Source organism: Rhodococcus sp. IEGM 1318, assembly GCF_033142465.1.
GTDB lineage: Bacteria > Actinomycetota > Actinomycetes > Mycobacteriales > Mycobacteriaceae > Rhodococcus_F > Rhodococcus_F qingshengii_B.
This window is the reverse complement of sequence record NZ_JAWLSC010000013.1, coordinates 172,227-229,897: the sequence shown is the minus strand read 5'-3', so window position 1 is coordinate 229,897 and position 57,671 is coordinate 172,227. Positions and strand designations below refer to the sequence as shown.

The window sequence follows — 57,671 nt, the reverse complement described above, 5'->3', positions numbered from 1 at the left end:
GAGGATCTGTACTCCCCGGCGCTCGAACGCTGGCTCGCGCTGGGCGGCGCCGATCTGTTCGAGCGCGCCGAGAAAGTAGTCGAAGAACTCGGACTTGGCGTATCCCTCGACGCTCACATGACGGCACTGTCCGGCGGTCAGGCCGCACGCGCCGGCCTCGCGTCGCTGCTGCTCTCGCGCTACGACATTCTCCTGTTGGACGAGCCCACCAACGATCTCGACCTGCGGGGTCTCGAGCAGTTGGAACGATTTGTCGCCGAGACCCGAGCGGCGTTGGTCGTCGTGAGCCACGATCGCGAGTTCCTCTCGCGCACCGTCACGGGGATCGTGGAACTCGATCTGGCACAACAGGACATCGCCGTGTACGACGGCGGCTACGAGTCGTACCTCGCCGAACGTGAGATAGCCCGCCAGCACGCACGCGAGGCCTTCGAGGAATATGCCGGCACCCGCTCCGATCTCGAAGATCGCGCGCAGATGCAGCGCAACTGGATGGAACACGGCGTCCGCAATGCGCGTCGTAAGGCCAAGGACAACGACAAGATCGGACGCGGATTGCGGACCGAGTCTACGGAGAAGCAAGCCGCGAAGGCACGCCAGACCCAACGTCGCATCGAGCGACTCGAAGTGGTCGAGGAACCGCGCAAGGAGTGGGAACTTCGCATGGAGATCGCGGCGGCTCCGCGGTCCGGATCCGTTGTCGCAACCACGAATGGTGCCAAGGTAACGCGTGGTCAGTTCACGTTCGGTCCGGTCACGACACAGATCGACTGGGGCGATCGAATCCTCGTCACGGGCGCGAACGGGGCAGGCAAGACCACCCTCCTGAACGTTTTGCTCGGCAAACTCGTCCCGGACGAGGGCATCGCGTCCTTGGGTTCCGGTGTCGCGATCGGTGAGATCGATCAGGCGCGTGGATTGTTCGAAGGTGATCAACCAGTCGTGGAGGCCTTCGGCGCTCAGGTTCCGGACTGGGCCGATGCCGATGTCCGTACTCTGCTCGCCAAGTTCGGCCTGCGCGGACACCACGTACTCAGATCTGCCGCTTCCCTGTCCCCCGGCGAAAGAACAAGGGCTGCACTTGCTTTGCTCCAAGCTCGCGGCGTGAACCTACTGGTACTGGACGAGCCGACGAACCACCTCGACCTTCCGGCGATCGAACAACTCGAGCAGGCGATGGAGTCGTTCGAGGGAACCCTCCTCCTCGTCACTCACGATCGACGCATGCTCCAATCCACCCGCAGCACGCGCCGGTGGCGGATGGAGAACGGACAACTCTTCGAGGAGTAGCCAACGGCGCTGCTTGCGCAGAAAACCCGCGTGTGCAACTATTTATCAGGCGTGCGCAATAGTTGCATGCGCGGCATAGGTGGTTCACGGGCGGCACGATCGCCCGTCGGACCGCCACAGCCAGTCCTGAAAGGCGCTCTTCAATGTTGTCGATCCCCGACCGCACACTGACTCACGGAACCACCGGCGAGCCGATCACCATCCCACAACTCGGGTACGGCGTTTTCCAGGTACCGGACGCACAGACCGAAGAGGTCACTGCCACCGCTCTCGAGATCGGTTACCGCCACATCGACACGGCCGCAATTTACGGAAACGAAGCCGGTGTCGGCCGCGCCATAGCTAGTTCGGGTGTTCCGAGGTCAGAGCTTTTTGTCACCACCAAGTTGTGGAATGACGATCAGGGCCACGACCGAGCGCTCGCCGCGTTCGACACGAGCCTCGACACGCTCGGCCTCGACTTCGTCGACCTGTATCTGATCCACTGGCCGGCACCGGCAAAGGGCCTGTTCGTGGAGACGTGGGCCGCTTTCGAGGAGATCCTCGGCTCCGGCCGTGCCCGTGCGATCGGCGTGTCCAACTTCCTGCCGGAGCACCTCGAACTGCTGGCCGAGCACAGCTCGATCACCCCGGCCGTCAACCAGATCGAATTGCACCCCAGACTGCACCAGCGCACTTCACGGGAGTACGCACAGAGTCGCGGCATCGAAATCGAGGCATGGAGCCCACTGGGACAGGGAACTATCCTCGACGACCCGACCATCGGGAAAATCGCTGCCGCACACGGAAAGAGCCCAGCGCAGATCATTCTGCGCTGGCATCTCGAACAGGGACACACCGTTCTGTCGAAGTCGGTTACACCTGCCCGCATGCGCGACAACGCCGCAATCTTCGACTTCGCACTCGATACCGACGAGTCAGCTGCCATCGCGGCGCTGAACACCGACAGCCGTGTCGGACCCGATCCAGTCGAATTGAACTGAATCGAAACGGCTTCAGGAATTTTCGTGGGGAGTCAAAGTCAGCAGCACAGAATCGACGGACTGCTCGGCCAGGAGCGCGTCCAGCGGTAAGTGACGGAACAATGCTCGGTAATAGATCGGCGACGCCAGGGCATCCAGGACGAAGTCCAGGTCGAAATCGCTCCGAATGTCGCCGCGTAGCCGCGCCGATTCCAGCACTGCCGCAGTGGAATCGCGTCGTGGCTGAAAGAATGCCGACTGGAAATCCCGCGCCAATTCCGGGTCCGCCGCCAGATCCGCAACCAACGCGGGCAGGATCCGCCCAACTGTCGTTTCACTCAGCCCCACAACCAATGTCGTGATGCCGGCGACCAGGTCTGCCCTGAGATCGCCGGTGTCCGGCGTTGGATCAGTGCCGATATGCGCCACGACGACGTCGACCACCAGATGCCGCTTCGACGGCCATCTCCGGTAGATGGCGGGTCGGTGCACGCCAGCTCTCGTCGCCACCGAACCGATCGACAGCTCCGCATAACCGTTCTCCCCCAACAACTCCAGGGTTGCCGCCAGTACGGCGTCGTCGATCCGCTCGTCGCGGGCGCGCACCATCTACAGCACCGGTCGCGGCATGAGCACCAGACGCCAGCCGTCGGGATCTTCGAAAGTCATCCCCGCATTCTCCTCCCAATACGGATTCTCGGCGCCAACGGGTTCGTGCCCTGCTTCACCCAACCGCTGAACTACCTCGTACATCGCCGACTCGCCGGCGAAGTAGAGCACCAACAGGTTGTCCTGCGTCGGCGCCGGGCACGGGCTTCCGTCTTCGTGGGTCGTGAATTCGAGGTGATAGTTCGAATCCGGCAGCCCCAGCATGATTCCGTCGTACCCGGCATGACCGGAGAACCGGTAGAGCTCTGGCAATCCCAGACAGTCGCGATAGAACGCAATCACGTCGTCGAGCCTGTCGGTGGGTCGCGCTATGCGCACTTGCACTACTGCGAGGTCGTTCGGCCAAGTTGTCATATCCAAACGATACAGTACGTACCGTAATGTTTCGAGCACAGGCCCGGCCGCCCCTCCACAGCCGACCTCGCGATGCCTACAAACGATCATTCTCCGGAAACGCCGCTTTGGGCATGAACTTCGGCCTGGCGAACAACACCGACAGCTTGGTGGGCTGCGACTCCACCGGGCGATCGGACCGGTACAACAACGCCTGCTGTGGGGTGCTCACCCATTCACTGGCGAAGATCTCACCGAGGCGCGAAACCGGCACGTGCGACCCGTCCTCGAGTCGAACGGTGACGTCACCCGTGGTGTCCGATTGGCCGTAGACGACCCACCATGACTCACCTTCGACATCCCCCGGAGTGTGCTGACCGATACCGAGGACGGCACCTTTCTCCATCGGATCGCGCCAGAGCGGTTCGCGCCCTTGCGGTCCCACGCTGTAGCTACCGTCCTCGCGCACCTGCACGACCAGGCGGGACTTCTCGAGCACCAACTGTTCGACCACCATGCGAAGCCCCTTCCACTGCCCGAACCTTATCCGCCGGCATCACCCAGAAGCGGGACAATCGCGGTTCGTGTTGACAAACTGTTGGGTTTTTACAACACTTTGATGCATGAGCCCAGTCCGGCGGGGAGACGCGCTCCCTATCTTCAATCGCATCGGAGTGCTTCGCGCCGAGCGGAAGATGAGTCGGGCCCAGCTTGCACAACTCGTCGACGTCAATCCGCAGACGGTGGGGGCACTCGAACGCGGCGACCACTACCCCAGCCTGGATCTTGCATTTCGGATCTGCTGGGTATTCGACCTACCGGTCGAGGCGGTGTTCTCGCGGACGGAGTTCGGGCCGCTGTCGACGGAGGTCTACCGATCTGACCGCACTACCGAGGGGAGTGAAAAGCCAAGTGCCTGAATCAAATCTGATCGACCGCTACCAGGCCCACCGCACTCGGCGGTTCCTGCAGAACGAGGAGACGTTCCGACATTGGCTCCCGAATTGGCGAACCCGTCGACGTCGGCGCGTACTCGTCGTCGCCCTCGGAGTCCTGTTCACCACGATGGTTGCCGTCGGCATAGCGTGCCTGTTCAATCCGCTCTTCGCGGTGGCATGGCCGGTCCTCACCCTATTGTTCCTGCCGACGTGGTCCTCACTTCAAATCGTGTCGGGCCGGCAAGGGGATGCTCCGCGGCAGGCTTTGGACGAATGGGAGATCCAGCAACGCAACGACGCTCGCTCCGTCGGGCTGAGCGTGACCCAAACGTTGGTGTTCATTGTCGCCATTTTCCTCATTTTCACCTCGTCAGTGCAGTGGAATGTAGAGAGGCTGCCTTACACGGGAGGTTTATTGGCACTGACTGCAATGCTGATCGGCGCGTGCACGCCCGCGATGATTCTCTCGTGGACCAATCCAGACCCGGATCCGATCGATTCGGAAGAGTTCGACCTCTGAACCGTATTACCGAAGCGCACCACTCGACCGATGGGAAGGACCCATGTCAGCCACCCTCACGATCGACGGCATCTCGAAACGCTACGGCGACGTCGTTGCACTCGACAACCTGAGTTTCGAAGTCCGCCCAGGCGAGATCTTCGGATTTGTCGGCAGTAACGGCGCCGGCAAGACGACCACGATGCGCATTGCGTTGGGTGTGCTCGGAGCAGATTCGGGCGAAGTTCGTCTCGGCGGCAAACCCGTCGACCTCGACGTGCGTCGCACTATCGGATACATGCCGGAGGAACGCGGCCTCTACCCCAAGATGAAGGTGGGCGCGCAACTCTCCTATCTGGCCGAGCTACATGGCCTCTCGAAAGCCGACGCGCATGCGGCCACTGAGCGGTGGACCGAACGTCTGGGCATCGCCGAACGCGTCAAGGACACCGTTGACTCCCTCTCCCTCGGTAATCAGCAACGAGTGCAGCTTGCAGCGGCGCTGATTCACGATCCCTCGGTACTCGTTCTGGACGAACCGTTTTCGGGCTTGGACCCGGTAGCGGTCGACGTCATGAGTGACGTGTTGGTCGAGAAGGCTCGCACCGGTGTTCCCGTTATTTTCTCGAGCCATCAGCTGGATCTGGTGGAGCGCCTGTGCGATCGCGTGGGCATCATCAGCCGCGGCAGCATGCGAGAGATCGGAACTGTCGACGAACTACGAGGCAAGGGGGACGGCCGAATCGAAGTCTTCGCCCCTGACGCTCCGGTCGGCTGGGCACACCATCTGATCGGTGTCACCACGCTGAGCCACCTCGACGGTCGAACACTCCTGAGCGTCGACGGCACCGCCGACGATCAGCAAATCCTGCATGCAGCGTTGAAAACCGGTCCGGTGCACGAGTTCACGCTACGACGTCCGTCACTGACTGATCTGTTCCGAGAGGTAGTGGCCGCATGAGCAACCAGTTGAGTGGAGGTCGAGCCATCGGGTTGGTCGCTCGACGCGAATTCATGACGCAGATCTCGAAGAAGAGTTTCGTGATCAGCAACGTCATCATTCTGGTCGCGATCATCGGCGGCATCATTGCCTTCTCACTCTTTTCCGGTGGCGACGAGGACAAGTCGAAGATCGGCTTGGTCGGCAACCAGTCGCTCAGTGCCACGATGGTGTCCATCGGCGACACCCTCGGAAATCCGGTGACGGTGACGGAGGTTTCCGACGACGGGACCGCGCGTGATCAGGTCAAGGACGGCGACCTCGACGTGGCCGTAATCGCTGGATCAGGCGGCGGCGTCACTGTTGTGACCAAGAAGGAAGTGCCCACGAATCTGCGGGCCGTCATCGAGAGTTCCGTTGCACAACAGGCACAATCGAATGCGCTTTCCGCTGCAGGGATCGATCCGGCCCAACTCGCCGAAGCCACGTCCACTGCTGTGGTCACCATCGATGCCATCGATCCCCCGGATCCCGAACAGGGCCAACGCATAGCGATGTCGATCGCTGCCGTGGTGCTGCTGTACATGCAGATCTTGCTGTTCGGAACGTACGTGGCGATGGGCGTCGTCGAGGAGAAGTCCAGTCGCGTCGTCGAGTTGCTGCTCTCCACTCTGCGTCCGCTGCAGTTGTTGTGGGGCAAGGTTCTCGGAATCGGCGCTGTCGGCCTGATTCAGATGGCTGCTTATGCTGTCGCGGGCGTCGCCACCGGATTGGCGACGGGCGTCCTGACCGTGACGGGCACCGCGATCGGTGTTCTGTTCGGCACTCTCGGGTGGTTCATTCTCGGCTTCCTCTTCTTCGCCGTGCTGTACGCAGCGGCCGGGTCCATGGTCTCGCGACAGGAGGACGTCAATGCCACCGCGATGCCACTCGCGCTGCTTGTCATGGCAATGGTCAGCGTGGCTTTCGTCTCGGTGAGCAATCCAGAAGGAACCCTGAGCAACGTCCTGAGTTGGATTCCGCCGTTCTCGGCGATCCTCATGCCCCTGCGCATTTCCGCCGGTGTTGCTTCACCTTTCCAGATCGTGGGAACCATTCTGCTGATGCTGGTCGTGACTGCTGCACTGTCGATGATCGCGGCAAAGATCTACCAGCGCTCCATCCTTCGCATCGGCAAGGTCGTTTCATGGAAAGAGGCGTTCGGACGCTGATTCTCCGGCGCACAACTGGCGCCACGCGACCCCGGCAGCACCCCGTCCAGGTAGGTTCATCCTGGACGGGGTGCTGCTTACTTGGAGGACGTTGTGCGAATCTCGGCCGAAGAACTACTCACTGCGGTACTCGATCCCGAGAGCTTCGCCTCCTGGGACTCCCCGCCCGTCGACGTCGGGCCCGGCCCGAAATACGCGGAAGACCTGGCGAAGGCCCGCGAGAAAAGTGGAGTGGACGAGTCCGTCGTCACCGGTGTCGGTACAGTTCGGGGCCGTCGGGTCGCGGTAATTGCCTGTGAATTCAGCTTTCTCGCCGGTTCCATCGGAGTCGCCGCGGCCGAGCGGATCGTGACTGCCGTCGAACGTGCTACGGCAGAACAACTCCCGCTGCTCGCCTCGCCCACCTCTGGCGGAACGCGGATGCAGGAGGGCACCGTCGCCTTCGTTCAGATGGTGAAGATCGCTGCGGCAGTGGCCGTTCACAAAGCGGCACACCTGCCTTACCTGGTTTACCTGCGCAATCCCACCACCGGCGGGGTCTTTGCCTCGTGGGGATCCCTCGGTCACATCACCGTCGCGGAACCCGGTGCTCTGGTGGGATTCCTCGGACCCCGTGTCTACGAATCGCTCTACGGCGAAAAGTTTCCCGACGGCATCCAGACGTCCGAAAACTTGTATCGCAACGGCGTTATCGACGGCGTCGTACCCGTCGACCGCCTCCGTCTGCTGGTCAATCGAGCGTTGTGCGTGCTCACCGATCCCCCGGCTCCGGCGACCGCGGACCCGATTCCCTCACCCGAGATTCCCGATGTTCCCGCCTGGCAGTCGGTGATGCTCTCGCGCCGGGCCGATCGACCAGGCATTCGGCAGTTGCTCCGCCATGCCGCGACCGAACAGGTACCGCTCAGCGGCACCGGGCAGGGTGAAACCGACACGACGATCTTGCTCTCGCTCGCCCGCTTCCGAGGCTTTCCGTGCATCCTGCTCGGCCAGGACCGCAGTGGCCAATCCGCGCTCACCACGATGGGACCGGCCGCGCTTCGTGAAGCCAGACGGGGCATGAAACTTGCCGAAGAACTACAACTCCCGCTTGTCCTCGTGATCGACACTTTGGGCGCGTCGCTGTCCAAGGAAGCCGAGGAACGTGGACTGGCCCCTGAGATCGCCCGCTGCATCGCCGACCTCGTGACGCTGAAGACCCCGACAGTGTCGGTGTTGCTCGGCCAGGGGACAGGCGGCGGGGCTCTCGCGCTGCTGCCCGCCGATCGGGTGCTCGCGGCACAGAACGGGTGGCTCGCTCCCCTGCCGCCGGAAGGCGCCAGCGCGATCGTCCATCGCGACATCAGTCACGCACCGGAGATGGCCGCCGCGCAGGGCATTCGTTCGTTGGATCTGCTTCGAGACGGCGTGATCGACGCGATCATTCCCGAAACGCCTGACGCGGCCGACGAACCCGTGGAATTCTCCAAGAGGGTAGGGGCTGCGATAGCGCACGAGCTCTTCATGCTTGCCGAAGAGTCGGACACCGATCGCCAGTCCTCCCGTATCGCGCGCTATCGAAACCTGGGAGTTCCGCAATGACGACGAAGGACCGGAATGCGCTGACGCTGCCGCACAGTTACGACCGCGCGGCACTGGCTCGTTTCGAATTGTTCCTGTTCGCCGGCGTCGCGACCGTGCTGATCACCCGCGTCTATCTGGCAGCAACGGGCTATCCCCAGATCGGGGGCGGCGCCCTCCACATCGCACACGTTTTGTGGGGCGGATTGCTGTTGGCCGTCGCCATCGTCGCTACCGCCATCACCGAAGGCTCTCGCACGCGTGACCTGGCGACCTTCGTCGGCGGAATCGGATTCGGCCTCTTCATCGACGAGGTCGGAAAATTTGTCACCGCCGACGTCGACTACTTCTACCAGCCTGCCATCGCGATCATGTACGTCGTCTTCGTACTCTTCTATCTGGCCGCGCGCGAGGTGGTGATTCGGCGCGGTATGAATGATCGTCATCGGCTCGCCATCGGCGCGCGAGCGCTCTCGGACCTCGCACTCGGCCAGCTCGACGAGATCCAGTACAACCACGCCCTCCGAGTGCTCGACGGCGTCGAAGACCGCAGCCTCACGGACCTCGTCGACTCGATCAAGGCCGGCCTGCACACACAGACTCCGCCGGTAGGCGGTATGGAATCGAAGATCACTCGTGGCCGCAATGCCTTCTTCCACCGCGCCGAGGAACTGCTCCGACACCGTGTCGTCCGCCGACTGGTACTGACCCTGTTCGTACTGCAGGCTCTTCTGGCGATAGTCCAGGTGATCTACGCGTTGGTGTCCGAGAACGTCGTCGAGGCCGACGACGTCTCCGATCTGGTGGTCCAGATCTCCACCGTCGCAACCGGAATTCTTGTGGTTCTGGGAGTGTGGTTCCTCTTCCGAGGTCCGTACCTGCGAGCCCTGAGGCTCCTGCGTGCATCCCTCATCGTCAGCCTCCTTGTGACGCAGGTGTATCTGTTCACACAGGACCAGCTCGGCGCGCTGTTCGGATTCGCAGTGTCACTGTTCATGCTCGCGACTCTTCGCATCGCGATTCGAAGCGAAGAGGCCGCCGCAGCTCTACCGCAGTAATCCTCTACCGCAGTGAGACCGCAGGCCGACTCGGTAGATCGCGGATCCCGCGGAGCGGGCTGAAGAGCAGGACCAATCCGCACGGCGCGATCAGGCAGGCCATGATCCACATTGCCCCGCGCAGTCCCACCGCGTCGCCGAGGTATCCTGCCGCCAGAGCACCGAGCGGAATGCTGCTGTGCAGCAGGAACATACTCGTTGCCACTACTCGACCGAGACGGTCCGGCGGACAGTAACTTTGACGGAAACTGCCGAGCACCACGTTGCACGACACGACGCCCGCAACCATCACCATGCCACCGGCACAGAACCAGAACAGGCCGGCACCGTACGTCGTCAGAGGTGCCAACAGGATGAACGGTCCCGTCACCAACTGACAGATCAGAACACTTCGGGCAGTGCCGAATCTGCGGCCGAGCGGTCGCGCGATCATCGATCCGACAATTCCGCCCACCCCGGCAATCGCCAGGAGAAGCCCGAGTCCGAACTCCCCCACACCAACCGTCTTTTCCAGGAACACGATCTGAATCGTGGAGTACCCGGTGAGACCGAAATTGAGCAGAGTGCCGTAGACGACGATCGACCGCAGATACGGATCAGCGGCGACGAATCGCAGTCCGAGCGCTATCTGGCGCCGCAACGGCTCTCGGCCGCCGAGCCCGCGATCAACCGTTTCCTGCGCACGAATCAGCCAGATACACACGAAGCAGAAGACGAAGGTGAACGCGTCGACCAGCAGACCGGCAGCGAGCCCGACCGTCGCTACCAACAGCCCGCCGAAACTGGGGCCGATCACCCGGGTTGCTGCCTCGGCGCCCTGAATCTTCGAGTTCCCTTCGACAAGATCCGCTTCGGCAAGCACCGTGGGGAGATACGCGTGGTAGGCCGCCTGGAAGAAAACGGTGGCGGTGCCGGTGAGCAGCGCAACCAGAAGCAGGTGGCCGTACGTCACCGCCCCCATGAGGCCCGCAATCGCGACGCTCGCGAAGAGCACCGCGCACGCAGCGTTTGCGATCATCATGATCGGACGGCGGCGCAGCCGGTCGATCCAGGCACCGGCAGGTAATCCGACGATCAACCACGGCAACCAGACCGCCGAGGCCAGCACACCGATCTGGAAGTTACTCGCGTCGAGTTCACGAAGCGCGATCAGAGGCAGTACGACGGTCGTGACACCGTTTCCGATGCCGCTGACTGCGTCGCCGGTCCACAGAAGTCGGAAGTCACGCTGAGCGAGGACTCCCCAGAAGCCTGCGCGTTGCGCTGCACCTGTCACATCGATCCCCCTTCCAATCCCTGGCCTATCCCGCCCCACCCGCACACACCACTGACCGACGGGACAGGCCCGCCCGGCGCAAAGGGACGGTACCCGCACCGCTACTGAGGCGCACCACACTGACGGTGACCTAAGGTGTTTCAGGTCACCAGTAAGCGAAGTTCACGAGAGGACACACGTCGATGAGCTCTTCTGAGCAGGCGTCCCACACCACGTATGCCGACGCATATCGCGAGAGCATGGATCAGCCGGAGAAGTTCTGGCTCGACGCTGCGCGTGCCGTCGACTGGGATGTCGCCCCAACGAGGGCTCTCGACGATTCCGCCGCACCGATCTATCGCTGGTTCCCGGATGCTTCGCTCAACACCAGCTTCAATGCACTCGATCGGCACGTCCGCGACGGCCGCGGCGATCAGACCGCGTTGATCTTCGACTCCGCGATGGTCCCCACCAAGGCCACGTACACCTACGCCGAACTCCTCGAGCAGGTCTCGCTCTTCGCCGGTGTCTTGAAAGATCAGGGCGTCGTGGCAGGTGACCGAGTCATCATCTACATGCCGATGATCCCCGAAGCCGCGATTGCGATGCTCGCGTGTGCGCGTATCGGCGCTGTGCATTCGGTGGTGTTCGGCGGCTTTGCGGCCAAGGAACTCGCAACCCGTATCGACGACGCCGGTCCAGTGGTGCTCGTGACGGCGTCCGGTGGCCTCGAGCCGGGACGAACCATCGAGTATCTGCCGATGGTCGAGAAGGCTCTGCAACTGTCGGCTACGCCCGCGCACACCGTGATCGTGAAGAATCGTGAGCAGATTCCCGGCGCCGCTGCCGACTACAAGTCAAGTGCCGCAGCCTGGTTCGATTGGGACGAGCTGATCGCCGACGCCACCGCGGCCGACCCGGTGTCGGTCGCCGCGACGGATCCGCTCTACATCCTCTACACCTCCGGAACGACCGGCAAGCCCAAGGGCGTCGTCCGGGACAACGGTGGCCATGCCGTTGCGCTGACGTGGACCATGAAGAATCTGTACGACATCAGCCCAGGACAGGTGTGGTGGACCGCCTCCGACGTCGGCTGGGTGGTCGGCCACTCCTACATCGTCTACGGACCTCTGCTCGCCGGAGCCACGACGGTCATGTACGAAGGCAAGCCCGTCGGGACCCCCGACGCCGGTGCCTTCTGGCGCATCATTTCCGAATACAACGTGTCGGCACTCTTCACCGCTCCGACAGCGATCCGCGCGGTCCGCAAGGCCGACCCGGACGCAAAAGAGCTTGCCAAGTACGACATCTCGTCGCTCGACACACTGTTCGCTGCCGGCGAGCGCTTGGACCCCGACACCTACGAGTGGGCTACTCGGATTCTCGATCGCCCGGTGGTCGATCACTGGTGGCAGACCGAAACCGGTTGGGCCATCTGCGCCAACCTGCGCGGCCTCGAACCCATGGCGATCAAAGCAGGCTCCCCCACCGTCGCCTGCCCTGGATACCGCGTCGAAATCGTCGACGGCAAGGGCGAACTCGTGGGTCCGGGCACCGAGGGCAACATCGTGATCGGCCTGCCGCTTCCTCCCGGAACGCTCGCCGGACTGTGGCGTGACGAGGACCGTTACGTGAAGTCCTACCTGTCGACATTCGAAGGCTACTACCTCACCGGCGACTCCGGATACATCGACGAGAACAACTACGTCTTCGTCCTCGGACGTAGCGACGACGTGATCAACGTTGCCGGACACCGCCTTTCGACCGGAAGCATGGAGGCTGTCGTCGCCGGCCACCCGGCCGTCGCCGAGTGCGCCGTCATCGGCATTCACGACGAACTCAAGGGGCAACGGCCGAGCGGCTACGTCGTGCTCAAGTCCGGCGTCGACATCGATCCCGAAACACTCCGACAGGAACTGGTCGCGCGGGTGCGAGACCAGATCGGTGCCGTCGCCACGTTCCGGGACGTCACAGTCGTCGCGGCCCTGCCGAAGACGCGCTCCGGCAAGATCCTCCGCAAGACCATGCGGCAGATCGCCGACAACGAGGAGTACACGGTCCCGTCGACCATCGAAGACGCGAGCGTACTGGACGAGTTGTCCAAACTCCTTCGCGGATAAGGATTCAGCGAATTCCCCTGCCTGTCTGACTCCGGACGTAGCAGTATGAACACGTTCCAGTTCTGGCGATTCACACGGGCAGGGGAAGTTCGATGGGCAATTTGGACGGTCAGGTCGCATTCATCACCGGAGCGGCGCGTGGTCAAGGGCGCGCGCATGCCGTCAAGCTCGCATCCGAGGGCGCGGACATCATCGCGGTGGATCTCTGCGCGCCGGTCGCCACGGCGGGCTACGACATGGCCACCGAGGCCGACCTCGCCCAGACCGTCGCCCTGGTCGAAGCTCAGGGCCGGCGCATCGTCGCGTCCGTAGCGGACACTCGCGACCTCGATGCCCTGAAATCAGCTGTCGACGCCGGAGTCGAGGAACTCGGCCGACTGGACATCGTGATCGCCAACGCAGGCATCGCGGCGTCGGCAAAATTATCCTGGGACTTGAGCGCCGAAGAGTTCCGCGAGCTGATGGACATCAACGTCACGGGCGTATGGTTGACGACCAAAGTATCGATTCCGCACATCATGAACGGCAATCGAGGTGGATCGATCGTGTTGATCAGCTCGATGGCCGGGCTTCGAGGCGTGCCGGGTATCGCACACTATTCCGCGTCGAAGCACGCCGTTCGGGGGCTGGCGAAGTCTCTGGCCAACGAACTCGGCTGGGCGGACATTCGGGTCAACTCCGTACACCCGGGCAATGTGCGAACGACGATGATCGACAACGAACCGATGGTTCGTGCGTTCCGTCCAGACTTGGAGAATCCTGTCCTCGCCGATACCGCTCCGATCATGTCGAAGCTGAATCTGCTGCCCCACCCGTGGGTCGACCCCGAAGTGATTGCGGATGCGGTGTTCTATCTGGTGGGGCCGGCCGGGCGCGGGATCACCGGGATCGCCCTACCGATCGATCTCGGCACCTCGGAAAAATTCGCCGGCGGCTGAAGGCCCGAACTGATGCAGAATTGCCTCTGCCGGATGGGTCTCGAGCACCATCCGGCAGAGGCAATTCCGGCTTGATCAAGCCTTCGTAGCAACAGAACAAGTAGTCGACAACCTCATAGGCGCTCCTCGTCTGGCGTGGGAAAAACCGTTGTGGGATGCGCAACAAACCCAAGACCCAGCGTAGAAGCATTTGGCCGCAAACGCGCGTCATTCGGCACTATTTTTTTGGATTCGGGCATACTGGACAACGCTCCCACCACGTATTATGGACCCGAGTTCACACTTACAGGGGGTAGGCACAGTGACGGTCAAATACGCCGTAATGGACCCGATTCACGGAAAAGTCGAGATCTCGTTCGATGTCGACACGGGGGTCGTCGACGTCCGAAACGGCAACTCACACGCTCTGTTGACGCGTCGAGTCGATTCCCCACGCCGTGAAGGTACACCCATCGGAACGCGCGCCGCCGCCGACTTGTTCTTCACTGTCGGTGGCGACGAAGTCGAACTCACTGTCGGCAAAGGGTTTCTGTCCCGTCGCTCGTACTCTGTCTCGGCACTCGTCGACGGCGTGAGTTTGAACTTCGCCCCAGTCGACGACGCGAACAGTGCCTTCACCCGCGACGGATTGCGGATCGGGCTCTTCTCCAAGAACGAGGAATCCGATCCTAGGCAGACCGACGCAGTCTGGTCGAGCATGCCGAGCACCGACGAACTTGTCATCGGATACGCCCTGGCCGAAGCCTTCGATTGTGGAGCACTCAACGGGGCTTTTGCGTTGATCGAATCACTGGTGCTCGGCGGCGGATAGAGACCACTCAGAGCAGGTGGATTACCAGCAGAACAACGGCAATAGCTGGGAAAAGCATCTGCACGACGGCTGCGCGGGCTTTGTCGGGAGACGAGAGAATCAGCACCAACCCCGCGGCAACCATCGATCCTGTGCCTGCCAGGACGAGGGCAATTCCGACCGACGCGGAGCCGGTCGCCGCAATCACGATGCCGACCGCCGACACGATCGCCAGGAAAAGATTGTAAAAGCCCTGGTTGAAGGCGAGCGGCTGCGTGGTGATCGCCTCTTCCTCGGACTTCACGCCGAACGCGGCGCGGGTCTTCGGGGCCGTCCAGAGAATCGATTCGAGGACAAAAATGTATACGTGCACTGCTGCGGCCAGTCCCGCGAAGATGTAGCCGGCGACGTTCATCGGTGAGCTCCTGTTGCTTCGAGTGAATTCTGTATCGTTCAGTCCAATATATACTGGACCGAACGATACAGAAAGAGCGAGGCTTTGATGGGCAGATCACAAGAATTCGACACAACAGCCGTGGTCGCTGCCGCGTTGGACGTCTTCTGGGCACGCGGATACGAAGGCGCCTCACTCGGCGACCTCGAATCCGCGACGGGGCTGAGTCGGTCAAGTCTCTACAACTCGTTCACCAACAAGCGCGGATTGTTCGACGCCGCCGTGCAGATGTACCTCGAACATGTCATCCGGCCACGTCTGCGCAGCCTCACTACGAATCCGGGACCGGACGTCATCGACGACTACCTTTCCTCGCTGGAACAAGCGATCGGCACCATGACCGCCGACTCACCGCGGCGAGGTTGCCTACTTCTCAATACTGCTGCCGGACTCGGCGCGCACGATGACGCGGCGGCAGCCGTGATCCGCGCTTATCGGCAAGAACTTGCTGTTGCCATTCGCAGCGGGCTACAAGCCACATTTCCGACCGAGACAGACGCTGCCCTGACGGATCGCACTCGAATCCTTCTCTCCTGCAACGTAAGTGCACTAGTCCTCGCGCGAGTTGATACCGAAGAGGCGATCGCAACTCTGAAATCCGCGCGCCGACTGAACGCAGAGTGGCAGAGCCGGAACATGTAGCTCGCATCGTTACCCACAATCGAACGGGTAAGCAATGATGCTTCACATGCCCAAGTTGACTACGCCCGCGATCGCCAGTGGCTATCTCGGGGGGATAGACCAACCCTCGATCCACGTCGGGACTTCAGCGATTCTCCGGCCGTGGACCTACGACGACGCCCCGGCTGTCGTGGAAGCCTTTCGAGATCCGTCGATTCAGCGTTGGCACGTACGCCGCGCCGACTCGATCGACGAAGCACGGAATTGGCTCACCCAGTGGCGAGACGGGTGGGCAAGCGAATCCGAATGCCATTGGGCGATTGCCGCCCCCGAGACGAATGAACTCCTCGGCCGAATCACGGCAAAGGGGGTGAATTTGTGGGACGGCACTGCTGAGCTCGCGTATTGGATGACGCCAGCGGCGCGCGGCCGCGGACTCTGCACCCAGGCTGTAACCACACTGTCCGAGTGGGCATTCCGCGATGCCGGGTTTCACCGCCTGGAACTCGAACACTCGATCCACAACCCACGATCGTGCCGAGTCGCCACCAAAGCAGGGTTCAGCGAAGAAGGTGTTCGACGAGGCTCCGCCAGGCATGCTGACGGCTGGCACGACATGCACGTCCACGCCCGCCTACGCAGCGATCAACCTTCGACAACGACCCGCGCCGCGAGGGCAAGTGTCTGATCCACCAATTCCGCAACGCGCTGCGGCGCGACCGGTTCGAGGTCGAACAGAATTCGGTAGATGATCGGCGCCACCACGTGGTCCACTACCGAATCACCATCCACGGCGGCAGCTTCCGGCCAACGTGCGAGGATCACGTCGATCTGCGTTCGACAGAAGAAGGCGCACTTGAACTTCTTCGTACCGTCGGGCGCGTGCGTCTGATCGTCGCTCATCAGCACATCTCGCAGCGACGCGCGACCGACGGGCGCGGACATCTCCTCGAGATATTCCTGCGCCCAGACCGTCAGATCTCCTCGGAGTGAACCCGTTTCGCGAGGGTCGGCGTCCGGACGCAATCGCTCAATCGAGACATCGGCAAAAACTTCGTTGATGTCGCCCCAACGCCGATAGATGGTCGACGGGGTCACTCCCGCATCGGTCGCGATCATCGGCACCGTGATCTCGGCTCGATCACGCTGTTCCAGTAACTTGCGCGCCGACGCGTGGACGGCCTGTTGGATACGCGCACTGCGGCCACCGGGGCGCGGACCTGCGGACGGACTCATGATTCCAATACTAACGCAAAGATGTTGCATTAGGATACGGCCAGGCGTAGCGTCCCAAAAGCAAAGCATTTGCGTTTGAAGTCTTCATCACCCGCACGGGAAGCGCCACGACAATGACAACGACCACTTCACCACCGGCCGAGAGCACTTCGCGCCCACGCTTGGGGCGAGGCGTCGCTTTCACACTCATCGCCGTCATCATCGCCACGTTCCTGGGCGCCTCCGCGACCCCGACGCCGCTGTACGAGCACTACCAACAGTTATGGGGATTCTCCTCGCTGGCGTCGACGCTCGTGTTCGGCATCTACGCTCTCGCATTGCTCGCCACGCTCTTGACCGCCGGATCCCTGTCCGATCACATCGGCAGGCGCCCGGTCCTGCTCGGAGCACTCGCGCTCGAGGCAGTCTCGCTTGCACTGTTCGCCTCGGCCGACGGTTTGACCATCCTGCTCATCGCCCGGGTCGTACAGGGTGTTGCCACCGGCGCCGCAATCAGCGCTCTGGGTTCGGCGTTGATCGACCTCGAACGCACTCCTGGCCGCGGATCGATCATCAACAGCGTCGCTCCGACCGTGGGACTTGCCCTCGGAGCCGTGGGTTCGAGTCTCATCAGCGAGCACCTGCCACGACCCACCAGCACTGTCTACCTGGTCCTTCTCGTACTGGTCGTTCTCGAAATCCTCGGGGTTTGGGCCGCTCCCGAGACTTCGGGCGGTCGCCCCGGAGCTTGGCAGTCGCTACGCCCCACCCTTGCTGTTCCTCGCGAGGCCCGAACCATGATTGCGCTCACCGCACCGTGCCTGATCGCGGTCTGGGCACTGGGCGGTTTCTACCTCTCACTCGGACCGGCGCTGGCGCGCAACGCACTTGACGTTCACAGCTCGCTCATCGGTGCCATCATGGTCGCAACACTGACGGGATTCGGAGCCGCAGCGGTGCTCACCTTCCGCAAACTCGGCGGCCGAACCGTGATGCTGATCGGAACCACCGCATTAGTGCTCGGGGTGGCCGTCACACTCATCGGTGCTGAAACATCCTCTGCAGTATTGATTCTGGTCGGTACGGCTGTTGCCGGGATCGGCTTCGGAGCAGGATTCCAGGGAACCATCCGCACTGTCATGCCGCTGGCCGAGAACCACGAACGCGCGGGGTTGTTGTCCACCGTCTACGTCATCGCATATCTGGCCAACAGCCTTCCGGCATTGCTGGCCGGCTACCTGGTCGGCAAGGTGGGGTTGGTGGATACGACGCGTGGCTACGGAGCACTCGTCATGGTTCTCGCGGCCGCCGCACTGATCGGTCTGCTGGTCACCGGCGAGCGAAAGGTCGAAGCTGTCTCCGTGTCGGAGTAGGTGTCCCCCGATCGGTGGACACACCGTTCCTCCTGCACAGGGTCCAGGGAGTGGACATACGACATCGATCCGCTCCGACATAGTTGTCTTCGAGACAGACAACCGAACGCCCACCCGGACAAGGACATCAACGATGACGAACCCACGCTACGTAGTTGCCGCAATCACGGCTCTGGCCGCTGGTGCCCTCACTTTGGGGTTGAGCGGAATCGCCAGTGCCGGAACCCTTCCCGCGACCGGCAACACCATCACGATGACGATCAGCAACGACACCGAACAGACAATTCATCTCCAAGGCGCCGACAACCCCTACGGACAGTGGATGCAGAGCCCACGCCAGTCGCTCGCGCCCCACGAGACCGAGATCGTCACGGCATACAACCAGGACCCGCGCGGCCTGACCGTCGACGTCGTCTATTCCACTCACGGCGGCGGACAAGCCGTCTTCATGGCCAACGACTATCCGCAGTTCGACACCGACGGAACTCGCACCACCGACCGTGATCACTACTTCATCTCGAGCTACATCGACGGCTACTACCCGAACCTGAGCGTCGGGTACCACCTCAGTGCGGTGTGACTGCAGCAGTCGTCATAAGTAATCCATCTGCCTCTCAGACGCACTTGTTCTTGGACATTCGTCCGGCGCGCGGGGATTGTTGAACACAGCCCCGCACGACCAGGCACACGCTCCGCTGCCGGTGACCCGAAATCAACGGGAGAGGGAAAACCACAGTGCGACTACCCAACCAGTTTCTGATCTACGTCAGCGATGCCGCCTCCGCAGCAGCGTTCTACGGCGAATTGTTCGACGCGAAGCCTGAGGTCCTCAGCCCTCGGTACATGACCTTCGACCTCGGCGGCGGTGTGGTCCTTGCACTGTGGAGCGGCAAGTCACGCGACCTCGATCCCGCGACACCGCGCAATTTCGAAGTCGGCATGTTGGTCGACGGCGGGAGCAATGAAATTCGGGCGATCTACGACAAGTGGGTGGCCAAGGGTGTCGAGGTCGTCGAAGAGCCAAACGAAGATGTCTTCGGTCTGACATTCGTCATTTCAGATCTGGACGGAAACCGCCTCCGCGTAGCGCCCGCAGATCACTGAGCACTCAGCCCTTGACCTCGCCGTACCGGCGCAAGGCTTCCTCACGCTCATGCGCGTGATCGACGATCGGGTCCGGGTAGTCGACCGGGCGCATCGCCTTCAACGAGTGGACGGCCTTCCCGGGAACATCGCGGAGTTCGGGAACCCACCGACGGACGTATGTGCCGTCGGGATCGAACTTCTCTCCCTGCGTGATGGGGTTGAAGACGCGGAAGAAGGGCGAAGCATCTGTGCCCGACCCTGCAGTCCACTGCCACCCGTGCTGATTGGAGGCCAAGTCACCGTCCACCAGATGCGACATGAAGAACCGTGCGCCACGCCACCACGGAATGTGCAGGTCCTTCACCAGAAAAGACGCGACGATCATTCGCACCCGATTGTGCATCCAGTTCTCGGCAGCGAGTTGCCGCATGCCGGCATCCACGATCGGGAAGCCGGTCTTGCCCTCACACCAGGCAGTGAAGGCGGCGTCTGCGTCGACTCCCCCGTCGTGACGTAAACGGTCGAACTTGTCGTCGTAGTTTTTCCGCGCGCTGTCGGGGCGTTGAAACAGGATGTCTGCGTAGAAGTCTCGCCACGCCAACTGGCGACGGTAAGCCTGAGCGCCGTCGCCGAGTCGCTTGGAGAGATCTGCCAACATCGTTCGAGGATGGATCGTGCCGTACTTGAGCGGAATCGACATCCGGCTCGTGGTGTCGAGGTCAGGCCGATTTCGTTCGTCGTCGTACCGGTCAAGATCGTTCTCACAGTATTCTTTCCACTGTTCGAGGGCGCCGACCTCACCGACGAAATCGCTGACGGCGGCGGATGGCGCGGGGATACTCACCCGGCGCGGGCCACCGTCCTTGTCGCTCGGATCGAACCAACGGACCGTCTGCGCATCGGTCGACGCGGGGCCCCGCCAACCGTGTTCCATCCACTGACGGAAGTACGGCGTGAACACCTTGTACGGGTCACCGTCCGCCTTGGTGACGCGTCCGGGTGCGACGGCGTACGGAGATCCGGTGGCGATCAACTCCACCTGCTCCGCCACGGCCGCGTCGCGCCGTCGGCCGTAAGGTCCGTAGTCGGCACTGATGTGAACTTCTTCGGCACCAACGGATTCCGCTACACGGGGCACCACGTCCGCCGGATCACCTCGAACAACCATCAGTTTTCCGTCGAGTTGATGATCGAGCGCCGTCAAGTTGGCGAACAGTTGATCCTGACGGGGTGAGCCTGCCGGTCCGAGCAGGTTCTCGTCGAGAACGAACAAACCCAACGTCTGCCCGCCGGCATCCGACGCTGCACTCAGGGTGGGAAGGTCACCTACCCTCAGATCACGTCGAAACCAGACCACAGAGTTACTCACCCAGTCGAGCCTACCGATCAGATCCCAGAACGCATCCCACCGCACGAGCCGCAAGTTGCGCAGCTCTTTCTGCTGTCGGTTCGGAAGCGAGCCCGAGCAGTCGCTGCCGGTGCTCCTCCCCGAGCAGCAACGTGTACAACTGATCCGCACGCAGCGCAGCCTTCCGACCATGCTGATCGAGCAAAGTTTTCTCCAGAAAGGCAATCGACTTGGCCGGGCCGGATTCGTAGAACGCGGTAGCCAGTTCCGGGAACTGCACGGCCTCGCCGATCATCATGCGGTGCAGCGCAATCGAATTGTCGCTGTGCAGGGCGATGACGATGTCCACTGCAGCGGCGAGCAGGTCCGACTGGTCGCCACCGGCGTTCTCGACATACGCGTGCTGACGCGAAACAGCAGCAGCGAAGACCGCGGATTTGTCGCCGAAATAGCTGTACACGGTGCGCTTGGCGACGCCGGCCGCCGTGGCAATGGCGTCGATGGTCGTTCGAGCGAACCCGACTTCTCGAAACGAGTCGACCGCGACGTCGAGAATCTCGTTGCGTCGATCAGCTCGCTCCGCGTCGCTGGTTCTCCCACGTCTACGAGGTTGCTCCATCAAGTCCCCTGCTACCGTGCCACTCAATTAATGCTACGTTGACGTTTCATTATTTCGAACACTACAGGAGCACTGCATGACCGGACAACGACTCGTCCACGTCGCCATCGCCGACGACTGGGAAGCATGCAAGCGTTTCGGTGAGTACGAGGTCTCGACGCGCGGAATCAGTTACGACGAGGCAGGATTCATTCGCGCAACCACCCCGGACGCACTCGCTTCGGTGCTCGATCTGGTGTTCGGCGACCTCGCCTTGCCACTGATCGTCGCCGTCATCGACGAGGACGCCCTGACCTCAGCAGGTATCGACGTCGAGTGGGAGGCGGGAAAGCCCCGAATCCTCCGACCCCTACCGATGGACGAGGACACCGTGGTCGCCGAACTGGTCGTGGAACGCGTTGACGGGGTCTGGCCGATTCCCGACCTGACCCCGTACGCAAACCGCGCCGGCTAGACCAGCGCAGCCTCGGGTTCGACCACGGGGGTCAACGCCTTCTTCCGGCCGGCGGCGACGCACAGCGCGATCCCGACGGCAATCCAGCACACCAGCACCAGAAGTGGCGTGGCGGCGCCATGGCCGTCGAAGAACGCCATCGACCGGACGGATGCTCCTGCGGCTCCAGGTGGGAGCAGTTGCCCCAATGCACCCCAGCCCGCGGGCAACCACGCGGCAGTTGTCGCCATCCCCGAGAGTGGGTTTCCGACGAACATCATCGTGACGGCACCCAACGCGAATCCCTTCATCCCGAGCAGGGATTCGAGTCCCAGAATGGGAAGCGAGATAGCCGAAATGCCCACTGTGAGCGCGAGGGCGGTGAGTAGGTAGTTTCCGTCAATGCTGTTCGTGCCGAACTGCAGAATGGCAGTCAGTGCAAAGCCCGCGACAACCGCAACGCCGACGGCGCCCAGTACTCGCTTGACAATGCTGCGCGGAAACAGTTGTACAAGAACAACAGCGGGCATGATTCCACCGAACACCAGAGGCAAGGCCAGGGCTGTGAGCCCCGCACCGGTCGGGTCGTCCGCCGTCAAAGGCACAACGTCTTCGACGGGCACCTTCGCCCCCGATCTCTCCGCGAGCCCACTGGCCACACCGGTCAAGGTTTGGGCGATGGGGATTCCGCCTGCAGTCGCGATCAGTACGTGAGGACCAGTGGCATCAACGGCGATTCCGCCGACCACGTCGTGATTCCGAATCGCGTCGCGCAGGGCGTCGGCGTCAGCGAATTCTCGAGTATCGAAGGCGCCTTGCTTACTCGCCTCGAGCGAGGTGCTGATCTGTTCGGTTGCCGGAGCTGGACCGGTGATGCCCAACTTCAGTTCGTGCGGGCCACTGTTGACCGAGGGCAGTACGAAGGCAAGCAGCATCAGCCCGATCACGGCGGACAAGCCCAACACCACAGCCACCAACTTCTTGCGGTCCCGTGCTTCAACTTCGGCGTTCATAACTACCTTCCCTAAGTGGAGGTTTTTCCTCCACTATTTGTGGAAGATATTCCTCCGGTTATGATGAACTGTCAATACCGGAGGTGACTGTGCGAGCCGATGCACGTGAACGCAGGAACTCAATAGTCGACGCCGCACGAGCGGTGTTCACCGAGCGCGGGCACGACGCGCCCCTCGACGCAGTCGCAGAACTCGCGAAAGTGGGCATCGCCACGCTGTATCGGAACTTTCCGACGCGCGAGGAACTGGTGACCGCCGTCGCCGTCGCAACACTGACCGATGTCCGCGAGGCTGCCGACATCGCACTCACGGGAATGTCCGCCGACCCGACAAACGCGTGGCACTCGTTGGTGGACCGACTCGTGGAACTGCGCCTGGGTGCACTCATTCCTGCACTGGTGGAACGCAGTTTCACCGAGCTGGCCCCTGAAGTTCTGGCCGTGCGTGAGGTGACGAAAGCGAAGATGACCGCGACGATCGGCGCCGCTCAGAGCGCCGGACTGGTCCGCCCCGATCTTCAACCCCTCGAATTTGTCATGGCTCTGGCCAAACTGACGCGCCCCCAAATCGAATTGTCTGACGAGGCCATGCCGAACCTCGTCCCGCGGTTGGTCGCGGTGTTCATGGCCGGTCTACGTCCGGACGGTACCGAATTGCCGGTCTGATCGGCGAAACCCGACGTACCAGGCAAGGCACAATGGGGCTGTGACCGAGATACCGAAAATCCTCGTAGTCGACGACGACGCAGACGTCCTGACCTCACTCGAACGCGGATTGCGGCTCTCGGGATTCACCGTACTGACTGCAGTGGACGGCGCCGACGCGCTCCGCGTGATCTCCGACAAGCGACCGGACGCAGTGGTCCTCGACATCAACATGCCGGTGCTCGACGGCACCGGCGTGGTGACGGCACTTCGTGCCGCAGGCAACGAAATCCCGATCTGCGTACTCAGCGCACGCAACTCGGTCGACGATCGCATCGCCGGGCTCGAATCGGGTGCAGACGACTACATGGTCAAACCTTTTGTCCTTGCCGAACTGGTTGCCCGGATCCGCGCGATGCTCCGGCGCAGCAACACTCCGGCCGGCGATCACGTGGAGGGTACGAACTCCTTGCGCGTCGGAAACCTCGACATCGACCTCTCCGGCCGCAGAGTTCGTGTCGACGGCAAGGAAGTACCGCTCACCAAGCGCGAATTCGAGCTACTCGAAGTGCTCGCACACAATTCCGGCATCGTGCTCACTCGCGAACGTCTCCTCGAACTGGTGTGGGGCTACGACTTCGTCGCCGACACGAACGTCGTGGACGTCTTCATCGGCTATCTGCGTCGAAAGTTCGAATCCGGCGGTTCACCTCGTCTGCTGCATACCGTTCGCGGCGTCGGGTTTGTGCTTCGGGAGAACCCGTGAAGCGTCGCCGCTTCTCACTACGAACCCGCGTTGCCGCAGCCGCGGCACTGGGGGCGACGTTCATCGTCATCGCCCTCGGTGTTGTCGTTGCGTTGGCCATCGCTCGAAACAACCTGTCCCAGCTGGACCGTCGCCTCGAGACCGCATCGACAGTGATCGTGGCCAATGCGGCCACTGCCGGACCATTCCTGGGAGCATTCGGAGATGGCGGCGCATTTTCCGTGACCATCCGCTCCGACACCGACGGAACCGTCAAATCCAGCACCCCGACCCGTCTGCCCGAACTACCGGTCGGCTCGGCCACCGTCGATGTGGACGGCACCAAGTACCGGGCATACACCGCCGAGGCCGACGGCATCAATGCCCTTGTCTCACTGGCAGTTCCCTACGCCGAAGCGCGGGACATCACCGTCGACCAACAACGCCAGGTCGCTTTCTTCGGCGTCGGTGCCGTCGGGGCCGCTGCGGCTCTCGGGTGGTTGTTCGGTGGTCCGGCCGTGCGCCCACTCGTGGAATTGACCCGCCGAATCGCCCGACGCGATCCCGATCTCGCCACCGAAATTTCCGGCATCCGTGAAGCGGACGAGCTTGCCGCAGCAGCAGAATCGATGCTCAGCGATGTCGCCCGGGCACAGGCCGCGACCAACTCGGCCCTTGCCGCCGCTCGGGACTTCGCGTCCGCCTCAGCTCACGAACTCCGAACTCCGTTGACGGCGATGCGAACCGACATCGAGGTGTTGTCCATTCACGACCTCGATCACGAACAAAGACGCGAGATACTCACAGATCTGGCCCGCGCGCAGGGCCGCGTCGAATCAACTCTGCGAGACCTCGAGCGACTGGCGAAGGGTGAACTCTCGACTGCCGAGGATTTCAAGGACACGGATCTGACCGAGGTCTGCGACATCGCTGCCGACGACGCACGCCGACATCATCGCGGCCTCGACGTCAGCGTCGTCACCGTGGATTCTCCACTCCCCTATTGCATCCGGGCTCTTCCCGGCGGAATCCGGTTGATCCTCGACAACGCGATCACCAATGCCGTCCGCCACGGCGGCGCGAGCACCGTGCGCATCACCCTCGCACGCCCGACCGATTCACCGGACACAGTCACGATCACGATCGACGACAACGGTTGTGGAATACCGGCCGAGGAACGCTCGAGCGTCTTCGAAAGGTTCACCCGCGGGTCGACGGCAGGCAAGACGGGCTCCGGTTTGGGCCTGGCGCTGGTGGCGCAGCAGGCGGCCCTGCACGGCGGACGCACGACATTCCACGACAGTCCGCTCGGCGGGGCTCGCCTGCTGGTCGAACTCAGGGATCAACCCGGATCCGTTTAATCCCTTCAGGTCTCGATCAGCTCCCCGATCCCTGACGCTGTCACTTCGATAACCCGAGCGGATCCGATGTCGAAGAACAGTCCGGCGATACGCAGGCGACCATCCACACGGGCCTGACCGACCAGAGGATGCCGTTCGAGAGTCTGCAATTGGACTGCAACGTTGACCATTCCGAGCTGATCGACCTCCGAGAAACCCGCCTCGGCTGCAGCACGCGCGACCGGATGGCCGCTCGTGTACGCCTGCAGACTCGTTTCGGCGTGACGCAGCCATTCCCCGACAACTCCCGATTCCGACGAACTGTTCGTCAGGAGTGCTTGCATCGCTCCGCAGCCCGAATGTCCGCACACGATCACCGAACTGACACCCAACTCGTCGATCCCGAAGGCCAGTGCCGCTTCCACCGACGTATCGCGGCCGCCGGCAGGAACCAAGTTTCCGACGTTGCGCACAGTGAACAGGTCTCCTGGGCCACTGCTCGTGATGATGTTCGGCACCACTCGCGAGTCTGCGCAGGTGAGGAAAAGGGAGTCCGGATTTTGCCCGTCGCGCAACTGATCCATGTGTGGCCGTATCGCTTCGGCGCGATGGCGATGGTAGTTGGACACCCCGTCGAGAATGGGTCGCAAGGCTGGCGGGCTGCTCAGATTCCTTCCCGAAGCCTGTGGTTGCCAACTACCCCACGGAGCCAGCAATCCGCGCAGGTCGGTGACTGCGGCCCCGCGCTTGGGCGGTCCGGTGGTCGCGCTCTCCATGCTCACCGATCCGACTTCGTCGATAGTCACCGACCCACCTGCCAACTCGTACTGCCTCGCCCACTCTTCGATGACGTCGAAGACGGCGTGGTCGAGAAAGTCGACGGACAACTCGACCGTGACGTCGGACCGCGGCGGAATGCCGGCGAGCACCGACGTGAGCTTGGGCAGCACGAGGAAGGTGCACGACCCCTCGACCAGCACCCGCCACTTCCCGGAATCCTTGTCACCCAACTCTTCTGCCGTGACCGACGCACGGATGACACGCCACACCAGGAGGGCGATCGCCAGCGCCAGTCCGATGAGTACGCCCTCGAGCAGGTTCAGGAACACGACTCCGACCACCGTGATGCCGTACACCCACAGGTCACCGGTCCGCCGGGCCAACCGAATGTGCGCCAGCTTGACCAGTTGAATACCGATGACGATCAACAGACCGGCAAGCGCAGACTTCGGAATCTGCTGAACCAACCCGGCCAGCGCGGCCGAGAACAGCAGGATCCACAGGCCGTGCATGATCGACGACGCACGGGACTTCGCACCGGCTTCGACGTTGGTGGCGCTGCGCACGATCACTCCCGTGACGGGCAGCCCGCCGATCGCCCCTGACACCATGTTCGCAGTACCTTGACCGAGCATCTCGCGGTCGAAGTTCGAGCGCGGTCCCGAGTGCATCTTGTCGACGGCCACAGCCGAGAGCAGACTCTCGACGCTCGCAATCAGGGCGATGGTCAGGATGCCGGTTGCGACGCCGAGCCACTGGCCGTCCGGCAGGGCAGGAAGTCCGATCGAATCCAGCAGCGACCCGTCGAGAGCAATTCGCTCGACGTCGATCGGCAGCACGAGCGAAGCGAAAGTTGCCAATACGATGCCGACCAGCGCAGCCGGAACCTTTCGAACACCCGCGGGGAGGTAACGCCAGCCGACAAGGGTGGCGACGACGACGAGCCCGATCATCAAGTCCTCGACGTGCAAGGCACCGATCTGCGCGGGCAACTGCCGTAGATTGTCCAGCGCCGAACTGGCCGAGCTTCCGCCTAGCAACACGTGAACCTGTTGTAGCGCAATGGTGATGCCGATACCGGCGAGCATCGCGTGCACCACCACCGGTGCAATAGCGAGTGCCGCACGGGCAATTCGGCTGAGCCCGAACACGATCTGCAGAAGACCGGCGCCGACGGTGATCAAGCAGGTGACTTTCCACCCGAACTTGCCGATCAGTTCGGCGACCACCACGGTCAGTCCTGCCGCGGGACCACTGACTTGCAGCGGTGAACCTCCCACCGCTCCGGCCACCACTCCGCCGACGATGGCGGCGATCAGACCTGCCATGATCGGCGCCCCGGACGCGATAGCAATTCCCAGGGACAAGGGAAGCGCTACCAGGAAGACGACCAGCGACGCCGGCACGTCGTATCTGATCAGTTGCTCGAGATAACGCCGGCTTCCACCACCCGGCGGAGACGGATCCCCGACGACGCTCTCGTCTGCGGATGATTGTGCGTGCACTACGGACTGCGTCGACATAGATCTCCTCGCCGGACCCCGGATCCGGCTGCTGGGCAACATGTTCGAAGCGAATCGGCGATCGGTATCGCCGATCGACTGTGACCATGGTAACCGCGATTCCTTACCGTTCCCTTAGATGCGCACCCAGACGTGGTCGACGTCACCGCCGCCTGACGCTGTGACTCGAACCTGAACGTCGGTCCAAAAGATCGATCGAATTGCTTTAAACCGCAAGCATTCTGACTGAGACACCTCCCAGCGACCAGCGCACCTGAGTGGCATCGGCGATAATGGGTGGACGCTCAACCGCAACCACAACGATGTGAAGGCAGGCACCATGTCCGATCAGTACGTCGCCGCGCAGGACCGCTACGAAGCCATGCCGTACCGCCGGACCGGCCGGAGCGGTCTCAAACTCCCGGCGATCTCGCTCGGCCTCTGGCACAACTTCGGCGACGACGCACCGATCGACAACCAGCGCGCAGTTCTGCGACGGGCGTTCGATCTCGGAATCACCCACTTCGATCTTGCCAACAACTACGGACCTCCCTACGGAAGCGCCGAGACGAACTTCGGCAGGATCCTGCGTGAGGATTTCTCTTCGTACCGCGCGGAATTGGTCATCTCGTCCAAAGCCGGCTGGGACATGTGGCCCGGCCCCTACGGATTCGGCGGTTCCCGCAAGTACTTGCTCTCGTCTCTCGATCAGTCGCTCGGTCGACTCGGAGTCGACTATGTCGACATCTTCTACAGCCATCGCCCCGACGCCGAGACTCCGATCGACGAGACCGCAGGCGCCCTGATCAGTGCCGTCCAGCAGGGCAAAGCCCTGTACGCGGGTATCAGTTCGTATTCACCGGAGCGCACCCGTGAAATCGCCGCACTGCTCGCCGCTGCCGGGGTTCCGTTGTTGATCCACCAGCCGAGCTATTCGATGCTGAATCGGTGGATCGAACAGGAACTGCTTTCGGCTGTCGACGATCTGGGAGTGGGCGTCATCGCGTTCTCACCGCTCGCGCAAGGCATGCTCACCGACCGGTATCTGAACGGTGTTCCCGAGAATTCTCGTGCCGCCCAAGGCAAGTCACTCGACCCTTCGTGGCTGACCGACGACGCTCTCACCCACATTCGTGCGCTCAACGACATCGCGTCAGCTCGCGGCCAGTCGCTGGCCCAGCTTGCACTGAGCTGGGCACTTCGCGATTCGCGGGTCACCTCGGTATTGATCGGTGCGTCCAGCGTCGCGCAGCTCGAAGCCAACGTCGGCGCGCTCGACAATCTCGAATTCAGCGCAGCCGAACTGGCCTCCATCGATCAGCACGCCAAGGACAGCGGCATCAATCTGTGGGCAGAGGCCAGCTCGATCTGAGTGAGAACTCCAGCTAGAGCGCAGGCAACTCCACGTTCACGTGCTCGCCCTCTTCGAATACGGCCGAGGCCGGCCCGACGATCAAGGGATCCGGAGTACCGACTGCCCGGTGATCCTTGTTGGGATAGTCGAAGCTGGCGAGCACGTGACGCATCGCTTCGAGGCGGGCGCGCTTCTTGTCGTTGCTCTTGATCACCGTCCAGGGCGCATCCCCGGTATCGGTGTAGAAGAACATCGCTTCCTTGGCCTGCGTGTAGTCGTCCCATTTGTCCAGCGAAGCCAGGTCGGTCGGTGAGAGCTTCCACTGACGCACCGGGTCCGTTCGACGGGCAGCGAACCGCGCCAACTGCTCTTCGCGGCTGACCGAGAACCACAGCTTGTGCAGATGAATCCCGGAGTTGACGAGCATCCGCTCGAAGTCCGGGGTCTCTCTCATGAACTCGAGATACTGCGTCGGCGTGCAGTAACCCATCACACGTTCGACGCCGGCCCGGTTGTACCAGGACCGGTCCATCATCACGATCTCGCCGCCGCTAGGCAGGTGAGCGACATAGCGTTGGAAATACCACTGGGTGCGCTCGATGTCCGTGGGCTTCTCGAGCGCGACGACGCGGGCACCACGGGGATTGAGATGCTCTGTGAACCTCTTGATCGAGCCGCCCTTACCGGCAGCATCGCGACCTTCGAAGATGATGAGCACCTTCTGACCGGTTTCCTTGACCCACAGCTGCAGCTTGAGCAGCTCGATCTGCAGACGCCGCTTCTTCCGCTCGTACTCGCGGCGAGACATCTTCTTCTCGTAGGGGTAACCCTGCTTCCAGGCATCCGCGAACTCCGAAGGCTCCAGCACGCCCAGCTTGTGCTTGAGACTCGAGAGCTCGTCGATCTCGGCCGCATAGTCCTCGGTGACGGAAATTCTGGTCGACGGGGTCGGCAGGTCAGGAACCCGACCGTCCACACCGCTGGCGTCGGGGCTCATGAATACGCACTCCCTGTCGTCGAAATGAACGAACGTCCGGAAAGTGAATTTTACGCGCCGAAGCCCGCCGCCGCGGGGCCGAAGCGAATGTTGCTTGGCATCGAGGAGGTAACGACAGGTCCGGCTTCCCAGTCTCCGAACCCCCACGCGGTACCTTGATCGAGGTAACTGAGACGGTCAGTATCCCCGAGAGAAGAGAGTTCTGGCGAGATGCGAGTAGACGGACGGGAGATCCCGGTAACGGGAAGTCTCCTGCCACCACTGCACCGCCGTACAAGCGATATCATGCGGGTCGCCATCGCTGCCGTGCTGCTCGGCGGCGTTATCGCGGGATCTCTGATCACTCGAAGTCAGTGGGACGCCCTCGAGACGTCGGTGTCCAACATCGTCGGCGTTCTGTCGCCGAGCCTGTCAGACACCGTGTATCTGCTCTACGGCATCGCAATTCTGGCGCTACCGTTCGCCATTCTGATCGGACTGATCGTCGGTCGCCGATGGAAGTTGCTGGCCGGATACGCCGCCGCCGGCCTCTGCGCCGGTGTCGCGCTCTCCTTCACCGGAACGGGCCTCGCCGCGCCCAAGTGGCACCTCGACGTCCCGGACAGACTCGACGCCACGTTCCTGTCTCAATTCCTCGACGATCCACGATGGATCGCGATGCTCGCGGCGGTGCTCACCGTCTCGGGCCCGTGGCTTCCGAAAAAGTGGCGACGAGCCTGGTGGACGCTGCTTCTGCTTTTTGCTCCCATTCACCTGATCGTCAGCTCGATCGTTCCCGCCCGCTCGATGCTGGGTCTCGCGGTCGGGTATCTGATCGGCGCTGTGATCGTTCTGGTCGTCGGCACACCAGCCCTCGAAGTGCCGCTGGACTCGGCAGTGCGCGTACTCGCGCGGCGTGGATACCGGGTCACCACTTTCCGCGTCGTGAGCCCTTCCGGAATCGGGCCTCTCGTCATGTCTGCCGCCATCGACAAAGCACCGGACGATGAACCCTTCGACGAATTGATCGTCGAGTTGTACGGACAGAACCAGCGAAGTAGCGGAGCAATTCGACAGACATTTCGCTGGATCTCGTTCCGGAACCGGGAAACTCCTCCGCCCTACGGATCGCTTCGTCGTGCCGTCGAACACCGGGCGCTCATGGGCATCGCGTTCGCCGACATCGGTCTGGCCAGCTCCAAAGCCGTCGCCATCTCGGTCCTCGATCGCGGGTGGGAGATGTACGCGCGCCCGAGTCCTCGCGGCATCCCCCTGGCCGTCGCGGTCGAGAACCAGGCGGGCGAGGAAGAATCCACCAAACTGATCGACGCGCTGTGGCAAACACTGCATACCGCTCATGTGCACCAGATGGCGCACGGCGACCTGCGCGCTTCCGAGATTCGTGTCGAAGGCGGGACCATCCTCTTCGGCGGGTACGCATACTCCGAATTCGGCGCCACCGAAGTTCAGATGCAGTCCGACAACGCTCAACTTCTTTTCGCCACCGCATCACTGTTCGGCGTCGACGCGGCGGTGGACGCCGCGATTCGCGCGCAAGGCGCAGACACGATTCTCGCGGCGTCGGGCCGATTGACCACTGCGGCGTTGCCCAACCGCATCCGGCGGACCGTCGCGGATTCCGCGAAACTGATGACCGAGATCCGAGACGAGGTCGGTACGAAGAACGGGATCGAGAAAGTCGCTCCCGCACAGGTCACCCGGTTCAGTCGCAATCAACTCATCCAGCTCGTTCTGCTCATCGGTCTGGTCTACGTCGCCTATCCGTTCATCAGCCAGGTACCGGCATTCATCACCGAACTGAAGACAGCCAACTGGTGGTGGGCGATGCTCGGCCTCGGCGTCTCCGCGCTGACGTACGTCGGCGCAGCAGCGGCCCTGTGGGCGTGCGCGTCGTCGATGGTCAGTTACCGCAACCTCCTGATCATGCAGGTGGCCAACACTTTTGCGGCGACGACAACTCCCGCCGGAGTGGGCGGGCTCGCCCTGAGTGTGCGGTTCCTGCAGAAGGGCGGGCTCGGTACCGTCCGCGCAACGGCCGCTGTCGCGCTTCAACAGACGGTTCAGGTGGTCACCCATGTCGGCTTGCTGATCTTCTTCTCTGTCGTCGCCGGCCGCGATACAAATCTCTCGCACTTCATCCCCGGATCCACTGTTCTGTATCTGGCGGGCGGAGTCGCGCTCGGAGTTCTCGGCGCATTCATGTTCATCCCGAAGCTCCGTGGGTGGCTGCGCGACGATCTGCGTCCTCAGATCACCGAAGTGTTGGGTGAACTGAGCCAGCTCGCGCGAAACCCCACGCGTTTCCTCATCATCGTGGGCGGCAGCGCCGCAACAACTCTCGGTGCCGCTCTGGCGCTGTGGGCGAGCGTCGAAGCATTCGGCGGCGGAACGACGTTCATCACCGTCACCATCGTGACGATGATCGGCGGCACGCTGGCCTCGGCAGCTCCGACACCGGGTGGCGTCGGAGCCGTCGAGGCCGCCCTCATCGGCGGCCTGTCCGCATTCGGACTTCCTGTGAGCATCGCGGTCCCGTCGGTCCTGCTCTACCGAGTGCTGACCTGTTGGCTCCCGGTGTTCTGCGGTTGGCCGACGCTGCGATGGCTGCAGAAGAACGACATGGTCTGAGCCGTTCCCCTTTTACTGCCGGCGAACGATGTGCGCCGGCAGCGCTTCTCCGTCCTCGTCGACCCAGCCTTTGCTCTGCGCGTAATCGACCATCGCGGCAACACCTTCGACGTCGTCGAGGTACCAATGCGCTTGGTACTCGTCGAGGATCGGCGTGATCCGCCCGTCGCCACCGGATTCGGATCGGCGAAGTCCGTCGTGAAGGTCGGACCGGCGAGGAACGTGGTGTTGGGGCAGCCGTAGTGATCGTGCAAGGCCACCATGTGGATCATCTGGGTGCTGGTGGCCACCGTGACCTGGCAGAACGGCTACGAGTACGCGCAGGTGAGGCGTTCGCGCCGCTCTGCTGTGCGCCTTTACTAAGCCCCCGCGGTTAATAAAGGCGCACAGCAGGGATGGTCTTTACCCGCATAGCCGGGTCGTAGCGATAAGGCTGCGCCAATAGGATTCCGGCCAATCGCTTACGCAACCTCGACATCTCGGCCCGAACGGTCACCGTCTTGCGCGGATCGCCGAACAGCTGTGAGGCGAGCTGCGAGGCCGTGAGGCCCTCGGACGTCTGCGTCAGAGCGAGGAGGATCTGCGAATGGCGCGGGCTGAGGTCGATACTCCAACTTCCCATGGCCGAGGAGTATCGCAGTTCCATCGCATTCGGATCTCGCAGGTCCAATTCGACTTCGGCACAGACAGTTCCGGATGTCGGGTCCAGCTGAGGACGGATGAGCCAACCACCCGGAAGCGGCTCGCACATACATAAACCGAGCGACGGGAGCCAATGCTCGCCGCTGCTCATCACTTTCGGCAGCGCGATGCGGTAGATCGGCGCCATCGAATCCACGGCCGCGACCCAGCCACTACGGTCCACGACCACTGTCGGCTGACTCGCGCGAGCCAGTGTCGACGCCGAGATCATCCGGAGCTGATCCAATCCGATTCGATGCTTCTCCCGCAGTGCGGATTCCGCCAGCCTGGCCACACTGTCCACCAGCGCGAGAGTCGACGGGTGGACCGTGTCTGCTGCGCCGGCGACGTTGACGACGGCGATGGCCCGGCGACTACGCGGATCCCGAACCGTCGCTCCGGAGCAGGTCCACGGATGCTGCGAGCGTGAGTAGTGCTCGGCCGAGAACACCTGTACTGCCGAACCTGACGCCAAGGAAGTGCCGATCCCGTTGGTCCCGACAGCTTCCTCGGTCCACGACGCACCCTCGATCATCCCGAGCCGTTCGGCCCGATCCAACATTCGACTGGGCCCGTGTCGCCAAAGGATGCGCCCGTGGCGGTCCGCCACCACGATCAGACTCGCGTCGCCTGGGCCGACGAGTGGCGCCAGACCGTGCACCGCCACGTCGAAGATCTCCGTCATGCCGGCGGCGCGTCTGCCCTCTTCGATCTCGGATTCGCGGCCCGTCTTGGTGATCGAGCACCGCTCTGGATCGAGTCCGAGTGCGCGCAGACGCGACCACGAATTCGCGATGACGGAGCGCGGACGTGCAGGCGGCTTGCGCCCCGACATCGTCGCTTCGTACACGGATTCGAGAACACGTGCGTACTGCGCCGGGTCTTCACCACTACCCAGAGCCGGTTCGAGTCGATTCGTTGCGCCGATCACACTCCAGTCCTATGCGACGGGGTCACCGAAAGCGAGCGTTGCACCCGGTTGCAGCGTTGTCCGCGTGCGTGAACGTAGGACGGCGTTCGCGCACGCGGACTGTGCTCACGCGTTGAGGGGTCTCCCCAGCGCCGAGAGCACCGACTCGTGCATTGCCTCCGAGAGCGTCGGATGAGCAAACACGACCTCGGCGAGATCCTCGCCGGTGGCTTCGAGGGATCTGGCGATTCCGAAGCCCTGAATCTGCTCGGTCACATCCGGACCGACCATGTGCGCGCCGAGCAGTTCCCCGGTATCGGCGTCGAAGATCGTCTTGACGAAGCCTTCTGCCTCACCGATCGCCAATGCCTTGCCGTTCGCTTGCAGGTCGAAGTGCCCGACCCGCAACGTGCGACCAGAGTCGGCGCATTGCTTCTCCGTCAGACCGAGACTCGCTACCTGCGGGCGGGCATACGTGCAACCAGGAACGTAGTCGCGATCGAGCGGGTGAACGTCGGGCACACCGGCAAGCTTTTCGACGCACAAGACGGCCTCGTGACTTGCCTTGTGCGCCAAACACGGAGCGCCCGCCACGTCACCGATGGCGTAGATCCCGAAAGCACTGGTACGGCACCACTCGTCGGTGACGATCGCACCGCGCTCGATCTCGACGCCCACGGCCTCCAACCCGAGATCCTCGACGTTGCCGGTAATTCCGGCCGCCACCAACACCCGGTCCACGGTCAACGCCTGGACACCGTTGCTCGTCTGCACACTCACCTCGACGGCGTCGGCGCCAACGGTCACCGACGACACCGAGGCCCCGGTGTGAATCGTGATGCCCCGTTTCTCGAACTGCTTGCGAACGAAGCCGCAGATCTCCTCGTCTTCGACCGGCATGATGTGCGGTGCCATCTCCACGATGGTCACCTCGGTGCCGAGATCGCGGTACAGGCTGGCGAATTCGACTCCGATCGCGCCGGACCCGATCACGAGCAGCGACTTCGGCAGTTCCGTCGGGACGAGTGCGTCGAAGTAGGTCCACACCCGGTCGCCGTCCGGAGCGACACCGGGAATCGAGCGCGGCCGGGCGCCGGTTGCAATGATCACGTGGTCGGCTCGATACGTCCGATCTTCCACGGATACGACGCCCTTGTCCACCAGCTTCGCAGTGCCGGAGATGACGTCGACGGCGTTCTTCTTCATCAGATAGGCAACACCGCCGGACAACCGCTCCGAAACGCCACGGCTGAACGCCACCAACTTCGAGATGTCGAATTCAACAGACGCCGAACTGAATCCGTATTTGTCGAGTTCGCTCAAGGTATGCGCAACATCCGCGCCGTGAAGCATCGCCTTGGTGGGGATACAGCCCCAGTTGAGGCAGATACCACCGAGGCGATCACGTTCGACCAGCGCAACGCTCAACCCCAACTGGGCAGCCCGGATCGCCGCAACGTACCCACCCGGGCCGCCGCCGATGACAAGAACGTCATACTTCTGAGACGTATTGCTTTCCACCACAGCCCCTTACACCAACATCAGCGCGGGAGACGCAACAAAGCGCTGGAGTTCCCGAAGGAAGGTTGCACCCAACGCTCCGTCGATCACCCTGTGATCGCACGAGAGAGTCACGGTCATCAGCGTCCGAACCGAGACGGTGTCGCCGACCACCACGGCCCGCTTCTCCCCCGCACCAACGGCGAGGATCGCGCCCTGGGGCGGATTGATGATCGCGTCGAAGGCCTTGATCCCGAACATACCGAGGTTGGACACCGTGAAGGTCCCACCCTGGAATTCTTCGGGACGGAGTTTGCCGGTCTTCGCCTTGGTGGCCAACGAGAGCACCTCACCTGAGATGTCCGCCAACGACTTGGTGTTCGCACTGTGCACGATGGGCGTGATCAGCCCGGTCGGAAGTGCAACTGCCACCGAGACATCCGCCGACGCGAATCGAAGAACCGATTCGTTCGCAGCATCGAACTGAACGTTCACGTCCGGCACCTTCATCAACGCAGCGGCGCAGGCTTTCACGATGAAGTCGTTGACCGACAGCTTGACCGCCGGGACGGACGAATTGATCTCCTTGCGCAGAGCGAGGAGCGCATCGAGCTCGAGATCCGTCGAGAGCCGGAAATGGGGAGCCTGCTGCTTGGACGCCTGCAACCTACCGGCGATTGCCGATCGCATGGGTGTGAAAGGAACTGTCTCGTAATCGGGTTCGACGGCAACGGTTCCCGTCTCAGCCACCGGGTCTGGCAGGAGCTGCGCGGAACGGGCGGCGTCGTGCACGTCGGCGACGCAGACGCGCCCCCTCGAGCCCGTCGGACGACAGTCATGCAAATTGACGCCCAGCGATCGCGCAGTTCTGCGTGCGACCGGGGTGGCCGGCACGGCGCTGTCATCGATAGTCGATCGCAGCGGAAGTCCGGATCTCGTGACCGTCGCCGCGGGCGCAACAGTGCCACCGGCATCGCGAATCGCGTCGTCGATGTCTCGGACACTGACCCGGCCGAGTGGGCCCGTACCCACCACGGCGGCGAGATCGATTCCGAGTGCTTCGGCACGTCGGAGTGCGCGAGGACTAGCAAACACGTCACTCTGCGTCGTGCCCTGTAGAACGCTCGGTACGACGGTGCTTGGTGCGACGGTGGCGCCGGTTGGTGCAGGTTTCGGTGCAACAACCACCTTCGCAGCCGGAGTCGGCAGAGGTGCCGCGGGAGCCGCCGGCGCGGCAGCTGGTGACAGTGACGGCTCTTCCGCCGGCGCGGTTGCGCCGCGCGCGGCGAGGAACTGCTCGATCTCCGCATCCGTCGTGGACGCGTCGGCGGACACACCGATCACGGCACCGACGGGCAGAGTCTGCCCCGGTGTGCCGACGATCTTGCGGAGAACACCGTCGAACGGCGCCTCCAGCTCGTTAGTGATCTTGCTGGTCTCGATCTCACAGATCAATTGGCCCTTGGTGAAGGAGTCGCCTTCCCCGATGAGCCAGGCGTTGACCAATCCCTCCTCCATGGAGAGCCCCCATTTGGGGATGTCGATAGCTTTGATATCCGCCATGATCAGGCTCTCACCAGCTTGCGAACCGACTCTTCGATGCGCGCCGCGTCAGGCAGCCAAGCAGTTTCGAGGGTCGGTGAGAACGGAACCGGCGTGTGCGGCGGCGTGATCAGTTCGATCGGCGCTTTCAGGTAGTTGAAACCCTTGGTGGCGATCAGCGCGGCCACGTCGTGCCCGAAGCCGCAGCGCGCGGCGGATTCGTCGACGATCACGACGCGTCCGGTCGACGCGACGGATTCGAGGATGCCGTCCTCATCCAAGGGAGAGACGGTACGAGGATCGACGACCTCCACCGAAATACCCTCTGCTGCCAGCTTGTCCGCAACATCGTTGGCGCGGTTCACCATCGCGGACAAAGCGATGATCGTGACGTCGTCGCCCTGCCTGGTGTAGTTGGCGACGCCGAACGGAATCGCGTACGGCTCGTCCGGCACTTCGCCCTTGAGGTCGTAGAGAACCTTGTGCTCACAGAAGACGACGGGATCGTCGTCCCGGATAGCTTGGATGAGAAGACCTTTGGCGTCGTAGGCATTGGACGGAGCGACCACCTTCAGACCAGGCACCGCCGCGAACACGTTGTACGGGGACTGAGAATGCTGTGCAGCGGCGGAGAATCCTGCGCCGATCATGCCTCGCACCACCAGCGGAGTTCTGGCCTTGCCACCGAACATGTAGCGGAACTTGGCAGCCTGGTTGTAGAGCGCGTCGTAGGAAACTCCGAAGAAGTCCATGAACATCAACTCGGCGACCGGCCGCAGTCCGGTCAGTGCGGCTCCGGCAGCCATTCCGATGATCGCGGATTCGGTGATCGGGGTGTCGATCACACGCTCCGATCCGAACTCCGTCCACAGGCCCTTGGTGACACCGAGGACACCGCCGAACGCCTCGATCTTCTTCGTCTCCAGGTCGGGATTGGTACCGGCATGCCCGCCGCGTACGTCCTCACCGATGAGGACGACGCTCGGATCTCGTTGCATCTCTTGGGCGATGGCCTCTTTGACGGCCTCGCGGTAAGTCTTCTTCGACACGTTCTTGGCTTCCACGCTTGTCATCTCGGGCTCCTCAGTACGACACGTAGACATCGGTCAGCAGATTCTCGACGGGCGGATACGCCGCGGCGCGCGCCTTCGCGACCGCCTCGTCCACCAACACTCGCGACTGCTCGTCCACCGCGTCCAGATCAGCGGCGCTGACCTTCTTCGCGTCGACACTGCTACGGAAGTTCTTGAGCGGATCTTTGGTTTCCCGCAGTTGCGCAACCTGTTCCGCTGTGCGGTACAGCTGCGCGTCGCCCTCGAAGTGGCCGTGCCAACGGAATGCCGCCGCCTCGATCGTGGTGGGTCCACCGCCGGTCCTGGCACGCTCGGATGCTTCCGCCATTGCGTCGTAGACCGCGAAGAAGTCGGTGCCGTCCACCTTGACGGCAGGCATGCCGAAGGATGCGGCGCGCGCCGCGATGTCGGGTGCACCGACGGCGTAGTCGGTTCCGGTGGCTTCCCCGAATCCGTTGTTCTCGATCACGAAGACGATCGGAAGATCCAGCACCACAGCCATGTTCATCGCCTCGAAGACGGTTCCCTGGTTGGATCCACCGTCACCCGTGAACGAGGCTGCGATGACTCCGTTTCCGAGCGTCTTACCACTCAGTGCTGCACCGATCGCCAACGACGGTGCGCCGCCGACAATCGCGTTGGCGCCGAGCATTCCCACGGACAGGTCGGCGATGTGCATCGAACCACCCTTGCCGCGACACAGGCCGTCGTCCTTGCCGAAGATCTCCGCCATCATTCCGTTGAGGTCACAGCCCTTGGCAATGCAGTGCCCGTGACCGCGGTGTGTGGATCCGATGTAGTCGGCGTCGCTGAGGTTCTCGCACACTCCGACGGCGATGGCTTCCTGGCCCGAGTAGAGGTGAATGAAGCCGGGGATGTCGCCGGTTGCATTCTCTTCGTGCAAGCGATCCTCGAAGGCACGGATACGTGACATCTTCTCGTACGCCTTCAGCAATGCTTCCCGACCCAACCCTGAATGAGGCTTGGCCCCGGTCTTTTTCGATCCTGGCGTTGTCGGCTTCTGCGCCGTCCGTTGAACCACCGTCACACTCCTCGTTCTCGATCACTCGTCGCCATGCAGTGTCGTTTAGGTCACGGACGAAGAGAAAGAGTTGCGTACGGTTGCCGGGAGTTGCGAAGGGTTGCAGCTGTTGACTTTCGAGCGTTGATTCAGGTGCCGCTGAGGCAGTCGCGTCTGATCTTGACCAACTCCACAAAAAATCGGCCGGGACGCAGCGTCCCGGCCGATCATTGGTGTCTCAAACTCAAACCTGTCCGACAGTAACTCCGGTGCGAACGTCCGGTGCACCGAGGCGCGCCGCATCAGCCGTCAAGTCATCGGGCTGCTCCTGCGATTCCCGCTCGGCTGCAACGCGCAACCGGTAGTGCTCGATCTCCTCGGCAATGTGCTCGGGTGTCCAACCAAGCACGGGCGCAACCAGTTCGGCCACTTCCGCGGCTGCCGCGTCGCCACGGTCGGTCACCTCGATGGAGATTCGAGTACGACGGGTCAGGATGTCGTCGAGATGCTGTGCACCCTCGTGGCTCGCAGCGTAGTGAATCTCTGCCTTGAGGTACTCGGGAGCAGAGTCCAACGGTTGCCCCAGTTCCGGTCGCGCCTCGACGAGTTCGAACAACTCGTCAGCCAAAGTGCCGTACCGACCCAGTAGGTGCTCGATGGTCGAAACGTGCAGACCCGTGCGCTCAGCGGTGAGATGCCGATTGTTGTGCGCGGCGAAGTAGCCGTCGGCACCCACCAGTTGGATACGCTCGGTGCAGGACTTCGGCACCTTCTGTTCCAATCCGTGCACCGCGGAATCGACAGCGTCCTTGGCCATCACGCGGTAAGTGGTGTACTTGCCACCGGCGACCACCGTCAAACCTCGGACCGGACTCGACACCGCGTGCTCACGCGAGAGAGTGCTGGTCGAATCCGATTCGCCGAACAGCAACGGACGCAACCCCGCGTACACACCGACGACGTCCTCGTGCGTCAACTCGTCCTGAAGGAGCTTGTTGACATGTCCGAGGATGTAGTCGATATCGCTTCGGCTCGCTGCCGGATGCGCGAGGTCGAGGTTCCAATCGGTGTCCGTCGTACCGATGATCCAGTGGCTTCCCCACGGGATCACGAACAGCAGGCTCTTCTCGGTCCGCGTGATGATCCCGGTCGAAGAATTGATCCGGTTTCGCGGGACAACCAGGTGCACGCCCTTGGAGGCACGAACCTGGAATTGTCCTCGTCCACCGACCATTTCCTGAATCTCGTCAGTCCACACGCCGGCCGCGTTGATGACCTGGCGAGCACGGATCTCGAAGGCGCGACCCGTTTCCAGATCCACGGCCTTCACTCCGACGACGCGGTCCTCCTCACGGAGAAAACCGATGACGCGAGTGCTGTTGACGCACAGGGCGCCGTACTCAGCCGCCGTGCGCGCCAGCATCATCGTGTGGCGGGCGTCATCTACCTGACCCTCGTAGAACTTGACCGAACCCCTTATAGCAGAACGCTTTCCGGAAGGGAACGATTCGAGAGTCTTCTTCTTGCCCACATGCTTGTGGTGTGAAGGAACCCCACGGCCTGCGCCCATCACGTCGTAGACGCCGATGCCCAGACCGACGTACGGCCGGTCGATCAACTTCTCGAGCGGGTAGATGAACGGCACCGGCTTCGCGAGATGCGGGCACAGCGAGTTCAGAACCAGCGACCGCTCACGCAGCGCCTCGAACACGAGCGCAAAATTGAACTGCTCGAGGTAACGCAGTCCACCGTGGAACAACTTGCTGGACCTGCTCGAGGTTCCGGACGCGAAGTCGCGAGCCTCCACCAAGCCCACCTTCAGACCGCGGGTTGCGGCATCGAGCGCGCTACCCGCACCGACCACGCCACCGCCGATGACCAGGACGTCGAGTTCGGTTTCTTCCAACTTCTTCAGCGACTCCGCCCGCGAGGACGGACTCAATGCTTGTGCTGTGCTCATGAAAACTGTTCCTTCACTTGAAAATAGGTAGAAATGCGGGCGCCGCGATCAGTCTGCGTCGACCCAGTCCAGCGTCCGAGTGACGGCCTTCTGCCAGCCTGCGTACAACCGGTCACGCTCCGCCGAATCCATCGACGGCGTCCAACTCTTGTCCTTCGCCCAGTTGCTGCGAATGTCGTCCTCGCTCTCCCAGTACCCGACCGCGAGACCAGCGGCGTATGCGGCACCCAATGCCGTGGTCTCCGCAACGACAGGGCGGATCACCTCGACGTCGAGCAGATCGGCCTGGAATTGCATGAGGAGTTCGTTCGCGACCATTCCGCCGTCGACCTTGAGCACCTTCAAGTCGACACCCGAGTCGAGGTTCATCGCCTCGATCACCTCACGGCTCTGGTACGCAGTCGCTTCGAGTACCGCCCGGGCAAGGTGCCCCTTGTTCACGAACCGGGTCAGACCGACGATCGCGCCGCGTGCATCCGCGCGCCAGTGCGGTGCGAACAGACCCGAGAACGCGGGCACGAAGTACGCGCCGCCGTTGTCCTCCACGGAGCGAGCGTTCACCTCGATGTCAGCCGCATTGTCGATCATGCCGAGATTGTCGCGAAGCCACTGCACCAGCGAACCCGTCACGGCGATCGATCCTTCCAGCGCATAGACAGTGGGCTGCTCGCCGATCTTGTAACAGACCGTTGTCAGCAATCCGTTCTTGCTCATCACCTTTTCGGTGCCGGTGTTGAGGAGCACGAAGTTGCCGGTTCCGTAGGTGTTCTTCGCTTCTCCGGGCGAGAGGCAGGCCTGGCCGAAGGTTGCAGCCTGCTGATCACCGAGGATTCCGGCGATCGGCACGCCGGACAGGGTGCCACGTTCACGGACGAATCCGAAGACCTCGGACGAGCTGCGGATCTCGGGAAGCATGGACTCCGGAATTCCCATGTCGGCACAGATCGCCGAATCCCAAGCGAGAGTGTCGAGATCCATCAGCAGGGTGCGCGAGGCGTTGGTCGGATCGGTGGCGTGCACTCCGCCTTGGACGCCGCCGGTCATGTTCCACAACACCCAGGTGTCCATCGTGCCGAAGCACAACTCACCGGCTTCGGCCTTGTCGCGAGCGCCCTCGACGTTGTCGAGGATCCACTTGACCTTGGGGCCCGAGAAGTACGTTGCCAACGGCAGTCCGGTGACCTCGGTGTACTTCTTGGGACCGTCTTCGCCCGCAAGCGCCGTGCAGATCCGATCAGTGCGCGTGTCCTGCCAGACGATCGCGTTGTAAACGGGCTTTCCGGTTGCTCGTTCCCAGACCACTGCCGTCTCACGCTGATTGGTGATTCCGACGGATGCGATGTCGGCTGCGGTCAGGTCTGCATTGGCCAGGGCGCCCGCCGTGACATTGCGGACGTTGTCCCAGATCTCGATCGGATCGTGCTCGACCCAACCCGCCTGCGGGAAGATCTGCGAGTGCTCATGCTGTTCGACGGCAACCACGTGCCCACTGTGATCGAAGATCATGCAACGAGTGGAGGTGGTTCCCTGGTCTATCGCGGCTACGAACTGCGCCATCGTGCTACCCCTTTGGTGTCGAAGAAAGTGCGAAAGATTTACTGTCAGAGATGATGATTCGCCATCACGCCGGTATTGTGGCCGGCTCCTCGGCCGCCTGCTCCACCGATTCGTCAGGCAGGAATCGTCCAACCAGCTTGTCGTAGAGGAACACCCCGATCGGAGCGCCGATCAGCGGTCCCACGATGGGCACCCAAAAGTACAAACTTCCGTACTGATCCCGCCACGCACTGCCGTAGCCAGTGAGGTACGACGCCAGTCGCGGGCCGAAGTCACGGGCCGGATTGATGGCGTAACCCGCGTTGGTCGCCCAGGCGAATCCGATTCCCACCACGATCAATCCGACGACGAAGGGCGCCAGATTCGCAAGCGGCGGAGTGCCGCGGGAATCCGTCACGGCAACGATGAGAAACAGCAGGATGGCCGTACCGATGATCTGATCGATCAGTGCCGAGCCGAGACTGACCGGAAGCGTTCCGTTTCCGGGCATGGTCGAGAAGATCGTCTGAGTGGCCGTGGTGTGTCCGGGATCGATGGCGTTGAGCATGTCGTTGTAATTCCATCGAACGATCAACGCCGCCACGAAGGCTCCCGCAGTCTGCGCCAGCGTGTATGGCAGCACCTTGCGCCAGGAGAAGTCCCGGAAGATCGCGAAGGCGAACGTGACAGCAGGGTTGAGATGAGCACCCGTCGCCCGGCCTGCTACATAGATGCCGAACATCACGCCGAGCCCCCAGGCCCACGCAATGCTGTCGTGCCCACCGAGACCCCCTGCGCTCCCGCCGGACACCACCTGCGCCACCACTCCGACACCGAACAAGATCAAGATCATCGTTCCCGCGAACTCGGCCGCCAATTCACCGAGAAGCCCCAATCGCTTGGCTTTCTCCATCCCCACCCTCACTTCGTTGTGATGCATGTCATAGTTTGGACTGCTGCATTCGTAGCGTAAGGCCCTTTGCACATTCACGCATAGCTCATGCACATATGTGCAAATTGCCAATTGACGCACCGTAACGCGGGTAACAGACACACTTCAGGGACTTTGCGTGATCGCACGGTTCAGCCTGGTCCTACTCGGATAAGATTCGGTTCAGTGCTCTTGCACGTACGTGCAGACAGGACGAAACCATGGAAACTCCCACTTCCGACTCCCCAACCTCCGACCCGGCGGACCCACGAATCGCCGACGCCGTTCAGGCCGCTCGCCTCTACTACTTCCAAGATCAGACGATGGCTGCCATCGGGCGCGACATGGGAGTCTCCAGATCCACCGTCTCCAGGCTGATCACCTACGCACGCACTTCGGGACTCGTCGAGATCAAGATCAGCACGCCGCACGGCCAGGCGCCTCGCATCGAACGCGAGTTCTCGGAACGGTACGGAGTACGCGCGCACGTAGTGACCGTGCCGGAACTGGTGGGGGATCTCGAGCGACTCGAGAAGGTCGCTACTTTCGCGGGGCGCCTGTTGGCCTCGTTCTTCGACAGCGACATGGTGATGGGAATCGCCTGGGGAACCACTCTCAGTGAAGTCAGCAAGCACCTCGCCCCCAAACGCACGTACAACTCCTACGTCGTGCAACTCAACGGTGCTGCCAATACCCGCACCACGGGAATTTCCTACGCCAGCGACATCATCAGAACCATCGCCGACGCCTACGGCGCTCTGCCACAAGGATTTCCGGTCCCTGCATTCTTCGACTACCCGGAAACCCGGGAACAGTTGTGGCGCGAACGTAGCATCAAGCGAGTACTGGACATGCAGAAGCGAATGGACCTGGCGGTCTTCAGCATCGGCGTCCCGGGTGGCAACGTACCGAGTCACGTCTACACCGCCGGATACCTCGAACCCGATGAAGCAGAAGCACTTCGACGCGACGGAGTGGTCGGGGACATCGCAACTGTGTTCTTCCGGTCCGACGGGAGCTATCGCGGCATAGAACTCAACGAGCGCGCGAGTGGACCGCGACTCGACCTTTTCGAGAAGGTCGCCAGACGCGTGTGTATCGTCGCCGGAACAGCAAAACTGCCCGCCCTGGAGGGAGCACTACGGGGCGGGCTGATCACCGACCTGATCATCGACGACGTCAGTGCCACCGCGCTGGTGTCCTGACCGCTGAACCAACGTCTCGGTTCCGTCGAGCAGAAGGCCCAGCGAGAAACCGAAATCGAAAGCATCATCGCCGGCGGCCTCGCCCTCCGGACTGCCGTCCTCGAAGCCGCCCTCCTCGATTGCAGCACTGAGGTAGGGAAAGTCCTCGCGGTAGAGGAGCACGACAACTCCGGATCGATACTCGAACCCCAGATCCCCGGACAGCACGACGTGCGGGCGCCGGGATTCATTGTGCGTGGTTACAAATTCGGTTAGGTAGGCGGCACATTTGCGCCATCACAGGCTCGGCCAGGTTCACAGAAGACGTAGGAACACGAACATGATTGGAGAAACATCTCAGCACCTTCAGGGATGTCTGTCCGATCCGATGTCTACAGACGCGGTCCGCGGCGTTGCTGTTCGTGTTCGATCGTGTTCGTGCTCGGCGCGGCGTCGGCTTTGTTTTCGGGTCGGGCGCGCCGGCCACTGAGGTGATGTCGGTGATGGTGTAGCGCTCGCGGTATGCCTGGATTTCGGGGGCGCTGCGATCCCACTGCGCTGCCAGCTCAGAATGGTCGCTTTCGGTCACAAAGCGACGCAGGTCGCCGCCTCCTAGCTGGCGCGGCCCCGGACCTTCAGTTACAAGTTGGTGATCCGTAATCATGTCGTGACGGTGACGCGCACCACAAGCCAGCCCGCCTAACTTTGCCCTGCTCAGAAGCATGGTTGCGCTTCAGACTTCTCTCCCGAATCTCATTTCGCGGCCCTTTCAGCCTCGGTACCACCATGCAAAAATCGGGATGATTGGTACGGTCTGCCGACAAGTTAGTATTCAGCTATCTGTGATCAGGGGTATCGGATGAAATGGTTGCCTGCTGTATCCGCCTTTGTCGGCGCTGTGGTGGTCGTCGGCCTTGTCGCGGGGTTGTCGCCGACGGTCGCGGAAGCAGAAACACCGGCTGAGCGTTGCTCTCGTGAGACCTCGGCGTACAACAGTGCGTGGGCTGCCAGCTGGGCCGCTTCTCATCCAGGCAATCCTGGGCCGGCACCTGCGCCGCCGGTGCCTTACGTGTGCGTCGATCCTGGTAGCCCTCCGACAACGACGTCGTCACCTCCGACAACGACCCAGGGGCTGCCCACAGCCCAGTCCCCGGGCGGCGGGCCCAATGCAGGTGCGAACGCGCCGACGAATTGGCCGACGTACAACGGAACCCCTATCGTCCCGGTCCCCGGGGTTTCCACGTCTGGCGATCCGGTCGTTCCGACGACCGGTCGTGCGCCCGAAGGTTCTGCGGCTCCGACGCCTACGGGCGACCCCTCCGGAGCGGTAGAACCTACGACACCACGCGATTCTGCGAATCCGCTCTCCGGGGAAGGCGCTTCCGCACCGAATAAGATCGATCCATCCCGCGAGGCGCTTAACCAGGTTGCGGGAACGTACTCGTTCCGAATGGGCGACAGCGGCCAGATATCGATGATCGGTTGCTGGTCCTGGTCCTGCGTATTCAACGGCGCCGTGTGTGCTGTGTCTATTCTCAACATCATCGTTCCGATTCTGAAAGTCGCCCGAATAGCAAAAATTCTTGCTCAGATCGCGAAACGACGTGCGGATCTCGCATGGCAAATAGACGAGATTATCGAAAAGATTGAACGGAATCCCAGCCCGTACTCGATCTGGAACATATTAAAGGGGCAACCCGATATCCTCTCTCTTATTCAGGAGCTTTTGGGAATCGGCGGCGTCATCAAAACTTGCGGCCCATTCCTGGATGAGGCTTTCGGGGACGATGGCGGAAACGGCGACGGCGACACCGGCGACGGCGACGGAGCCGGGAACGGCGCAGGAAACGGCAACGGCGACGGTGCCGGCGGACAAGGCGGAGAAGCGGCCCCCACCACCGCGCCGCAGCAAACCCAGCAGGCTCAACAGACCCAAGCCCCCCAACAGACCTACACCCCGCCGCCGCAGACTCAGCCCCAGACTCAGGAGCCTGAACCCACCGCGCAGACTCCGCCGCCGACCGTCGAATCGACCCCACCGCCGACCGCAAAGCCACATTCCTGCGAGCCCTGGCCCACGTGCGCCCTCTGACCTGAGATCACGACATGCGAAAGGAGTTGAACGACATGACCCGTGACACGAAAACCTCCTCGGAAACAGTTGTGGACGAGGCTTTTCCATCGGCAACGGCGAACCCAACCCGCCGCCGGAAGACTGCAATTATCGGCGCCGTAGTGGCGCTACTCGCGGTAGTTCTCGGCATCGCGCTGATCGCGGCAGTGCGTGATGATTCCGATCCGGTAGTCGATCAGGACGCAAGACTTGGGCAAGCGGTCGACGGCATGTACAGCGATCTGCTGCGCGGTGATACGCGTAGCGCGTATCAGTACCGTTCGGAGCGTTGCCGCCGTGCCCTGAACGAGGAGCAATACAACGATGCGATCACCGAACTCTTCGAAGGACAAGACACCGGCAAGGGATCGATCGAATACCGCGTCACGACTCGTGCCCCCGGTCAAGCCACTGTCGATATCACCTTCGACGGGATCGACGTACCGATCCTCGAAGGATATTCCAGACTCTGGACGTTGGAGAACGGAGATTGGAAATACGACAGTTGCGAATAGATATCTCAGGTGTCCTAAAGTTCGCACGTCTACTATGATTTGTGAAAGTATCATTTCAGAACACATCTTTGGAGGTGAACGATGAAAATTCTAGATCTGTCGGAAATTTTGATGGGGCTCTCTGCATTATTGTTTTTCATATATTCGATCTGGCAGTTGATTGGCGGATCGAGCACCTTCATTGTCTACGTCATGCTGGTATCGAGCCTGGTGTTGTTGGGCAGAATTGTCTATCTCGTCGTCAAGGGACGAGTTGACCCCGATTTCCGCAGAGAGCGATAACGAGGAGAACTAGAGTGCGCCTGTTCGATCGAAAAATCAGTGCAGGGATCACCCTGCTCCTGTGTGTGTCCGTCGCACTGGTGGCGGGGTTCGCATCGGTGTGGCTCTTCGGTGACTCGAAGGACACCGACGACGGCAGTCGGACGGGATCGATTACCTCCGCCGACGCCGAACAGCCTGTGGAATTTGCTGTGCAGTCGGTCGTGAACGCGTACAACGCCGGTGATTGGGAGGCGGTCGCGCAGGGAAGCTGCGGCGACGTCGCGGCCCGAACCTTGGAGGAGTCACGAGGCGGTCTCGCAACGAACAGAGCTGACGACGAGGTCCGCATCATCGGGCTGGACGACTTCGAGTTCACCACGGTCGACAGCGCAATGAACGCGTACACGTTCGCGCGGGTGACGATCGGCCGCCCCGACGACCCTACCGGCGATGCCGACGCTGTCGCTTTCTTCGCCCTGCTCGATTCCGGGGACGGTTGGAAGGTGTGCACGTCGCAGATCGTGAGCACGACTGGAATTTAGCTCTGAGTTCATTCGCAGAACGAGACAACCCTGTCAGCATGGCTGGCTGGGTTGTCTCGTTGTCGCTGAGAAGAATTGATGGCTTCGCGCGTGTGGATCCTCTTCCCGGCGTGTGAACCACTGATCGAATCTCGGTTGATAGGAAACGCGCCAGGTCTCGAAGACCTGGCGCGTTTGCTGCTCAGTTGGGGCAAATAGGTCAGTCAGTTGTTGGCGTCGGTCTTGACGACCTCGCCATTCCTGTCGACAACCTGCACCTTCACCTTGGCGGTGATGGGTCCGATTTTGGAGGCAGGCTTGTCGGCGGCGTAGCCGAAAGTGTTGTCCTTCGACGACTGGCGGCCGGTCATGGTCCTGGCTTTGCCGTTGGGCATCGTGAGCCTTCTTCACAGCTCTTCGATGAACTCAGCGTACGCGACTTCATCCCATCGGATGAGGCAAGCTATGCCAGTTTTGATCGGCTCGACGGGCGTGGCGGCGCTGAGACTACGGATTGCTCCGTCAGGCGCGATCTCACAGGTGTCGTAGAAGTAGATGTCCTGATCGTAGGGGTCACAAGAAAGCCCCACACCTGATGGTGCGGGGCTCGCTTGCTGTGCGCTTTGTTAACGACGGGGGTTAACAAAGCGCACAGTGAATTACTTGGCTTCCAGCAGATCGATCACGAAGACCAAAGTCTTGCCGGAAAGCTGGTGCCCTGCACCGGCGGGGCCGTATGCCAGCTCCGGCGGAATGGTGAGCTGACGACGTCCGCCGACCTTCATGCCCGGGATGCCGTCCTGCCAGCCCTTGATCAGGCCACGAAGCGGGAACTGAATGGACTCGCCACGGCTCCAGGAAGAGTCGAACTCTTCGCCGGATTCGAACTCGACACCGACGTAGTGAACGTCGACGGTGCCACCGGGAACGGCTTCGGCGCCTTCTCCGACAACCAGGTCCTTGATAACCAGATCGGTCGGCGCGGGGCCTTCCTGGAACTCGATTACGGGCTTGCTACTCATGGGTCCTCCTCGTTGAGGCGAAAATTGTGGGCAGGGGCTAGCGGGTGGTGATTTCCCGATAGTCGCGCTCGGTGTAGCCGGTGTAGATCTGGCGTGGGCGGCCGATCTTCGTAGCCGGATCCTCGTGCATTTCACGCCAGTGCGCAATCCAACCGGGCAGCCGGCCCATGGCGAACAGCACCGTGAACATACGCGGCGGGAAGCCCATCGCGCGGTAGATGAGGCCGGTGTAGAAATCGACGTTCGGGTAGAGCTTGCGCTCGATGAAGTAGTCGTCCGTGAGGGCGGCTTCTTCGAGTTGCATTGCGATGTTGAGCAGTTCGTCGTCGCCGCCGAGCTTGGCGAGGATGGTGTGCGCGGTTTCGCGGACCAGCGCAGCGCGCGGATCGTAGTTGCGGTAGACGCGGTGCCCGAAGCCCATGAGCTTCACGCCGTCTTCCTTGTTCTTGACCTTGCGGACGAACTCGGCTGCGGTGCTGCCGCTGGCCTTGATCTCGTCGAGCATCTCGAGCACTGCCTGGTTCGCGCCGCCGTGCAGCGGGCCCCACAGTGCGTTGATGCCGGCAGAGACGGAGGTGAACAGGTTGGCGTCCGACGAGCCGACCATACGCACGGTCGACGTCGAGCAGTTCTGCTCGTGGTCCGCGTGCAGGATCAGCAGCATGTCGAGTGCCTTGGCGACCTCGGGATCACCCTGGTACGGCTCGGCGGGGAAGCCGAACGTCATACGCATGAAGTTCTCGACCAGGTTCAACGAGTTGTCCGGATACAGGAACGGCTGTCCGACGGACTTCTTGTACGCGTACGCAGCGATGGTCGGCAGCTTCGCGAGAAGACGGATGGTGGACAGTTCCACTTGTTCCGGATCCTCGGGATCGAGCGAATCCTGGTAGTACGCCGACAGTGCGTTCACTGCGGACGAGAGAACCGGCATCGGGTGAGCGTTGCGCGGGAAACCGTCGAAGAACCGCTTGAGGTCCTCGTGGAGCAGGGTGTGTCGACGAATGCGGTCCGTGAAGGACTCGAGTTGGGCGTCGGTCGGAAGTTCCCCGTAGATCAGCAGGTAGCTGACCTCGATGAACGTCGACTTACCCGCCAACTGCTCGATGGGATATCCGCGGTAACGCAGGATCCCCTTCTCGCCGTCGATATAGGTGATTGCAGAACTGGTGGATGCAGTGTTCACAAAACCGGGGTCAAGGGTGGTGTACCCCGTTGTGGCCAGCAGCTTTCCCAGCTCGATGCCGTCATTGCCCTCAGTTGCCCTGGCAATGGACATCGTGTACTCACCACCGGGGTAAGTAAGCGTGGGCTTTGTGTCATTGTCAGCGGGCACGAAGGATCCCTCTCAAGCTCGAACCAACGAGTAACTACATGCGATCAACTAGAAACTAGTCGCACGGGCGAGATCGTGCCGAAGGAGGGTCGCTCCACGGCTATTTTTCGGGTACTCACGAACCCGACATACCCGCCGAAACTGAAACACGTTACAGGCTGAATTTTCTCCCTCGCGCGACCGATACTCCAGTCTACGGAATCATGCGTTCACCCACACTGATCTGCACGTCTCGACAGGAGCACACGATATGGACGAACGATGGACCTTCCGTACCACTGACACCGTGTACTGAAAACCGATTGTTATCGGCTGATGCCTACTTGGCGTTACACGATCCCACGGTATGAGAGCCGGATCACAGAGCCTTGATGCCCCAGCTACCCGTCCACGACTGATTCGGTTGAAGGACCAGGAGATCGATGCCCGAGTTGAAGGCGTCGGGCGGGCATGTCATCGGTTCCAATGCCAATGCGCGTCCACGGTCGGGATATCCCTTGTCATTGGCAGGATCTGCGATGAATGCCTGAACCCACGGGAACTCGCGGTTGGTCCACAGCGCGGTGCCCGTTCCGTCCGGCGCGAGCAATTCGTGCTGAGTGCGACCACTCCCGTCGACGACGTCCAACGCGCTGTACGGCGTGTCCAACTGAACTCCGGCGAGCGGTCTCGGTGTCCGGAAGTCGTAGTCCGTACCGGCGACTGCCTGCGAATACGCATTCGGCAGCATCCTCGCCGGATCGATCGGTAACCGCGTGCCGGCCGCCAGATGCAGCGCACATTCGTCGAGCGGAAAGTCGCCGGCGCGAATGAATGTGTGCATTCCGAGCCCGAACGGCGACGAGGTCGCACCCTTGTTCGTGGCCGTATGCGTGACGGTCAACCCGTCGGCACCGACTGCGTAGGCGATCGTCAGCTGCAACGGATACGGCCAACCCTTGTGCAGTCCGACGTCCACCGACAGTTCGACGCGCTCGTAGGTGTGGTCCACGAGGCTCCAATTGCGACGACGGACGAACCCGTGGCTCGCGTTCCCCAGTGCAGGTTCGGTGATCTCGAGTTGATGCTCGATGCCGTCGAACATGAAGTGCCCGTCGCGAATTCGGTTGGGCCACGGCGCGAGAACCAATCCGGCCGACAGCGGTGGCTTCGATCCGAGTGCCCAGGTCTCGGTCAGCGCGCGCTGACCGTTCGGTCCTTCGTGATCGAGAAGCCGCAACCCGGCACCGGCCGCGGCGATCTCGGCTCGATAGCCGCCACCACGGATCTCGAACCCTCCCCTACCCGTGCTGTGCGGCGCAGTCATACGTACCAGTTTCCACCACGAGCGACCGGTTAACCAGAACGTCAGGCGGCGCGTCCCACCTTGTAACGAACGAACGCCGGAAATGCGAGAGCAGAAAGGACAACGCCGACAATCACCAGGAAGCCGCCGCCGGCCGCCGCGACACCGGTTCCGAGCAAGAAGGCCGCTCCGCCGTGCAGTACGTCACCGATGCGCGGACCACCTGCCACGACCACGATGAAGACGCCCTGCAATCTTCCACGCATATCGTCGGTTGCCACTTGCTGGAGCATCGTGCTGCGGAATGCGGCCGAGACCATGTCGACGGCGCCGCCGAAAGCCAGGAACGCCACCGCGACCCAGAGCAGAATCACGCTGGAACCCGGACTCGCGAAGTACACGGCAACGCCGAAGCCGACCATGGACAGTCCCCACAGCGCGATGCAGACCAGCACGGCGCGTCCCTGGTACTGCACCCGCGGCAACCAGCCCGAGAAGACTCCGCCCAGAACAGCTCCCACCGACATCGCCGCGAACAGCAGTCCGAGGGCAAAACCACCGCTGGCGGGGTCACCGAAGGATTCGTGGGCGATCTCCGGGAACAGTGCTCGCGACATCCCGAACACCATCGCGATGATGTCCACCACAAACGATGCGAGCAGAACCTTCTGCGTCGCCAGATACGTGAAGCCGCCCAGCACCTCGCTCAATCCGGCCCGCCGAGAGGTCCCGGTCGGCGGAATCGCCGGGAGCTTCCACACTGCCCACAACGTGGCGAGCAGAAAGATCGAGTCGACCAGGTACAGCAGCTGCAGACCTGCCTTCGGAATCAGAACGCCGGCCAGCAGCGGGCCGGCTATCGCACCGAACTGCACGACGGTCATGTTCAGCGAGTTCGCGGCAGGTAACTGTCGGCCCGGAATCAGCCGAGGAATGATCGCCGCTCGCGTCGGCTGGTTGACGGCAAAGAACGCCTGTTGAACCGAGAACAAGCCGAGCACCAACCACACGTTGTTCACGTTCAGCGCGGCTTGGATCCAGAACAGAACCGACGTGACACCGAGTCCGATCGAGGTGATCATCAACAGCCGTCGTCGATCCATGACGTCGGCGAGAGCGCCGCCCCACAGACCGAAAACGATCAGCGGTACCAGGCCGAAAATTCCCGTCAGACCAACATAGGCCGAGCTCAAGGTGATCTGATACACCTGCTGCGGTACCGCGACCACACTGAGCTGAGCGCCGATGACAGTGACGATGCCGGCCGTCCACAGTCGTCGATAGTCGCGATTCTCGAGCGGAGTCGTGTCCGCAAGTAGCCTGCTCACGGCTGGAGTCGGACGGCGGACCACTGACCGTCGACCAGACTCGTGCGAACTCGATTGTGCATGCGGTTCGCGCGTCCTTGCCAGAACTCGACAGACTCCGGCCGGATCAGAATCCCGCCCCAGTTCGGTGGCACCGGAATCTCACCGTCCACGCCGAATCGAGCAGCAACCTCACGTAGTTGCTCGTCGAGATCGGCACGCGAGCCGATCGGACGAGACTGCGACGACGCCCACGCGCCGAGCTGCGATCCACGAGGCCTGGTTCGCCAGTACTCTTGCGTCAGTTGAGCACTCACCCGTTCGGTGGCGCCGCGAACGATCACCTGCCTGGCAAGAGTCAGCCACGTGAAGTTGGCCGACGCGTACGGATGGGCGTCGAGTTGACGAGCCTTGTCGGATCCATAGTTGGTGAAGAAGAGCACGCCGTCTTCGCTGAGGCCCTTGCAGAGCACGGTGCGCGACGCCGGGTGTCCACGGTCGTCCACCGTCGACAGAGTCATGGCGTTCGGTTCCGGCGCGTCCGCTTCGACGGCGTCCACGAGCCATTGACGCATGAGGGGCAGCCAACCGGTCTCGACGACCGAGGTATCCAATTCCGCACTCACGCGGTCCTCGACGGACTCCGATTCGCTGCCTGCTTGCGGATAGCCCACACGCATGGCCGCGAGTTCGTTGTCCACCGCCTGCGGGTCCTGACGTTCATTCGACACAGCCGAGAACGCTACTCCCGGGTACTCACTGGCCAACGGCTACGCGGCACGCGCTAAAGTTTGCCGTGGCTAGACCCGACCCGGACCGCGAGCCGCACCAGCGACAGCAACCGAATCGGGACGAGACGATTGCGCAGTACTAAACACGGTGCGTGCTCATCCCTGCGAGCACCGAGGCGCAGTCACTGAAGCTGAGGCAGTGCGACTGTAGACCTGGCGCACTCGAACGAGGAGAGTCCACGAGAATGGCAGCGAGCGCAGCAATACCGGACGATTTTGTGAGCGGACTCGAAGGCGTCGTCGCCTTCACCAGCGATATCGCAGAACCCGACAAAGACGGCGGCGCACTGCGCTACCGCGGAGTCGACATCGAAGACCTGGTCGGCCAGAGGGTCACCTTCGGCAACGTATGGGCCCTTCTCGTCGACGGCCGCTTCGGCCCCGGCCTCCCGCCGGCCGAGCCGTTCCCCCTCCCCATTCACACCGGCGACGTCCGTGTCGACGTCCAGGCCGGACTTGCGATGCTGGCTCCCATCTGGGGCTACCAGCCGCTCCTCGACATCGATGACGAGACCGCCCGCGACCAGCTCGCCCGCGCATCCGTCATGGCACTGTCCTACGTCGCGCAGTCCGCTCGCGGCATCTACCAGCCCGCAGTCCCCCAGAGCCGCATCGACGAGGCCAAGACGGTCACCGAGCGCTTCATGGTGCGCTGGAAGGGTGAGCCCGATCCGGCACACGTCGAGGCAATCGACGCGTACTGGGTCTCCGCAGCCGAGCACGGCATGAACGCCTCCACCTTCACGGCCCGCGTCATCGCATCCACCGGCGCCGACGTCGCGGCCTCGCTCTCCGGCGCCATCGGCGCGATGTCCGGCCCGCTGCACGGTGGCGCTCCGGCCCGCGTTCTTCCGATGATCGAAGAGACCGAGAAGACCGGCGACGCCCGCGCACTGGTCAAGGGAATCCTCGACCGTAAGGAAAAGCTCATGGGCTTCGGACACCGCGTCTACCGCGCCGAAGATCCCCGTGCACGCGTGCTCCGCGCCACCGCGAAGCGCCTCAACGCTCCCCGCTACGAGGCTGCCGCAGCTCTCGAGCAGGCAGCACTGACGGAACTGCGTGAGCGTCGTCCCGATCGCGCGATCGAGACCAACGTCGAGTTCTGGGCTGCAGTCATCCTCGACTTCGCCGAGGTTCCCGCGCACATGATGCCCGCCATGTTCACCTGTGGTCGCACCGCCGGTTGGTGTGCACACATCCTCGAGCAGAAGCGTCTCGGTAAGCTGGTACGCCCGGCCGCCATCTACACCGGCCCGGAGCCCCGCACTCCTGAGTCCGTCGAGGGCTGGGACCAGATCAGCCACGCGTGACACCCGCTCGAATTCGCCAATCACGGTAGTACAGAACACAAGTGAAGGAACAGAAAGAAGCGATGACCTCCACACCGATCATCCCCGCCGACCTCAAGCCCGCCGACGGACGCTTCGGCTGCGGTCCTTCCAAGGTTCGCCCCGAGCAGCTGCAGTCCCTGGTCGAGGTGGGCGCTTCGGTGTTCGGCACCAGCCATCGCCAGAAGCCGGTCAAGAACGTTGTCGCCAGCATTCGTTCCGGCCTCGCCGATCTGTTCTCACTGCCCGAGGGCTACGAGGTCGTCCTCGGCAACGGCGGAACCACTGCGTTCTGGGATGCGGCTGCATTCGGCCTCATCCGCGAGAAGTCGCTGCACCTGACCAACGGCGAATTCAGCTCCAAGTTCGCTTCGGTCGCAAAGGCCAACCCGTTCATCGGTGACCCGATCGTCGTTTCCGCCGATCCGGGCAGCGCTCCGGTGCCGGTCTCGGACCCATCCGTCGATCTCATCGGCTGGGCGCACAACGAGACCTCCACCGGTGTGTCGATCCCCGTCTCGCGTCCCGCGGGTTCGGAGAACGCCCTGATCGCCATCGACGCCACCTCGGGCGCCGGTGGACTCCCGGTCAACGTCGCCGATTCCGACGTCTACTACTTCGCTCCGCAGAAGTGCTTCGCTGCAGACGGCGGACTGTGGATCGCGCTGATGAGCCCGGCCGCCCTCGAGCGCGTCGCGGAGATCAAGGATTCGGGACGCTGGACGCCTGACTTCCTCTCGCTGCCCATCGCCGTGGACAACAGCTCCAAGGATCAGACGTACAACACCCCGGCCCTGGCCACGCTGTTGCTCTTCGCCAACCAGATCGAGTGGATGAACAGCAACGGCGGCCTCGACTGGACCACCGCTCGCACCGCGGATTCGTCCTCGCGCCTGTACAACTGGGCCGAGGCCAGCGAGTTCGCAACGCCGTTCGTCGCTGATCCGGCACACCGCTCGCAGGTTGTCGGCACCATCGACTTCAACGACGACGTCGACGCTGCCGAGGTCGCAAAGATCCTGCGCGCCAACGGAATCGTCGATACCGAGCCGTACCGCAAGCTCGGACGCAACCAGTTGCGTGTCGGCATGTTCCCGGCCATCGACCCCGATGACGTCACCGCTCTCACCAAGAGCATCGACTGGGTCGTTTCTCAGCTCGGCTGATTTTCGCACTGCTTCACCGCTCGGCCCTCGACATCGTGTCGGGGGCCGAGCGTCGTTTGTGCAAGACGTCGTTTGCGCAAGACGCCGTTTGCGCAAGACGTCGTTTGCGCAAGACCTTGTGAGCTACCACACCGGCAGGCGGATGCGAGGTCATCTCGCCCTGCGTGTCCTGCCGAGTCCATGGTCACGAATGAATTACAGTTGAGCGCGGCGCAAAGTCGCGAGCCGGCGCGATAAGGAGGTCAATGTGCGAGAGCTTCGAGTGATCGGACTTGAACCCGATGGATCGCATGTGGTGTGCGCAGATGCTGAAACCGGCCAGAAATTCCGGCTTCCCGCCGATGACAAACTTCGTGCAGCTTCCCGCGGAGACGTGGCTCGACTCGGCCAGATTGAGATCGAAATGGAAAGCCAACTCCGTCCCCGCGAAATTCAGGCGCGCATTCGTTCCGGTGCTTCCGTAGAGCAGGTCGCCGAAGAAGCGAAGATCCCCATCAGCAAAGTCGAGCGCTTTGCGTACCCCGTTCTGCTCGAGCGTTCTCGCGCCGCGGAGATGGCTCAGGGCGGACACCCGGTGCGCGACAACGGCCCGACGGTTCCGACCCTCTCCGAAATCGTGACTCACGCATTCCGCGCCCGCGGCCACAGCATCGACGAGGCCACCTGGGATGCCTGGCGTGACGAGGACAATCAGTGGGTCGCCCAGTTGCAGTGGCAGGCCGGTCGCACCACCAACGCCGCACACTGGCGCTACCAGCCCGACGCGCACGGCGGAACGATCGTCGCACTCGACGACGCGGCATTCGACTTGATCGATCCCGACTTCGGTCGCCCGCTCCGCGGCCTGGTACCGGTGGTCTCGAACGAGCCGGAACAGCTCGAACTGTCCAGGTTCGACGTCGAACCTGTGGCGGAGATCGAGCCGGAGCCCGCAATAGTCCCCGAGCGGACGGTAGTGGCGGAACGG

At 62.4% G+C, this 57,671-nt stretch carries 56 protein-coding genes (2 of these 56 cut by a window edge); 30 read left to right on the top strand and 26 right to left on the bottom strand.

The window, feature by feature from the left end; translation table 11 throughout:
* On the top strand, positions 1-1,290 hold the 3' portion of the coding sequence (locus tag R4P65_RS26940; RefSeq protein ID WP_317828785.1) for an ABC-F family ATP-binding cassette domain-containing protein. Its footprint begins 342 nt before the window's first position; the window shows 1,290 of its 1,632 coding nt (coding positions 343-1,632); its start codon lies beyond the left edge, outside the window; the stop codon is at positions 1,288-1,290.
* A 143-nt stretch (positions 1,291-1,433) separates the two neighbouring features.
* On the top strand, positions 1,434-2,273 hold the full coding sequence (locus tag R4P65_RS26935; protein ID WP_317828784.1) for an aldo/keto reductase: 840 nt from the start codon (positions 1,434-1,436) through the stop codon (positions 2,271-2,273).
* A 12-nt stretch (positions 2,274-2,285) separates the two neighbouring features.
* Here the strand turns inward: R4P65_RS26935 and R4P65_RS26930 are convergent, their stop codons facing one another.
* From R4P65_RS26930 to R4P65_RS26920, 3 genes are all read right to left on the bottom strand, one after another.
* Positions 2,286-2,861: a TetR/AcrR family transcriptional regulator gene (locus tag R4P65_RS26930; RefSeq protein ID WP_317828783.1), complete on the bottom strand. Its 576-nt coding sequence runs from the start codon at positions 2,859-2,861 to the stop codon at positions 2,286-2,288.
* Positions 2,862-3,275 (bottom strand): VOC family protein, encoded by a 414-nt coding sequence (locus R4P65_RS26925; RefSeq protein ID WP_029255991.1) that lies wholly within the window; start codon positions 3,273-3,275, stop codon positions 2,862-2,864.
* A gap of 76 nt (positions 3,276-3,351) precedes the next feature.
* Positions 3,352-3,771 (bottom strand): hypothetical protein, encoded by a 420-nt coding sequence (locus R4P65_RS26920; RefSeq protein ID WP_317828782.1) that lies wholly within the window; start codon positions 3,769-3,771, stop codon positions 3,352-3,354.
* Between the two features lie 106 nt (positions 3,772-3,877).
* On the opposite strand from R4P65_RS26920, the gene R4P65_RS26915 reads away from it, so the two are divergent.
* From R4P65_RS26915 to R4P65_RS26890, 6 genes are all read left to right on the top strand, one after another.
* Entirely contained in the window at positions 3,878-4,174 is a 297-nt protein-coding gene (locus R4P65_RS26915; protein ID WP_019744867.1) for a helix-turn-helix transcriptional regulator, read from the top strand.
* A complete protein-coding gene (locus R4P65_RS26910; protein ID WP_230814474.1) occupies positions 4,167-4,712 on the top strand; it encodes a hypothetical protein in 546 nt (181 codons plus the stop codon). The genes R4P65_RS26915 and R4P65_RS26910 overlap by 8 nt, the downstream gene beginning before the upstream one ends.
* Positions 4,713-4,755: 43 nt before the next feature.
* On the top strand, positions 4,756-5,652 hold the full coding sequence (locus R4P65_RS26905) for an ATP-binding cassette domain-containing protein (protein WP_317828781.1): 897 nt from the start codon (positions 4,756-4,758) through the stop codon (positions 5,650-5,652).
* On the top strand, positions 5,649-6,842 hold the full coding sequence (locus tag R4P65_RS26900; protein ID WP_317828780.1) for an ABC transporter permease: 1,194 nt from the start codon (positions 5,649-5,651) through the stop codon (positions 6,840-6,842). The genes R4P65_RS26905 and R4P65_RS26900 overlap by 4 nt, the downstream gene beginning before the upstream one ends.
* Positions 6,843-6,935: 93 nt before the next feature.
* Positions 6,936-8,423 carry a carboxyl transferase domain-containing protein gene (locus R4P65_RS26895; RefSeq protein ID WP_317828779.1) on the top strand — a complete coding sequence of 496 codons (1,488 nt, stop codon included), beginning with the start codon at positions 6,936-6,938 and terminating at the stop codon, positions 8,421-8,423.
* Positions 8,420-9,460, top strand: coding sequence for a hypothetical protein (locus R4P65_RS26890; RefSeq protein ID WP_317828778.1), 1,041 nt, complete (start codon positions 8,420-8,422; stop codon positions 9,458-9,460). Before R4P65_RS26895 ends, R4P65_RS26890 begins: the two co-directional genes overlap by 4 nt.
* A 4-nt stretch (positions 9,461-9,464) precedes the next feature.
* Here R4P65_RS26890 and R4P65_RS26885 read toward each other — a convergent pair whose 3' ends face one another.
* On the bottom strand, positions 9,465-10,736 hold the full coding sequence (locus R4P65_RS26885) for an MFS transporter (RefSeq protein ID WP_317828777.1): 1,272 nt from the start codon (positions 10,734-10,736) through the stop codon (positions 9,465-9,467).
* Between the two features lie 182 nt (positions 10,737-10,918).
* Between R4P65_RS26885 and R4P65_RS26880 the strand changes: the two genes are divergently transcribed.
* From R4P65_RS26880 to R4P65_RS26870, 3 genes are all read left to right on the top strand, one after another.
* The gene (locus R4P65_RS26880) at positions 10,919-12,835 is read left to right on the top strand and encodes a propionyl-CoA synthetase (RefSeq protein WP_317828776.1); all 1,917 of its coding nucleotides are present in this window, start codon (positions 10,919-10,921) and stop codon (positions 12,833-12,835) included.
* A 92-nt stretch (positions 12,836-12,927) separates the two neighbouring features.
* Complete coding sequence (locus tag R4P65_RS26875) at positions 12,928-13,773, top strand: mycofactocin-coupled SDR family oxidoreductase (RefSeq protein WP_317828775.1); 846 nt, start codon at positions 12,928-12,930, stop codon at positions 13,771-13,773.
* Positions 13,774-14,074: 301 nt separating this feature from the next.
* Positions 14,075-14,584, top strand: a complete 510-nt coding sequence (locus tag R4P65_RS26870; protein ID WP_317828774.1) for a hypothetical protein — start codon at positions 14,075-14,077, stop codon at positions 14,582-14,584.
* A 7-nt stretch (positions 14,585-14,591) separates the two neighbouring features.
* Here the strand turns inward: R4P65_RS26870 and R4P65_RS26865 are convergent, their stop codons facing one another.
* Positions 14,592-14,978 (bottom strand): DUF1304 domain-containing protein, encoded by a 387-nt coding sequence (locus R4P65_RS26865; protein ID WP_030535390.1) that lies wholly within the window; start codon positions 14,976-14,978, stop codon positions 14,592-14,594.
* 87 nt (positions 14,979-15,065) lie between these two features.
* Between R4P65_RS26865 and R4P65_RS26860 the strand changes: the two genes are divergently transcribed.
* The gene (locus R4P65_RS26860; protein WP_317828773.1) at positions 15,066-15,659 is read left to right on the top strand and encodes a TetR/AcrR family transcriptional regulator; all 594 of its coding nucleotides are present in this window, start codon (positions 15,066-15,068) and stop codon (positions 15,657-15,659) included.
* Between the two features lie 46 nt (positions 15,660-15,705).
* Positions 15,706-16,326 carry a GNAT family N-acetyltransferase gene (locus R4P65_RS26855; RefSeq protein WP_230814483.1) on the top strand — a complete coding sequence of 207 codons (621 nt, stop codon included), beginning with the start codon at positions 15,706-15,708 and terminating at the stop codon, positions 16,324-16,326.
* On the opposite strand, the gene R4P65_RS26850 is transcribed toward R4P65_RS26855, so the two are convergent.
* A complete protein-coding gene (locus tag R4P65_RS26850; RefSeq protein WP_230814484.1) occupies positions 16,284-16,874 on the bottom strand; it encodes a TetR/AcrR family transcriptional regulator in 591 nt (196 codons plus the stop codon). The genes R4P65_RS26855 and R4P65_RS26850 overlap by 43 nt on opposite strands.
* A gap of 113 nt (positions 16,875-16,987) precedes the next feature.
* On the opposite strand from R4P65_RS26850, the gene R4P65_RS26845 reads away from it, so the two are divergent.
* From R4P65_RS26845 to R4P65_RS26835, 3 genes are all read left to right on the top strand, one after another.
* Entirely contained in the window at positions 16,988-18,226 is a 1,239-nt protein-coding gene (locus R4P65_RS26845) for an MFS transporter (protein WP_317828772.1), read from the top strand.
* Positions 18,227-18,359: 133 nt separating this feature from the next.
* Positions 18,360-18,806 (top strand): hypothetical protein, encoded by a 447-nt coding sequence (locus R4P65_RS26840; protein WP_317828771.1) that lies wholly within the window; start codon positions 18,360-18,362, stop codon positions 18,804-18,806.
* A 155-nt stretch (positions 18,807-18,961) separates the two neighbouring features.
* Complete coding sequence (locus R4P65_RS26835) at positions 18,962-19,330, top strand: VOC family protein (RefSeq protein WP_317828770.1); 369 nt, start codon at positions 18,962-18,964, stop codon at positions 19,328-19,330.
* A gap of 4 nt (positions 19,331-19,334) precedes the next feature.
* Here the strand turns inward: R4P65_RS26835 and R4P65_RS26830 are convergent, their stop codons facing one another.
* Together R4P65_RS26830 and R4P65_RS26825 are read right to left on the bottom strand one after the other, a co-directional pair.
* Positions 19,335-20,681, bottom strand: coding sequence for a deoxyribodipyrimidine photo-lyase (locus R4P65_RS26830; protein WP_317828769.1), 1,347 nt, complete (start codon positions 20,679-20,681; stop codon positions 19,335-19,337).
* A 10-nt stretch (positions 20,682-20,691) separates the two neighbouring features.
* Positions 20,692-21,279, bottom strand: a complete 588-nt coding sequence (locus R4P65_RS26825) for a TetR/AcrR family transcriptional regulator (RefSeq protein ID WP_317828768.1) — start codon at positions 21,277-21,279, stop codon at positions 20,692-20,694.
* Between the two features lie 76 nt (positions 21,280-21,355).
* On the opposite strand from R4P65_RS26825, the gene R4P65_RS26820 reads away from it, so the two are divergent.
* Positions 21,356-21,733, top strand: a complete 378-nt coding sequence (locus R4P65_RS26820) for a DUF952 domain-containing protein (protein ID WP_317828767.1) — start codon at positions 21,356-21,358, stop codon at positions 21,731-21,733.
* Here the strand turns inward: R4P65_RS26820 and R4P65_RS26815 are convergent.
* The gene (locus R4P65_RS26815) at positions 21,730-22,725 is read right to left on the bottom strand and encodes an ABC transporter permease (RefSeq protein WP_317828766.1); all 996 of its coding nucleotides are present in this window, start codon (positions 22,723-22,725) and stop codon (positions 21,730-21,732) included. The genes R4P65_RS26820 and R4P65_RS26815 overlap by 4 nt on opposite strands.
* Before the next feature lie 89 nt (positions 22,726-22,814).
* On the opposite strand from R4P65_RS26815, the gene R4P65_RS26810 reads away from it, so the two are divergent.
* From R4P65_RS26810 to R4P65_RS26800, 3 genes are read left to right on the top strand one after another with little or no spacing between them, the layout of a single operon-like run.
* Complete coding sequence (locus R4P65_RS26810; protein ID WP_317828765.1) at positions 22,815-23,390, top strand: TetR/AcrR family transcriptional regulator; 576 nt, start codon at positions 22,815-22,817, stop codon at positions 23,388-23,390.
* Between the two features lie 40 nt (positions 23,391-23,430).
* Positions 23,431-24,135, top strand: a complete 705-nt coding sequence (locus R4P65_RS26805) for a response regulator transcription factor (RefSeq protein WP_317828764.1) — start codon at positions 23,431-23,433, stop codon at positions 24,133-24,135.
* Entirely contained in the window at positions 24,132-25,475 is a 1,344-nt protein-coding gene (locus tag R4P65_RS26800; RefSeq protein ID WP_317828763.1) for a HAMP domain-containing sensor histidine kinase, read from the top strand. The genes R4P65_RS26805 and R4P65_RS26800 overlap by 4 nt, the downstream gene beginning before the upstream one ends.
* 5 nt (positions 25,476-25,480) lie before the next feature.
* Here R4P65_RS26800 and R4P65_RS26795 read toward each other — a convergent pair whose 3' ends face one another.
* Positions 25,481-27,757 carry a bifunctional SulP family inorganic anion transporter/carbonic anhydrase gene (locus tag R4P65_RS26795; protein WP_317828762.1) on the bottom strand — a complete coding sequence of 759 codons (2,277 nt, stop codon included), beginning with the start codon at positions 27,755-27,757 and terminating at the stop codon, positions 25,481-25,483.
* Between the two features lie 319 nt (positions 27,758-28,076).
* Here R4P65_RS26795 and mgrA point away from each other — a divergent pair, with 319 nt between their 5' ends.
* Positions 28,077-29,108: an L-glyceraldehyde 3-phosphate reductase gene (gene mgrA, locus R4P65_RS26790; protein WP_317828761.1), complete on the top strand. Its 1,032-nt coding sequence runs from the start codon at positions 28,077-28,079 to the stop codon at positions 29,106-29,108.
* A gap of 13 nt (positions 29,109-29,121) precedes the next feature.
* Here mgrA and ppk2 read toward each other — a convergent pair whose 3' ends face one another.
* On the bottom strand, positions 29,122-30,087 hold the full coding sequence (gene ppk2, locus R4P65_RS26785; RefSeq protein ID WP_230814497.1) for a polyphosphate kinase 2: 966 nt from the start codon (positions 30,085-30,087) through the stop codon (positions 29,122-29,124).
* A 210-nt stretch (positions 30,088-30,297) separates the two neighbouring features.
* On the opposite strand from ppk2, the gene R4P65_RS26780 reads away from it, so the two are divergent.
* Positions 30,298-32,715: a lysylphosphatidylglycerol synthase transmembrane domain-containing protein gene (locus R4P65_RS26780; RefSeq protein ID WP_317828760.1), complete on the top strand. Its 2,418-nt coding sequence runs from the start codon at positions 30,298-30,300 to the stop codon at positions 32,713-32,715.
* A 30-nt stretch (positions 32,716-32,745) separates the two neighbouring features.
* Positions 32,746-32,958 (top strand): hypothetical protein, encoded by a 213-nt coding sequence (locus R4P65_RS26775; RefSeq protein ID WP_317828759.1) that lies wholly within the window; start codon positions 32,746-32,748, stop codon positions 32,956-32,958.
* Between the two features lie 130 nt (positions 32,959-33,088).
* Here the strand turns inward: R4P65_RS26775 and R4P65_RS26770 are convergent, their stop codons facing one another.
* The 8 genes from R4P65_RS26770 to R4P65_RS26735 form a co-directional block, all read right to left on the bottom strand.
* Positions 33,089-34,327, bottom strand: coding sequence for a helix-turn-helix domain-containing protein (locus R4P65_RS26770; protein WP_317828758.1), 1,239 nt, complete (start codon positions 34,325-34,327; stop codon positions 33,089-33,091).
* Between the two features lie 105 nt (positions 34,328-34,432).
* Positions 34,433-35,830: a dihydrolipoyl dehydrogenase gene (lpdA, locus tag R4P65_RS26765; protein WP_317828757.1), complete on the bottom strand. Its 1,398-nt coding sequence runs from the start codon at positions 35,828-35,830 to the stop codon at positions 34,433-34,435.
* A 6-nt stretch (positions 35,831-35,836) separates the two neighbouring features.
* A complete protein-coding gene (locus tag R4P65_RS26760; protein WP_317828756.1) occupies positions 35,837-37,369 on the bottom strand; it encodes a 2-oxo acid dehydrogenase subunit E2 in 1,533 nt (510 codons plus the stop codon).
* Positions 37,370-37,371: 2 nt separating this feature from the next.
* A complete protein-coding gene (locus tag R4P65_RS26755) occupies positions 37,372-38,421 on the bottom strand; it encodes an alpha-ketoacid dehydrogenase subunit beta (RefSeq protein ID WP_317828755.1) in 1,050 nt (349 codons plus the stop codon).
* A gap of 10 nt (positions 38,422-38,431) precedes the next feature.
* Complete coding sequence (locus tag R4P65_RS26750; protein WP_317828793.1) at positions 38,432-39,355, bottom strand: thiamine pyrophosphate-dependent dehydrogenase E1 component subunit alpha; 924 nt, start codon at positions 39,353-39,355, stop codon at positions 38,432-38,434.
* A gap of 331 nt (positions 39,356-39,686) precedes the next feature.
* Positions 39,687-41,402: a glycerol-3-phosphate dehydrogenase/oxidase gene (locus tag R4P65_RS26745; protein WP_047270936.1), complete on the bottom strand. Its 1,716-nt coding sequence runs from the start codon at positions 41,400-41,402 to the stop codon at positions 39,687-39,689.
* A 48-nt stretch (positions 41,403-41,450) separates the two neighbouring features.
* Positions 41,451-42,959, bottom strand: a complete 1,509-nt coding sequence (gene glpK / locus R4P65_RS26740) for a glycerol kinase GlpK (RefSeq protein ID WP_230814506.1) — start codon at positions 42,957-42,959, stop codon at positions 41,451-41,453.
* Positions 42,960-43,023: 64 nt separating this feature from the next.
* Complete coding sequence (locus R4P65_RS26735; RefSeq protein ID WP_230814743.1) at positions 43,024-43,851, bottom strand: MIP/aquaporin family protein; 828 nt, start codon at positions 43,849-43,851, stop codon at positions 43,024-43,026.
* Between the two features lie 239 nt (positions 43,852-44,090).
* Between R4P65_RS26735 and R4P65_RS26730 the strand changes: the two genes are divergently transcribed.
* Positions 44,091-45,074 (top strand): sugar-binding transcriptional regulator, encoded by a 984-nt coding sequence (locus R4P65_RS26730; protein WP_317828753.1) that lies wholly within the window; start codon positions 44,091-44,093, stop codon positions 45,072-45,074.
* Here the strand turns inward: R4P65_RS26730 and R4P65_RS26725 are convergent.
* The gene (locus R4P65_RS26725) at positions 45,009-45,236 is read right to left on the bottom strand and encodes a hypothetical protein (protein ID WP_317828752.1); all 228 of its coding nucleotides are present in this window, start codon (positions 45,234-45,236) and stop codon (positions 45,009-45,011) included. The two genes, R4P65_RS26730 and R4P65_RS26725, sit on opposite strands and share 66 nt — an antisense overlap.
* Before the next feature lie 1,267 nt (positions 45,237-46,503).
* Here R4P65_RS26725 and R4P65_RS26720 point away from each other — a divergent pair.
* From R4P65_RS26720 to R4P65_RS26710, 3 genes are all read left to right on the top strand, one after another.
* Complete coding sequence (locus tag R4P65_RS26720) at positions 46,504-47,145, top strand: hypothetical protein (RefSeq protein WP_317828751.1); 642 nt, start codon at positions 46,504-46,506, stop codon at positions 47,143-47,145.
* Between the two features lie 35 nt (positions 47,146-47,180).
* Positions 47,181-47,681 (top strand): hypothetical protein, encoded by a 501-nt coding sequence (locus R4P65_RS26715; RefSeq protein WP_317828750.1) that lies wholly within the window; start codon positions 47,181-47,183, stop codon positions 47,679-47,681.
* 296 nt (positions 47,682-47,977) lie between these two features.
* Positions 47,978-48,487 (top strand): hypothetical protein, encoded by a 510-nt coding sequence (locus tag R4P65_RS26710; protein ID WP_317828749.1) that lies wholly within the window; start codon positions 47,978-47,980, stop codon positions 48,485-48,487.
* Between the two features lie 203 nt (positions 48,488-48,690).
* Here the strand turns inward: R4P65_RS26710 and R4P65_RS26705 are convergent, their stop codons facing one another.
* The 6 genes from R4P65_RS26705 to pdxH form a co-directional block, all read right to left on the bottom strand.
* Positions 48,691-48,861, bottom strand: a complete 171-nt coding sequence (locus R4P65_RS26705) for a hypothetical protein (protein ID WP_317828748.1) — start codon at positions 48,859-48,861, stop codon at positions 48,691-48,693.
* A 264-nt stretch (positions 48,862-49,125) separates the two neighbouring features.
* A complete protein-coding gene (locus R4P65_RS26700; protein WP_019744913.1) occupies positions 49,126-49,488 on the bottom strand; it encodes an FKBP-type peptidyl-prolyl cis-trans isomerase in 363 nt (120 codons plus the stop codon).
* Positions 49,489-49,525: 37 nt separating this feature from the next.
* The gene (locus tag R4P65_RS26695; RefSeq protein ID WP_230814510.1) at positions 49,526-50,824 is read right to left on the bottom strand and encodes a citrate synthase; all 1,299 of its coding nucleotides are present in this window, start codon (positions 50,822-50,824) and stop codon (positions 49,526-49,528) included.
* A 358-nt stretch (positions 50,825-51,182) separates the two neighbouring features.
* Positions 51,183-52,130, bottom strand: a complete 948-nt coding sequence (locus R4P65_RS26690; RefSeq protein ID WP_317828747.1) for an aldose 1-epimerase family protein — start codon at positions 52,128-52,130, stop codon at positions 51,183-51,185.
* Positions 52,131-52,171: 41 nt separating this feature from the next.
* Positions 52,172-53,437, bottom strand: coding sequence for an MFS transporter (locus R4P65_RS26685; protein ID WP_317828746.1), 1,266 nt, complete (start codon positions 53,435-53,437; stop codon positions 52,172-52,174).
* On the bottom strand, positions 53,434-54,147 hold the full coding sequence (pdxH, locus tag R4P65_RS26680) for a pyridoxamine 5'-phosphate oxidase (protein WP_317828745.1): 714 nt from the start codon (positions 54,145-54,147) through the stop codon (positions 53,434-53,436). Before pdxH ends, R4P65_RS26685 begins: the two co-directional genes overlap by 4 nt.
* 245 nt (positions 54,148-54,392) lie before the next feature.
* On the opposite strand from pdxH, the gene R4P65_RS26675 reads away from it, so the two are divergent.
* The 3 genes from R4P65_RS26675 to sepH form a co-directional block, all read left to right on the top strand.
* On the top strand, positions 54,393-55,520 hold the full coding sequence (locus R4P65_RS26675; protein ID WP_230814514.1) for a citrate synthase 2: 1,128 nt from the start codon (positions 54,393-54,395) through the stop codon (positions 55,518-55,520).
* Between the two features lie 62 nt (positions 55,521-55,582).
* Positions 55,583-56,704, top strand: coding sequence for a phosphoserine transaminase (gene serC, locus R4P65_RS26670; RefSeq protein WP_007733484.1), 1,122 nt, complete (start codon positions 55,583-55,585; stop codon positions 56,702-56,704).
* Positions 56,705-56,951: 247 nt separating this feature from the next.
* On the top strand, positions 56,952-57,671 hold the 5' portion of the coding sequence (sepH, locus tag R4P65_RS26665; protein WP_230814515.1) for a septation protein SepH. Its footprint extends 186 nt past the window's final position; 720 of the gene's 906 nt are visible here — the first part of the coding sequence; it begins with the start codon at positions 56,952-56,954; the stop codon falls past the right edge of the window.

Excerpts from the sequence above, each read along its gene's own strand:
- R4P65_RS26935 (WP_317828784.1), top strand. The coding sequence starts at position 1,434 with ATGTTGTCGATCCCCGACCGCACACTGACTCACGGAACCACCGGCGAG.
- R4P65_RS26930 (WP_317828783.1), bottom strand. The coding sequence starts at position 2,861 with ATGGTGCGCGCCCGCGACGAGCGGATCGACGACGCCGTACTGGCGGCA.
- R4P65_RS26925 (WP_029255991.1), bottom strand. The coding sequence starts at position 3,275 with ATGACAACTTGGCCGAACGACCTCGCAGTAGTGCAAGTGCGCATAGCG.
- R4P65_RS26920 (WP_317828782.1), bottom strand. The coding sequence starts at position 3,771 with ATGGTGGTCGAACAGTTGGTGCTCGAGAAGTCCCGCCTGGTCGTGCAG.
- R4P65_RS26915 (WP_019744867.1), top strand. The coding sequence starts at position 3,878 with ATGAGCCCAGTCCGGCGGGGAGACGCGCTCCCTATCTTCAATCGCATC.
- R4P65_RS26905 (WP_317828781.1), top strand. The coding sequence starts at position 4,756 with ATGTCAGCCACCCTCACGATCGACGGCATCTCGAAACGCTACGGCGAC.
- R4P65_RS26900 (WP_317828780.1), top strand. The coding sequence starts at position 5,649 with ATGAGCAACCAGTTGAGTGGAGGTCGAGCCATCGGGTTGGTCGCTCGA.
- R4P65_RS26890 (WP_317828778.1), top strand. The coding sequence starts at position 8,420 with ATGACGACGAAGGACCGGAATGCGCTGACGCTGCCGCACAGTTACGAC.
- R4P65_RS26880 (WP_317828776.1), top strand. The coding sequence starts at position 10,919 with ATGAGCTCTTCTGAGCAGGCGTCCCACACCACGTATGCCGACGCATAT.
- R4P65_RS26875 (WP_317828775.1), top strand. The coding sequence starts at position 12,928 with ATGGGCAATTTGGACGGTCAGGTCGCATTCATCACCGGAGCGGCGCGT.
- R4P65_RS26865 (WP_030535390.1), bottom strand. The coding sequence starts at position 14,978 with ATGAACGTCGCCGGCTACATCTTCGCGGGACTGGCCGCAGCAGTGCAC.
- R4P65_RS26860 (WP_317828773.1), top strand. The coding sequence starts at position 15,066 with ATGGGCAGATCACAAGAATTCGACACAACAGCCGTGGTCGCTGCCGCG.
- R4P65_RS26855 (WP_230814483.1), top strand. The coding sequence starts at position 15,706 with ATGCCCAAGTTGACTACGCCCGCGATCGCCAGTGGCTATCTCGGGGGG.
- R4P65_RS26850 (WP_230814484.1), bottom strand. The coding sequence starts at position 16,874 with ATGAGTCCGTCCGCAGGTCCGCGCCCCGGTGGCCGCAGTGCGCGTATC.
- R4P65_RS26845 (WP_317828772.1), top strand. The coding sequence starts at position 16,988 with ATGACAACGACCACTTCACCACCGGCCGAGAGCACTTCGCGCCCACGC.
- R4P65_RS26840 (WP_317828771.1), top strand. The coding sequence starts at position 18,360 with ATGACGAACCCACGCTACGTAGTTGCCGCAATCACGGCTCTGGCCGCT.
- R4P65_RS26825 (WP_317828768.1), bottom strand. The coding sequence starts at position 21,279 with ATGGAGCAACCTCGTAGACGTGGGAGAACCAGCGACGCGGAGCGAGCT.
- R4P65_RS26820 (WP_317828767.1), top strand. The coding sequence starts at position 21,356 with ATGACCGGACAACGACTCGTCCACGTCGCCATCGCCGACGACTGGGAA.
- R4P65_RS26815 (WP_317828766.1), bottom strand. The coding sequence starts at position 22,725 with ATGAACGCCGAAGTTGAAGCACGGGACCGCAAGAAGTTGGTGGCTGTG.
- R4P65_RS26795 (WP_317828762.1), bottom strand. The coding sequence starts at position 27,757 with ATGTCGACGCAGTCCGTAGTGCACGCACAATCATCCGCAGACGAGAGC.
- mgrA (WP_317828761.1), top strand. The coding sequence starts at position 28,077 with ATGTCCGATCAGTACGTCGCCGCGCAGGACCGCTACGAAGCCATGCCG.
- ppk2 (WP_230814497.1), bottom strand. The coding sequence starts at position 30,087 with ATGAGCCCCGACGCCAGCGGTGTGGACGGTCGGGTTCCTGACCTGCCG.
- R4P65_RS26780 (WP_317828760.1), top strand. The coding sequence starts at position 30,298 with ATGCGAGTAGACGGACGGGAGATCCCGGTAACGGGAAGTCTCCTGCCA.
- R4P65_RS26760 (WP_317828756.1), bottom strand. The coding sequence starts at position 37,369 with ATGGCGGATATCAAAGCTATCGACATCCCCAAATGGGGGCTCTCCATG.
- R4P65_RS26755 (WP_317828755.1), bottom strand. The coding sequence starts at position 38,421 with ATGACAAGCGTGGAAGCCAAGAACGTGTCGAAGAAGACTTACCGCGAG.
- R4P65_RS26750 (WP_317828793.1), bottom strand. The coding sequence starts at position 39,355 with ATGTCACGTATCCGTGCCTTCGAGGATCGCTTGCACGAAGAGAATGCA.
- R4P65_RS26745 (WP_047270936.1), bottom strand. The coding sequence starts at position 41,402 with ATGAGCACAGCACAAGCATTGAGTCCGTCCTCGCGGGCGGAGTCGCTG.
- glpK (WP_230814506.1), bottom strand. The coding sequence starts at position 42,959 with ATGGCGCAGTTCGTAGCCGCGATAGACCAGGGAACCACCTCCACTCGT.
- R4P65_RS26735 (WP_230814743.1), bottom strand. The coding sequence starts at position 43,851 with ATGGAGAAAGCCAAGCGATTGGGGCTTCTCGGTGAATTGGCGGCCGAG.
- R4P65_RS26730 (WP_317828753.1), top strand. The coding sequence starts at position 44,091 with ATGGAAACTCCCACTTCCGACTCCCCAACCTCCGACCCGGCGGACCCA.
- R4P65_RS26720 (WP_317828751.1), top strand. The coding sequence starts at position 46,504 with ATGGGCGACAGCGGCCAGATATCGATGATCGGTTGCTGGTCCTGGTCC.
- R4P65_RS26715 (WP_317828750.1), top strand. The coding sequence starts at position 47,181 with ATGACCCGTGACACGAAAACCTCCTCGGAAACAGTTGTGGACGAGGCT.
- R4P65_RS26705 (WP_317828748.1), bottom strand. The coding sequence starts at position 48,861 with ATGCCCAACGGCAAAGCCAGGACCATGACCGGCCGCCAGTCGTCGAAG.
- R4P65_RS26700 (WP_019744913.1), bottom strand. The coding sequence starts at position 49,488 with ATGAGTAGCAAGCCCGTAATCGAGTTCCAGGAAGGCCCCGCGCCGACC.
- R4P65_RS26690 (WP_317828747.1), bottom strand. The coding sequence starts at position 52,130 with ATGACTGCGCCGCACAGCACGGGTAGGGGAGGGTTCGAGATCCGTGGT.
- R4P65_RS26675 (WP_230814514.1), top strand. The coding sequence starts at position 54,393 with ATGGCAGCGAGCGCAGCAATACCGGACGATTTTGTGAGCGGACTCGAA.
- serC (WP_007733484.1), top strand. The coding sequence starts at position 55,583 with ATGACCTCCACACCGATCATCCCCGCCGACCTCAAGCCCGCCGACGGA.